The organism is Corynebacterium lipophiloflavum DSM 44291, assembly GCF_000159635.1.
Taxonomy (GTDB): Bacteria; Actinomycetota; Actinomycetes; order Mycobacteriales; family Mycobacteriaceae; genus Corynebacterium; species Corynebacterium lipophiloflavum.
This window is the reverse complement of record NZ_GG667192.1, coordinates 206,800-262,757: the sequence shown is the minus strand read 5'-3', so window position 1 is coordinate 262,757 and position 55,958 is coordinate 206,800. Positions and strand designations below refer to the sequence as shown.

52 protein-coding genes, 1 tRNA gene, 1 other RNA gene and 2 pseudogenes (1 of these 56 running past the window's edge) are annotated in these 55,958 nt (G+C 64.9%); 22 read left to right on the top strand and 34 right to left on the bottom strand.

What is annotated here, in order from left to right:
- The 5 genes in view from gcvP to lipA are tightly spaced (at most 29 nt apart) and all read left to right on the top strand, a layout consistent with a single transcriptional unit that may run on beyond the window.
- Positions 1–2,302, top strand: the 3' portion of a protein-coding gene (gcvP, locus tag HMPREF0298_RS04420) for an aminomethyl-transferring glycine dehydrogenase (RefSeq protein WP_006839912.1). Its footprint begins 575 nt before the window's first position; the window shows 2,302 of its 2,877 coding nt (coding positions 576–2,877); its start codon lies off the left edge, out of view; its stop codon occupies positions 2,300–2,302.
- Between the two features lie 14 nt (positions 2,303–2,316).
- Positions 2,317–3,396 carry a glycine cleavage system aminomethyltransferase GcvT gene (gene gcvT / locus HMPREF0298_RS04415; RefSeq protein WP_006839911.1) on the top strand — a complete coding sequence of 360 codons (1,080 nt, stop codon included), beginning with the start codon at positions 2,317–2,319 and terminating at the stop codon, positions 3,394–3,396.
- A gap of 4 nt (positions 3,397–3,400) precedes the next feature.
- Complete coding sequence (gcvH, locus tag HMPREF0298_RS04410; RefSeq protein ID WP_006839910.1) at positions 3,401–3,793, top strand: glycine cleavage system protein GcvH; 393 nt, start codon at positions 3,401–3,403, stop codon at positions 3,791–3,793.
- 21 nt (positions 3,794–3,814) lie between these two features.
- Positions 3,815–4,591, top strand: a complete 777-nt coding sequence (gene lipB / locus HMPREF0298_RS04405) for a lipoyl(octanoyl) transferase LipB (RefSeq protein ID WP_040422493.1) — start codon at positions 3,815–3,817, stop codon at positions 4,589–4,591.
- Between the two features lie 29 nt (positions 4,592–4,620).
- On the top strand, positions 4,621–5,664 hold the full coding sequence (gene lipA, locus HMPREF0298_RS04400; RefSeq protein ID WP_006839908.1) for a lipoyl synthase: 1,044 nt from the start codon (positions 4,621–4,623) through the stop codon (positions 5,662–5,664).
- An 85-nt stretch (positions 5,665–5,749) separates the two neighbouring features.
- On the opposite strand, the gene HMPREF0298_RS04395 is transcribed toward lipA, so the two are convergent.
- Positions 5,750–7,825, bottom strand: coding sequence for an acyl-CoA dehydrogenase family protein (locus HMPREF0298_RS04395; protein ID WP_006839907.1), 2,076 nt, complete (start codon positions 7,823–7,825; stop codon positions 5,750–5,752).
- 30 nt (positions 7,826–7,855) lie between these two features.
- A complete protein-coding gene (locus HMPREF0298_RS04390; protein ID WP_425358139.1) occupies positions 7,856–9,208 on the bottom strand; it encodes an acetyl-CoA C-acetyltransferase in 1,353 nt (450 codons plus the stop codon).
- Positions 9,209–9,290: 82 nt separating this feature from the next.
- On the opposite strand from HMPREF0298_RS04390, the gene HMPREF0298_RS04385 reads away from it, so the two are divergent.
- From HMPREF0298_RS04385 to HMPREF0298_RS04375, 3 genes are all read left to right on the top strand, one after another.
- Complete coding sequence (locus HMPREF0298_RS04385) at positions 9,291–10,625, top strand: 3-oxoacyl-ACP reductase (protein ID WP_006839905.1); 1,335 nt, start codon at positions 9,291–9,293, stop codon at positions 10,623–10,625.
- A 5-nt stretch (positions 10,626–10,630) separates the two neighbouring features.
- The gene (locus HMPREF0298_RS04380; RefSeq protein WP_006839904.1) at positions 10,631–11,596 is read left to right on the top strand and encodes a MaoC/PaaZ C-terminal domain-containing protein; all 966 of its coding nucleotides are present in this window, start codon (positions 10,631–10,633) and stop codon (positions 11,594–11,596) included.
- Between the two features lie 98 nt (positions 11,597–11,694).
- Complete coding sequence (locus HMPREF0298_RS04375) at positions 11,695–12,483, top strand: DUF4191 domain-containing protein (RefSeq protein ID WP_006839903.1); 789 nt, start codon at positions 11,695–11,697, stop codon at positions 12,481–12,483.
- A 26-nt stretch (positions 12,484–12,509) separates the two neighbouring features.
- Here the strand turns inward: HMPREF0298_RS04375 and HMPREF0298_RS04370 are convergent, their stop codons facing one another.
- The 5 genes from HMPREF0298_RS04370 to HMPREF0298_RS04350 form a co-directional block, all read right to left on the bottom strand.
- Entirely contained in the window at positions 12,510–12,956 is a 447-nt protein-coding gene (locus HMPREF0298_RS04370; RefSeq protein ID WP_006839902.1) for an RDD family protein, read from the bottom strand.
- Positions 12,957–13,173: 217 nt separating this feature from the next.
- Complete coding sequence (locus HMPREF0298_RS04365; RefSeq protein ID WP_006839901.1) at positions 13,174–13,707, bottom strand: NADPH-dependent FMN reductase; 534 nt, start codon at positions 13,705–13,707, stop codon at positions 13,174–13,176.
- Between the two features lie 61 nt (positions 13,708–13,768).
- Positions 13,769–14,689 (bottom strand): 2-dehydropantoate 2-reductase, encoded by a 921-nt coding sequence (locus tag HMPREF0298_RS04360; protein ID WP_006839900.1) that lies wholly within the window; start codon positions 14,687–14,689, stop codon positions 13,769–13,771.
- Between the two features lie 10 nt (positions 14,690–14,699).
- Positions 14,700–15,272: a glycoside hydrolase family 25 protein gene (locus tag HMPREF0298_RS04355; protein ID WP_006839899.1), complete on the bottom strand. Its 573-nt coding sequence runs from the start codon at positions 15,270–15,272 to the stop codon at positions 14,700–14,702.
- Complete coding sequence (locus HMPREF0298_RS04350) at positions 15,272–15,796, bottom strand: NUDIX hydrolase (RefSeq protein ID WP_006839898.1); 525 nt, start codon at positions 15,794–15,796, stop codon at positions 15,272–15,274. The genes HMPREF0298_RS04355 and HMPREF0298_RS04350 overlap by 1 nt, the downstream gene beginning before the upstream one ends.
- Before the next feature lie 46 nt (positions 15,797–15,842).
- Between HMPREF0298_RS04350 and HMPREF0298_RS04345 the strand changes: the two genes are divergently transcribed.
- A complete protein-coding gene (locus HMPREF0298_RS04345; RefSeq protein WP_006839897.1) occupies positions 15,843–16,634 on the top strand; it encodes a hypothetical protein in 792 nt (263 codons plus the stop codon).
- On the opposite strand, the gene HMPREF0298_RS04340 is transcribed toward HMPREF0298_RS04345, so the two are convergent.
- From HMPREF0298_RS04340 to thrC, 3 genes are read right to left on the bottom strand one after another with little or no spacing between them, the layout of a single operon-like run.
- On the bottom strand, positions 16,631–17,614 hold the full coding sequence (locus tag HMPREF0298_RS04340; RefSeq protein WP_245527443.1) for a trypsin-like serine protease: 984 nt from the start codon (positions 17,612–17,614) through the stop codon (positions 16,631–16,633). The genes HMPREF0298_RS04345 and HMPREF0298_RS04340 overlap by 4 nt on opposite strands.
- Positions 17,601–17,729 (bottom strand): hypothetical protein, encoded by a 129-nt coding sequence (locus tag HMPREF0298_RS12875; protein WP_006839895.1) that lies wholly within the window; start codon positions 17,727–17,729, stop codon positions 17,601–17,603. The genes HMPREF0298_RS04340 and HMPREF0298_RS12875 overlap by 14 nt, the downstream gene beginning before the upstream one ends.
- A 25-nt stretch (positions 17,730–17,754) precedes the next feature.
- Positions 17,755–19,206, bottom strand: coding sequence for a threonine synthase (thrC, locus tag HMPREF0298_RS04335; protein ID WP_006839894.1), 1,452 nt, complete (start codon positions 19,204–19,206; stop codon positions 17,755–17,757).
- 45 nt (positions 19,207–19,251) lie between these two features.
- On the opposite strand from thrC, the gene HMPREF0298_RS04330 reads away from it, so the two are divergent.
- Entirely contained in the window at positions 19,252–20,514 is a 1,263-nt protein-coding gene (locus HMPREF0298_RS04330) for an MFS transporter (RefSeq protein WP_040422489.1), read from the top strand.
- Between the two features lie 62 nt (positions 20,515–20,576).
- On the opposite strand, the gene HMPREF0298_RS04325 is transcribed toward HMPREF0298_RS04330, so the two are convergent.
- Genes HMPREF0298_RS04325 through glnA form a run of 3 tightly spaced genes read right to left on the bottom strand, consistent with a single transcriptional unit; the run spans position 20,577 to position 25,202 of the window.
- Positions 20,577–20,831, bottom strand: coding sequence for a hypothetical protein (locus HMPREF0298_RS04325; protein WP_006839892.1), 255 nt, complete (start codon positions 20,829–20,831; stop codon positions 20,577–20,579).
- Between the two features lie 17 nt (positions 20,832–20,848).
- Positions 20,849–23,866, bottom strand: a complete 3,018-nt coding sequence (locus HMPREF0298_RS04320; protein ID WP_006839891.1) for a bifunctional [glutamine synthetase] adenylyltransferase/[glutamine synthetase]-adenylyl-L-tyrosine phosphorylase — start codon at positions 23,864–23,866, stop codon at positions 20,849–20,851.
- 1 nt (position 23,867) lies between these two features.
- Positions 23,868–25,202, bottom strand: a complete 1,335-nt coding sequence (glnA, locus tag HMPREF0298_RS04315) for a type I glutamate--ammonia ligase (RefSeq protein WP_006839890.1) — start codon at positions 25,200–25,202, stop codon at positions 23,868–23,870.
- Positions 25,203–25,284: 82 nt separating this feature from the next.
- Here glnA and HMPREF0298_RS04310 point away from each other — a divergent pair, with 82 nt between their 5' ends.
- Complete coding sequence (locus tag HMPREF0298_RS04310; protein ID WP_006839889.1) at positions 25,285–26,925, top strand: CYTH and CHAD domain-containing protein; 1,641 nt, start codon at positions 25,285–25,287, stop codon at positions 26,923–26,925.
- Positions 26,926–26,931: 6 nt separating this feature from the next.
- Here HMPREF0298_RS04310 and HMPREF0298_RS04305 read toward each other — a convergent pair whose 3' ends face one another.
- Positions 26,932–27,138 carry a hypothetical protein gene (locus HMPREF0298_RS04305; protein WP_040422488.1) on the bottom strand — a complete coding sequence of 69 codons (207 nt, stop codon included), beginning with the start codon at positions 27,136–27,138 and terminating at the stop codon, positions 26,932–26,934.
- A 113-nt stretch (positions 27,139–27,251) separates the two neighbouring features.
- Here HMPREF0298_RS04305 and HMPREF0298_RS04300 point away from each other — a divergent pair, with 113 nt between their 5' ends.
- Positions 27,252–28,484 (top strand): galactokinase family protein, encoded by a 1,233-nt coding sequence (locus HMPREF0298_RS04300; RefSeq protein WP_006839887.1) that lies wholly within the window; start codon positions 27,252–27,254, stop codon positions 28,482–28,484.
- Here the strand turns inward: HMPREF0298_RS04300 and HMPREF0298_RS04295 are convergent.
- The 6 genes from HMPREF0298_RS04295 to HMPREF0298_RS04275 all read right to left on the bottom strand — a co-directional run bounded on the left by HMPREF0298_RS04295 (position 28,481) and on the right by HMPREF0298_RS04275 (position 34,475).
- Entirely contained in the window at positions 28,481–29,878 is a 1,398-nt protein-coding gene (locus HMPREF0298_RS04295; RefSeq protein ID WP_006839886.1) for an RNB domain-containing ribonuclease, read from the bottom strand. The two genes, HMPREF0298_RS04300 and HMPREF0298_RS04295, sit on opposite strands and share 4 nt — an antisense overlap.
- A gap of 142 nt (positions 29,879–30,020) precedes the next feature.
- Complete coding sequence (locus tag HMPREF0298_RS11565; RefSeq protein WP_050758306.1) at positions 30,021–30,935, bottom strand: endonuclease domain-containing protein; 915 nt, start codon at positions 30,933–30,935, stop codon at positions 30,021–30,023.
- 156 nt (positions 30,936–31,091) lie between these two features.
- Positions 31,092–31,502, bottom strand: an RNA gene (gene rnpB, locus HMPREF0298_RS11590) — RNase P RNA component class A.
- A gap of 21 nt (positions 31,503–31,523) precedes the next feature.
- Positions 31,524–32,630 (bottom strand): bifunctional RNase H/acid phosphatase, encoded by a 1,107-nt coding sequence (locus HMPREF0298_RS04285; protein WP_006839884.1) that lies wholly within the window; start codon positions 32,628–32,630, stop codon positions 31,524–31,526.
- Positions 32,631–32,633: 3 nt separating this feature from the next.
- Positions 32,634–33,320 carry a zinc ribbon domain-containing protein gene (locus HMPREF0298_RS04280; RefSeq protein ID WP_040422487.1) on the bottom strand — a complete coding sequence of 229 codons (687 nt, stop codon included), beginning with the start codon at positions 33,318–33,320 and terminating at the stop codon, positions 32,634–32,636.
- Positions 33,321–33,338: 18 nt separating this feature from the next.
- Positions 33,339–34,475, bottom strand: coding sequence for a Nif3-like dinuclear metal center hexameric protein (locus HMPREF0298_RS04275; protein ID WP_006839882.1), 1,137 nt, complete (start codon positions 34,473–34,475; stop codon positions 33,339–33,341).
- Positions 34,476–34,509: 34 nt separating this feature from the next.
- Between HMPREF0298_RS04275 and HMPREF0298_RS04270 the strand changes: the two genes are divergently transcribed.
- Genes HMPREF0298_RS04270 through HMPREF0298_RS04255 form a run of 4 tightly spaced genes read left to right on the top strand, consistent with a single transcriptional unit; the run spans position 34,510 to position 37,084 of the window.
- Positions 34,510–35,142 (top strand): HAD-IA family hydrolase, encoded by a 633-nt coding sequence (locus HMPREF0298_RS04270; protein WP_006839881.1) that lies wholly within the window; start codon positions 34,510–34,512, stop codon positions 35,140–35,142.
- Positions 35,132–35,611 (top strand): low molecular weight protein-tyrosine-phosphatase, encoded by a 480-nt coding sequence (locus HMPREF0298_RS04265; RefSeq protein WP_006839880.1) that lies wholly within the window; start codon positions 35,132–35,134, stop codon positions 35,609–35,611. The genes HMPREF0298_RS04270 and HMPREF0298_RS04265 overlap by 11 nt, the downstream gene beginning before the upstream one ends.
- Positions 35,612–35,617: 6 nt before the next feature.
- Entirely contained in the window at positions 35,618–36,475 is an 858-nt protein-coding gene (locus HMPREF0298_RS04260) for an SURF1 family cytochrome oxidase biogenesis protein (RefSeq protein WP_006839879.1), read from the top strand.
- A 15-nt stretch (positions 36,476–36,490) separates the two neighbouring features.
- On the top strand, positions 36,491–37,084 hold the full coding sequence (locus tag HMPREF0298_RS04255) for a hypothetical protein (protein ID WP_006839878.1): 594 nt from the start codon (positions 36,491–36,493) through the stop codon (positions 37,082–37,084).
- A gap of 946 nt (positions 37,085–38,030) precedes the next feature.
- On the opposite strand, the gene HMPREF0298_RS04250 is transcribed toward HMPREF0298_RS04255, so the two are convergent.
- Positions 38,031–38,103 (bottom strand) — tRNA-Val (locus tag HMPREF0298_RS04250).
- A gap of 42 nt (positions 38,104–38,145) precedes the next feature.
- Positions 38,146–38,556: a DUF3052 domain-containing protein gene (locus HMPREF0298_RS04245; protein WP_006839877.1), complete on the bottom strand. Its 411-nt coding sequence runs from the start codon at positions 38,554–38,556 to the stop codon at positions 38,146–38,148.
- A 205-nt stretch (positions 38,557–38,761) separates the two neighbouring features.
- Between HMPREF0298_RS04245 and aceE the strand changes: the two genes are divergently transcribed.
- From aceE to HMPREF0298_RS12160, 3 genes are all read left to right on the top strand, one after another.
- The gene (gene aceE, locus HMPREF0298_RS04240) at positions 38,762–41,482 is read left to right on the top strand and encodes a pyruvate dehydrogenase (acetyl-transferring), homodimeric type (protein WP_425358138.1); all 2,721 of its coding nucleotides are present in this window, start codon (positions 38,762–38,764) and stop codon (positions 41,480–41,482) included.
- A 6-nt stretch (positions 41,483–41,488) separates the two neighbouring features.
- Entirely contained in the window at positions 41,489–41,767 is a 279-nt protein-coding gene (locus HMPREF0298_RS04235; protein ID WP_006839875.1) for a hypothetical protein, read from the top strand.
- Between the two features lie 275 nt (positions 41,768–42,042).
- Positions 42,043–42,639 carry a hypothetical protein gene (locus tag HMPREF0298_RS12160; RefSeq protein WP_157464377.1) on the top strand — a complete coding sequence of 199 codons (597 nt, stop codon included), beginning with the start codon at positions 42,043–42,045 and terminating at the stop codon, positions 42,637–42,639.
- Here HMPREF0298_RS12160 and HMPREF0298_RS04230 read toward each other — a convergent pair.
- On the bottom strand, positions 42,577–43,524 hold the full coding sequence (locus HMPREF0298_RS04230; RefSeq protein WP_006839872.1) for an alpha/beta fold hydrolase: 948 nt from the start codon (positions 43,522–43,524) through the stop codon (positions 42,577–42,579). The genes HMPREF0298_RS12160 and HMPREF0298_RS04230 overlap by 63 nt on opposite strands.
- A gap of 23 nt (positions 43,525–43,547) precedes the next feature.
- Between HMPREF0298_RS04230 and HMPREF0298_RS04225 the strand changes: the two genes are divergently transcribed.
- Positions 43,548–43,832, top strand: a complete 285-nt coding sequence (locus tag HMPREF0298_RS04225) for an acyl carrier protein (protein ID WP_006839871.1) — start codon at positions 43,548–43,550, stop codon at positions 43,830–43,832.
- A gap of 68 nt (positions 43,833–43,900) precedes the next feature.
- Here HMPREF0298_RS04225 and HMPREF0298_RS04220 read toward each other — a convergent pair whose 3' ends face one another.
- The 3 genes from HMPREF0298_RS04220 to HMPREF0298_RS04210 all read right to left on the bottom strand — a co-directional run bounded on the left by HMPREF0298_RS04220 (position 43,901) and on the right by HMPREF0298_RS04210 (position 46,698).
- Positions 43,901–45,280 carry an NAD-dependent succinate-semialdehyde dehydrogenase gene (locus HMPREF0298_RS04220; protein WP_040422663.1) on the bottom strand — a complete coding sequence of 460 codons (1,380 nt, stop codon included), beginning with the start codon at positions 45,278–45,280 and terminating at the stop codon, positions 43,901–43,903.
- Between the two features lie 19 nt (positions 45,281–45,299).
- Positions 45,300–45,602: a hypothetical protein gene (locus HMPREF0298_RS04215; protein ID WP_006839869.1), complete on the bottom strand. Its 303-nt coding sequence runs from the start codon at positions 45,600–45,602 to the stop codon at positions 45,300–45,302.
- 190 nt (positions 45,603–45,792) lie between these two features.
- Complete coding sequence (locus HMPREF0298_RS04210; protein WP_006839868.1) at positions 45,793–46,698, bottom strand: DMT family transporter; 906 nt, start codon at positions 46,696–46,698, stop codon at positions 45,793–45,795.
- 160 nt (positions 46,699–46,858) lie between these two features.
- Between HMPREF0298_RS04210 and HMPREF0298_RS04205 the strand changes: the two genes are divergently transcribed.
- The gene (locus tag HMPREF0298_RS04205) at positions 46,859–47,683 is read left to right on the top strand and encodes a DUF4190 domain-containing protein (protein ID WP_006839867.1); all 825 of its coding nucleotides are present in this window, start codon (positions 46,859–46,861) and stop codon (positions 47,681–47,683) included.
- Here the strand turns inward: HMPREF0298_RS04205 and HMPREF0298_RS12155 are convergent.
- From HMPREF0298_RS12155 to HMPREF0298_RS04180, 5 genes are all read right to left on the bottom strand, one after another.
- Positions 47,680–49,167: a hypothetical protein gene (locus HMPREF0298_RS12155; protein ID WP_157464376.1), complete on the bottom strand. Its 1,488-nt coding sequence runs from the start codon at positions 49,165–49,167 to the stop codon at positions 47,680–47,682. The genes HMPREF0298_RS04205 and HMPREF0298_RS12155 overlap by 4 nt on opposite strands.
- 292 nt (positions 49,168–49,459) lie before the next feature.
- Positions 49,460–50,026: a DUF3558 family protein gene (locus tag HMPREF0298_RS04195; protein WP_280985043.1), complete on the bottom strand. Its 567-nt coding sequence runs from the start codon at positions 50,024–50,026 to the stop codon at positions 49,460–49,462.
- A 159-nt stretch (positions 50,027–50,185) separates the two neighbouring features.
- Entirely contained in the window at positions 50,186–51,010 is an 825-nt protein-coding gene (locus HMPREF0298_RS04190; RefSeq protein WP_006839864.1) for a serine hydrolase domain-containing protein, read from the bottom strand.
- Between the two features lie 10 nt (positions 51,011–51,020).
- Positions 51,021–51,896, bottom strand: a complete 876-nt coding sequence (locus tag HMPREF0298_RS04185) for a trimeric intracellular cation channel family protein (protein WP_157464375.1) — start codon at positions 51,894–51,896, stop codon at positions 51,021–51,023.
- 41 nt (positions 51,897–51,937) lie between these two features.
- Entirely contained in the window at positions 51,938–52,588 is a 651-nt protein-coding gene (locus HMPREF0298_RS04180) for a DUF4230 domain-containing protein (RefSeq protein WP_006839862.1), read from the bottom strand.
- A 109-nt stretch (positions 52,589–52,697) separates the two neighbouring features.
- On the opposite strand from HMPREF0298_RS04180, the gene HMPREF0298_RS04175 reads away from it, so the two are divergent.
- Positions 52,698–54,314, top strand: coding sequence for an AbgT family transporter (locus HMPREF0298_RS04175; protein WP_006839861.1), 1,617 nt, complete (start codon positions 52,698–52,700; stop codon positions 54,312–54,314).
- 58 nt (positions 54,315–54,372) lie between these two features.
- Here HMPREF0298_RS04175 and HMPREF0298_RS12680 read toward each other — a convergent pair.
- From HMPREF0298_RS12680 to HMPREF0298_RS12560, 3 genes and pseudogenes are all read right to left on the bottom strand, one after another.
- Positions 54,373–54,744, bottom strand: a pseudogene (locus HMPREF0298_RS12680) (DUF6308 family protein); the annotation flags it as partial.
- A 201-nt stretch (positions 54,745–54,945) separates the two neighbouring features.
- A complete protein-coding gene (locus HMPREF0298_RS04170) occupies positions 54,946–55,494 on the bottom strand; it encodes a hypothetical protein (protein ID WP_006839860.1) in 549 nt (182 codons plus the stop codon).
- A 47-nt stretch (positions 55,495–55,541) separates the two neighbouring features.
- Positions 55,542–55,958, bottom strand: a pseudogene (locus HMPREF0298_RS12560) (hypothetical protein); the annotation flags it as partial.

Genomic DNA, 55,958 nt, shown 5'->3' with positions numbered 1-55,958 from the left:
GGGCGTCGTCGGCGAGGATCTCGTCGGTGTCGTGCTCGCCTACCCCGGCACCGAGGGCGACATCCTCGATCCGCGCCCGATCATCGAGGCCATCCACGAGCGCGGTGGCCTTGCCGCCGTCGATGCCGATGTTCTCGCGCTGACGCTTCTCGAGTCCCCGGGCGAGCTCGGCGCGGACATCGCCATCGGCACCACCCAGCGCTTCGGCGTGCCGCTGTTCTACGGTGGCCCGCACGCCGCCTACATGGCGGTCACCGACAAGCTCAAGCGCCAGATGCCGGGCCGTCTCGTGGGCGTATCGGTCGACGCCGAGGGCTACCCTGCATACCGCTTGGCGTTGCAGACCCGCGAGCAGCACATCCGCCGCGAGCGCGCGACGTCGAACATCTGCACCGCCCAGGCTCTGCTCGCCGTGACCGCTTCAATGTATGCCGTTTACCACGGGCCGCAGGGGTTGACCGAGATCGCGCAAACCATCCACGAACGGGCTGCGAGCTTTGCCGCGTCGATTAGCGAGGGCACCGTGCGCCACGCGCACTTCTTCGACACCGTCGCCGTGGATGTTCCCGGCCGGGCCGCCGAGATCAAGCAAACGTTGGCCGACAACGGCTACCTCGTGCGCACCATCGGCGCCGACACCGTTGTTGTCAGCTTCGGCGAGGACACCGAGGTCGACGACCTGCGCGTGCTCGTCGAGGCGTTCGGCGGCACCGTCACCGCCGGTGAAAACACGTTGCCGGAGGAGCTCGCACGCACCACTGACTTCCTGACGCACGAGACGTTCAACGCCATCCACTCCGAGACCCAGATGATGCGCTACATCCGCACCCTGGGCGATAAAGATCTTGCGCTGGATCGCACCATGATCCCGCTGGGCTCGTGCACGATGAAGCTCAATCCCACCGCGGGCCTGGAGTCCATCACTTGGCCGGGTTTCGCCAACGTGCACCCGTTCACCCCCGACGAGTACACCGAGGGCTGGCGCGAGCTGATCACCGAGCTGTCCGACTGGCTCGTTGAACTCACCGGCTACGCGGCCGTGAGTGTCCAGCCGAACTCCGGTGCCACGGGCGAACTGGCCGGCCTGCTGGCGATCCGCCGCTACCACGTCGCCAACGGCGATACCGAACGCGACATCTGCCTCATCCCGGCCTCCGCGCACGGCACGAACGCCGCCTCCGCGACGCTGGCCAACCTGCGCGTCGCCGTCATTAAGACTGCCGCCGACGGCTCCATCGACCTCGAGGATCTCGACGCCAAGCTGGAGCAGCACGCCGGACGCGTCGCGGCGATCATGCTGACCTACCCCTCCACGCACGGCGTGTACGAAGACACGGTCCAGACCGTCGCCGACAAGGTCCACGCGGCCGGCGGGCAGGTCTACATCGACGGCGCCAACATGAACGCCCTGACCGGCATCGGCCGCCCGGGGGACTTCGGGGGCGATGTCAGCCACCTGAACCTGCACAAGACGTTCACCATCCCGCACGGTGGCGGCGGCCCGGGCGTCGGCCCGATCGGCGTGGCGGAGCACCTCGTGCCCTTCCTGCCGGCCGACCCCCAGGTCTCCCGCGAGCACGCAGCCACCGACGTGCCGGAAGGCGCGGGAGTGCCGATCTCGTCGACCACCTACGGCTCGGCCGGCGTTTTGCCGATCTCGTGGGCGTACATCGCCATGTCGGGCGCAGAGGGGTTGAAGAAGGCCACCCAGAACGCTGTTCTGGCCGCCAACTACCTCGTCCACGAACTCAAGGACTCCTACCCGATCCTCTACACCGGCGACTCCGGACTGGTCGGCCACGAGTGCATCCTCGACCTCAACGGCATCGCCACCGAATCCGGTGTCACCGCCACCGACGTTGCGAAGCGTCTGGTCGACTACGGTTTCCACGCCCCGACCCTGGCCTTCCCCGTGGCGGGAACGCTCATGGTGGAGCCCACCGAGTCCGAGGACCTCGCCGAGTTGAAGCGCTTCATCGAAGCGATGCGCAGCATCCGTGCGGAGATCCAGGAGATTGCCGACGGCGCCATCGAGTACGAAAAGTCGGTCGTGCACAACTCCCCGTACACCGCCTACAGCGTCACCCGCAGCGAGTGGCCGTACGAGTTCTCACGCGAGCAGGCGGCCTACCCCGTGCCGAGCCTGATCCACAACAAGTACTTCCCGCCGGTGCGCCGCATCGACGAGGCGTACGGCGACCGCAACTTGCAGTGCGCCTGCCCGCCGCCCGAGGCCTTCGACATCGAGCCCGATGCCGTCGAAGAGGTCGACGTGGTTGTCACCGAAGAAAACTCCAAGTAGGAAAGGCTTTTACCATGCCAGAATCACCATTGAAAAGCACGCACGAGGCCCTCGGCGCCTCGTTCACGGACTTCGGCGGCTGGACCATGCCGCTCAAGTACGGCAGCGAGCTCGAGGAACACCGCGCGGTGCGCTCCGACGTCGGCATCTTCGACCTTTCCCACATGGGTGAGATCGACGTCATCGGCCCGGACGCCGGCGCGTTTTTGGACTATGCGCTGATTTCTTCGCTGTCCACCCTGAAGGTGGGCAAGGCAAAGTACTCCATGATCGTCGCCGAGGACGGCGGCATCGTGGACGACCTGATCAGCTACAAACTTGCTGAAGACCGCTACCTCGTGGTGCCCAACGCGGCCAACACGGACGCCGTCTGGCTGGCGTTTCAGTCCCGCGCCGGCGACTTCGATGTTGAGCTGACCAACCGCAGCGAGGAGATCGCCCTGATTGCTGTTCAGGGCCCGCGCTCGCTGGAGGTGCTCGAGCCGCTTATCGACGGCTCCCCCGGCGACCTGTCCTACTACTCCGCCGGCGAGATGAAGCTCGGCGAGGGCGCGGACGCCATCGACATCATCGTCGCCCGCACTGGCTACACGGGCGAGGACGGTTTCGAGATCTACTCCACCTTCGAAAACGCACCCGCCGTGTGGGAGGCCGTGATTAGCCATGGCACTGCCTGCGGGCTCGCCGCCCGCGACTCGCTGCGCTTGGAGGCCTCCATGCCCCTGTACGGCCACGAGCTGACCGCGGACATCACCCCGGTGGAAGCTGGCATGGGTCGCGCTTTCGCCAAGAAGGAGGCCGACTTCGTGGGCAAGCAGGCCCTGACGGGCCGCGAGCCCTCCGTGGTGATTGCGGGATTGACTTCGCAGGATCGCCGCGCCGCGCGCGAGGGTGCTGAGGTATTCATCGGCGACGACAAGATCGGCGTTGTCACGTCCGGCCAGCCGTCACCGACGCTGGGCTACCCGGTCGCTCTCGCGCACCTCGACCCGGAGCGCGCAGAAATCGGCACCGACGTCGAAATTGACATCCGCGGGCGCCGTTACCCGTTTACTATCGTTGACACACCGTTCTACTCCCGAAAGGACTCCTAACCTCATGGCTCACTCCCTGCCCCAAGAGTTTTCCTACTCCGAAGACCACGAGTGGATCAACGCCCCGCAGGACGTTGCCGAGGGCACCGTCGTGCGCGTCGGAATCACCTCGGTGGCCACCGACCGCCTCGGCGAGATCGTCTTCGCTGACCTGCCCCAGGTGGGCGACGAGGTCACCGCGGGCGAGACCTGCGGCGAGGTCGAGTCCACCAAGTCGGTCTCCGACCTCTACTCCCCCGTCAGCGGCACCGTCGCCGCCGTCAACGAGGAGATCGACGGCAATTTCGAGATCATCAACAAGGACCCGTTCGGCGAGGGTTGGCTCTTCGAGGTCACCATCTCGGCGGCAGGCCCGCTGATGACCGCGGATGAGTACGCCTCCTCCAACGGCGTCTAAAACGCGGTTAGAGTGTGGAGCATGAGTGCTCCGCGCGAACCTTTCTTCCCCGCCCACCAGCCCATCCGATCTTCGGGTGGGCTCTTGGACGTGCGCCACCTCGGCCTAGTCGATTACACCGACGCCTGGGAACTCCAGGCCGATCTTGCGGCCCAGCGCGCCGCAGGCGACATCGGCGACACCGTCTTGGTCCTCGAACACCCTTACACCTACACCGCGGGCAAGCGCACGCAGCCTGCGGACATGCCCGACGATGACGCCCCTGTCGTCCAGGTCGACCGCGGCGGGCGCATCACGTGGCACGGTGAGGGCCAGCTTGTGGTCTACCCCATCGTCAAGCTCGCCGACCCGGTCGACGTCGTCGACTACGTGCGCCGGCTCGAAGAGGCCATCATCCACGCCGTGCGCGAAGCGGGAGTGACCACCGCTGGGCGTATCGACGGCCGCTCCGGCGTCTGGGTCCCCTACAGCACCCGCGCTGCCAACCCGGAAGCGCCGACGCGCGACCGCAAGATCGCCGCTCTCGGCATCCGCGTCACCCGCGGGGTGACCATGCACGGGCTGTCTCTCAACTGCAACAACACTCTCGACGCCTACCGCCACATCGTCGCCTGCGGCATCAACGACGCCGACGTGACCACCCTGAGCCTCGAACTCGGCCGCGATGTCACCACCGACGAGTTGAGCACCCCGCTTCTCGACGCCCTCGACCGCGCCCTGTCCGGCGAGCTCGCGGTGGAAGATCACACGTTCGCTTCCGCCCCCGACCCGTCGAAGGGATTAACCCGCATTCTCTAGTGGCTTGACATACGGGATACCCTTAAGGGGTGACTGTTGCACCTGAAGGCCGTAAGCTGCTGCGCGTCGAGAAGCGAAACGCGCAGACCCCAATCGAGGCGAAGCCGCGGTGGATCCGCAACGCCGTGAAAACTGGCCCTGAGTACGAGGACATGAAGAAGAAGGTGGCGGGAGCGTCCCTTCACACGGTGTGCCAAGAGGCGGGTTGCCCCAACATCCACGAATGTTGGGAATCGCGCGAGGCAACCTTCCTCATCGGTGGCGCGAACTGCTCGCGCCGCTGCGACTTCTGCCAGATCAACTCCGCGAAGCCGGACCCGCTTGACCGCGGTGAGCCACTGCGCGTCGCGGAGTCGGTCCGCGAAATGAACCTCAACTACTCCACCATCACGGGCGTGACCCGCGACGATCTCGAGGACGAGGGCGCCTGGCTCTACGCCGAGGTCGTGCGCAAGATCCACGAGCTCAACCCGCACACCGGCGTGGAGAACCTCACCCCCGACTTCTCGGGCAAACCCGACCTGCTGCAGGAGGTCTTCGAGGCCCGTCCTGAGGTATTCGCGCACAACATCGAGACCGTGCCGCGCATCTTCCGCCGCATCCGCCCCGCGTTCCGCTACGACCGCTCCCTCGACGTGATACGCCAGGCACGCGACTTCGGGCTCATCACCAAGTCCAACCTGATCCTGGGTATTGGAGAGACCCGAGAGGAGGTCATGGAGTCGCTCCACGACCTTGTCGACGCCGGCACCGACATCATCACGATCACCCAGTACCTACGCCCGGGCCCGCAATTCCACCCTATTGAGCGCTGGGTGAAGCCGGAGGAGTTCATCGAGTACCGCGACGCGGCCTACGAGATGGGCTTCGGGGCCGTCATGTCTGGTCCCCTGGTGCGTTCGTCGTACCGAGCGGGCAAGCTCTACGTCGAGGCGATGAAGCACCGCGAGCGCGAGCTGCCGGTGAACCTGCGCCACTTGGCGGAAACCTCGCAGGGCGATACCGCCCAGGAGGCGTCGACGCTGTTGAGCAAGTACGGCCCGTCGAAGGACACCCCCGTGGTGACCCGCTAGAACCCAGTAGACGCAACGAAAGCGCCGCGGTCCTAACCCCCATCTAGGGGAAGGGCCGCGGCGCTTTAGCGTGCGCGCTGGGGCGCTAGCTGAGGTCGGTGCCGCCGTTGGACATCATCGGGCGGTCGAGGACGACCTGGGGGATCTTGAAGGCATCCACAAGTACCTCGGACCACGGGCCAAGGGAGTCCACCAGGTCGTTGACCGCGGCCTTCGCGGCCTTGACGCGGCCGCTCGGCAGGACGCCGTGCTCCTGGTACCAGTCGGCGTGCTCCACGATGGTGTCCAAGACGTAGAGGTCGCGCAGCTGCTCGAAGACCGGGCGCGCCGGCGAGTTCTCCGGGAGCTTCTCCTCCGCCTCGATCATGGCCTGAACCATCATGCGGTCGCCGTACGCGACGGCCGCGGCCAGCAGGTGATCCTGGGCGCGGTCGATGACCTTGGCGGCGTCCTCCCGGTCCATCTTGCGCGCAACCTGGACGCGGCGGACCAGGGAGTTGAGCACGTGCTCCTCGCGGGCCTGGACGATGCGCAGCTGGGTGTCGGCGTCGAACAGCGAGCCGGTGCCGGTCACGCGGTCGGAGATGGACTGGACGCCGGCGGCGATGCCGGAGCGGCGGGTGAGGATGTCGCCGACGTTGGAGGCGACAAACTTCGCCATGCCGAACGGAGACATCTCGGAGACTTCCCGGCCGTAGGCGGTGAGCAGGTTCTTGCCCACGAGCTGGCGCAAAATGGTGTCGTCGCCCTCGAAGGTGGTGAAGATGTCCACGTCGGCACGGAAGGTGGTCAACAGGTTCTCGGACATGTAGCCGGCGCCGCCGCAGGCCTCGCGGCACTCTTGCAGGGTGGCGTTGGCGTAGGTCGCGGCGGTCGACTTGAAGATGGCGGCCAGCGTCTCCATCTCACGCCCGGCGCGTTCCTGCTCATCGGTCGGTTGAGCCGGGTTCCACTCGCCTGCCATGATGGCGTCCTGCTGCGCCTGGTAGCGGTCCAGCAGCGCGTTCTGGAATATGGCCAGGGCGTAGGACTTCGCCAGCGGGATGAGCAGGCGACGGCGGTGCTGGCGGTAGTCGATGAGACGGGCTTCCTTGCCCGGGGTGCCGGCCTCGAACTGACGGCGGATGTTCGCGTACTTCACGGCCAAGGCGAGGCCGGTGCGGGACGCGCCGAGGGCGGATGCGCCGACTCCGAGGCGGCCGCGCACGAGGGTGGCGAGCATGGTGAAGAAGCGGCGGTTCTTCGACTCGATCGGGGAGGAATACGTGCCGTCCTCCGCCACGTCACCGAAGCGGTTGAGCAGGTTCTCACGCGGCACGCGGACGTTGTCGAACACGATCATGCCGTTGTCCACGCCGAGCAGGCCGCCCTTGTGGCCGTGGTCGGAGGTGGTCACGCCCGGGGCGTCGGAGCCGTCTTCCTCGCGGATGCGGACAATGATGCAGTGCACGCCGTGGGACTCCTCGGAGTCCGGGGTGTAGAGCTGGGCGAAAACAGCTGCCCAGCGGCCGTCGCGCGCAGCGTTGCCGATGTAGGCCTTCTTCGACCCCGGCGTCGGGGAGTTGACAATGAACTCCTTCGTCTCTGGGTCGTAGGTGGCGGTGGTTTCGAGCTGCTGCACGTTGGAGCCGTGGCCGATCTCGGTCATGGCGAAGCAGCCGAGCTTGGTCAGGTCCATCGCTCCCTGCGCGAACTCGACGTGGCGCTCGGTGCCCAGCGCGTCGACGGCGCCGCCCCATAGGCCGAACTGCACGCCGGACTTAATCGCGGCGGAGTTATTGATCTGGGCGATGAGCTCGAGCGACGACACTCCCGCGGCGACCTGGCCCTCGCCGCCGTTGAGCGGGGAGAACGACGGCTGGATCTTGCCGCTGGAGGCGATCTTCTGCACATTCTCGAGGTTGTCGGCGCGGATCTCGTCGAGGGTGCCGTCGATCTTCGGGAGCAGGGAGGCGTCGTTAAGCAGAGGGCGCAGGCTTTCCTTGCGGTCCTTGTAATTGCCGTCAAGGACGTCAGCGAGGTCCTGGACCGCGTTGGAGTCCGGGGTCGCCGGCAGGCGTTCCGGCTGGTTCTTCTCCGGGCGGCCACTGGCCTTCGTGGTGTCAGTGGCGAGGTGCTTGGCGTCTTTGACGTCTTCCTTCGGAGGGTTGGGGAGAGACATGGAAGGAACCTTTCGGGTCAGTGCTGGCGATTAACGCTCGATGATGGCAACGACGCCCTGGCCTCCCGCGGCGCAGACGGAAACAAGCGTGCGGCCGCCGCCATTCTCAACGAGGGTCTTGGCTGCGGAAGCGAGGATGCGGGCACCGGTCGCCGCGAACGGGTGGCCAGCTGCCAGCGAGGAGCCCTTAACGTTGAGCTTGGCGCGGTCGATCGAGCCCAGCGGGGCGTCAAGGCCGAGTCGCTCGCGGCAGTAGGTCTCGTCTTCCCAAGCCTTGAGGGTGGCCAGAACCTGCGAGGCGAACGCCTCGTGGATCTCGTAGAAGTCGAAGTCCTGCAGGCTCAGGCCGTTGCGCTCGAGCATGCGCGGCACAGCGTAGGTCGGCGCCATGAGCAGGCCGTCCTTGCCGTGGACAAAGTCGACAGCGGCGACCTCGGAGTCAACGATGAATGCCTGCGCCTCTAGGCCGTGGGCCTGGCCCCACTCTTCGGTGCCGAGCAGCACGGCAGCGGCGCCGTCGGTCAGGGGGGTCGAGTTACCGGCGGTCATGGTTGCGGTGCCGCCGTACTGGATTGCGTCCTGCTTGCCGAAGACGGGCTTGAGCTTGGACAGCTTCTCCACGCTCGAGTCCGGGCGCAGGTTGGTGTCGCGCTGCACGCCGAGGAACGGGGTGACCAGGTCGTTGAAGAAGCCGGCATCGTAAGCCTTGGCCAGGTTCTGGTGGGAGGCTGCAGCGAGCTCGTCCTGAGCTTCGCGCGAGATCTCCATCTCGCGAGCGGTGATGGCGGCGTGCTCACCCATCGACAGGCCGGTGCGGGGCTCGCCGTTTTGCGGCTGTTCCGGCGCCAGCTGGCTCGGGCGGATGGAGCCGAATAGCTTCAGCTGGTCAGCCGGCTTCTTTGCGTTGGAAGCCTTGATCAGGGTCTTGCGCAGGGTGTCGTTGACTGCCAGGGGTGCGTCCGAGGTGGTGTCGGTGCCACAGCCGATGCCGGAGTCGATGCGGCCCATGGCGATGGCGTCGGCGACCTGAATCGCGGACGTCAGCGAGGTGCCGCAAGCGTGCTGGACGTCGACAGCCGGGGTGGTCGGCGCGAGAGAGGAGCCGAGCACGGACTCGCGGACGAGATTAAAATCGCGGGCGTGCTTGAGGACGGCACCGCCGGAGACGAGTCCGAGGCGCTCATCCTGCAGGCCGTAGCGGGCGACGAGACCGTCGATCGCGGCGGTGAGCATGTCCTGGTTGGACGCGTTTGCGTATTCCTTGTTGGAACGTGCAAAGGGGATACGGTTGCCGCCGAGGATGGCGACCTTGCGAGGCTGATTCACTGTACTTTTCCTGCTTTCAACTGGTGGAAGTTCGGAGTTGAAGTTATTTCTCGTTATACTATACAACACAAAAGAGTAGTGATGTAAGGTAAATCACGAACACAAACGGCACGACCCCCCAATTAACAAGGAGCACACCGTGGCCAAGAAGGGCTTTCTCGAACAACTCATTAACTCTCCGCTAGCGGCAAAGGTTGGCGTCCCGCAAGGCTACCCGCTGCGCCGCTACAAGGCAGGCGAGCCTCTGCTGCACGCCCCCGTTGTCATCGGCGGACAGGGCCGACTTGTCGAGGCTCTCACCTCCACCCTCGAGGGCCCCTATAAGCTCCTCAAGGCTGAGGCCGACACCCCGCGTGCCGGCATCGTCTTCGACGCGACGGAGATTGCCCGCCCCGAAGACCTCAAGCAGCTGTACGACTTCTTCAACCCGCAGATGCGCAAGATCGCGGACAACGCCCGCATCGTTGTCATCGGCACCACCCCGGAGCTGATCGAGGATACCGACGCCCGCATCGCCGCCCGCGCCCTGGAGGGCTTCTCGCGCTCCGTGGCCAAGGAACTGCGCAAGGGCGCCACCGCCCAGCTCGTCTACGTCGATCCCGCCATCGACTCCAACAACTTCACCCAGGTTGAGTCCACCCTGCGCTTCCTGCTCTCCGGCAAGTCGGCATACGTCGATGGCCAGGTCATCCGCATTACCGACGTCTCTGCCGCTGCCCCCGCCGACTGGGAGCAGCCGCTGGCGGGTCGCCTCGCCGTGGTTACCGGTGCCGCCCGCGGTATCGGTGCGGTCATCGCTGAGACCCTTTCGCGCGACGGCGCCAAGGTCATCTGCGTCGACATCCCGCAGGCAGGCGAGGGCCTGACCCAGACCGCGAACAAGGTCAAGGGCACCGCGCTTCCGCTCGACGTGACCGACCCTGCGGCCGCCGACAAGCTCGCAGCGCACGCTGACGAGCGCTACGGCCGCAAGATCGACATCTTGGTCCACAACGCTGGTGTCACCCGCGACAAGCTGCTCGTCAACATGGACGACAGCCGCTGGAACATGGTCCAGAACATCAACCTGGTCGCCCCCGTGCGCATCACCGAGAAGCTGCTCGAGGCCAACGCTCTCGGCGACTCCCCGGCTGTCATCGGTGTTTCCTCCATCGCCGGTATCGCGGGCAACCGCGGCCAGACCAACTACGGCACCACCAAGGCCGGCGTGATCGGCTTCGTCGACGCGCTGCACGACCGTCTCGCAGATCTGGGCGGCAACATCAACGCCGTGGCCCCTGGCTTCATCGAGACAGACATGACCGCCGCTATGCCGACCGGCCCCCGCGAGGTTGGGCGCCGCATGAACTCCCTGCAGCAGGGTGGCCAGACGATCGACGTTGCCGAGACCGTCGCGTACTTCGCCGCCGCCGCCTCGAAGGCCGTCAACGGCAACATCGTCCGCGTCTGCGGTCAGAGCATGCTGGGGGCGTAAATTTCATGACCACCCGCATTTCTTCTTCCCGGCCGGACAAGGCGCCGGAGGCCTCCTACAAGGTACTCAAGGCCGTCCCGGACTTGGACAAGGTGATGAACGACATCAAGCGCGGCATGCTGCCGGTCGTGGGCACCAAGCACTCCGCCGATGCAGATCCGACCTCGCGGACCGAGGTCCGCGGCGTGAAGGTCGACGTTGCCAAGCTCGCGGCCTACACCCAGGCCACCGGCCTGCGCCTGTCCAACGAGCTGCCGCCGACCTACTTCTTCGTCGTCGTTTTCCCGCTGACGATGGATCTCATGGCGCGCGAGGACTTCCCCTTCGCCGCCACCGGCGCGGTTCACATCGCCAACGAGATCACCCAGAAGCGCGCTTTGCGTGTCGACGAGTCCTACACCGTGCGCGCCCACGGGGAGAAGCTGCGCCCGCACCGCAAGGGCCTGCTCATCGACATGGTCACCCAGGTCTTCCTCGACGGTGAGACCGATGGGGAGCCGCTGTGGACCCAGGTGTCGACCTTCCTCGCCCAGGGCCAGAAGTTTGCCAAGGACGCCCCGGTCTCGGTAACCACCCGCGGCGCGGACAACGGCCGCCGCCTGGACTCCCCAGAGTTGCCCGAGTACGCCGCCAACGGCCACATCAAGGTCACCGGCGAGACGGTGAGCAACTATGTGGAGGCCTCGGGCGACAAGAACCCGATTCACACCTCCAACATCGGTGCGAAGCTGTTCGGCTTCCCGGGCATTATCGCCCACGGCATGTACTCCGCGGCCGCTGCGCTGCGCTTCCTTGAGGGCAAGCTCGGCGGTGCGCTGCGCTACCGCGTGGAGTTCTACAAGCCCGTGGTCATCCCGACCCGCGTTGCGGAGTGGGTTGTGCCGGAGGGTGACAACAGCGTCAACATCCAGCTGCGCAGCACCTCCAAGCCGGAGAAGCTGCACCTCAACGCGCGGGTTGATTACCTGTAGCGTTTTTGAAAGGTTGAGCGTCGATAAGCGCCTCGCTGCCCTGCACGGGACAGTGGGGCGCTTTCCGCTTCCCAATCCCGTGGAATAGAGTAGGAGTCATGGCAGATCCCAAGGACAAGGCAGCGCGTAAGGCTGCGAAGAGGCAAGAACGCGCCGCGAAACGCGCTCAGCGCAAGAACACCCGCGGTCAGATCTGGCAGGCGTTCAACATGCAGCGAGAGCGCGACAACAAGCTCATCCCGCTGATGATCTTGTGCGTGCTCGGCGTGGGCCTGCTGTTCTTCCTCATCGGCCTTCTGTTCAACGCCGAGTGGTTCATGCTGATCCCGGGCCTGCTGCTCGGCGCGGTGCTGGCGATGTTCGTGTTCTCGCGCCGCCTGGAGGCCTCGATGTACGCCGAGGTCGCCGACACCCCGGGCGCTGCTGCGTGGTCGCTGGAGAACATGCGCAACACCATGGGCATTGTATGGGTGACCAAGACCGCGGTGGCCGCGAACCCGCAGCTGGACACGGTCCACCGTGTCGTGGGCAACCCGGGCGTGGTGCTTGTCGGTGAGGGCAACGTCAACCGCCTCAAGCCACTGATGGCCAAGGAGCGCAAGCGCGTCGACCGCCTTTTGGCCGGGGTGCCCATCCACGAGGTCTTCGTCGGCGACGGCGAAGGCCAGACCAGCATCCGCGACCTCCAGAAGACGCTGCTGAAGCTGCCGAAGAACTACAAAAAGGACGAGGTCTACGCCTTGTCCACCAAGCTTGACGCGATGGATGCGCGCTCGCGGCCGGGCCAGCCGGCTGGCCTGCCCGGCGGCCCGCTGCCGAAGGGCGCGCAGTCGATGTCGGGGATGAACCGCAAGATGCGCCGCATGCAGCAGCGCCAGGGCAAGTAGCGCACCAAGCCTGCTTCTCGACGCCCTCAGCTACGAATCACAGTGGTTCCCGTAGCACGGTCGTGCATGCCGCGGCCGTTGGCATCAACCATGGCGGCGGGCAGGATGAACCCGGTCAGAAGCGTGCGTACGGCGGCGCGCCAGAGTCCGACGCGTTGGTGTGGGGCGTCGACACGCGCCACGCCCATGCCCAGCGCCATCATGCCCGGGGTGCGCGCCAGCAGCCAGCCGCAGAGGATTCCCAGCGCGAGCCACAGCAGGTAGGTCAGGGTTGCCGTGTCGCCGAGCGCGTCGGTGTTGACGCGCACGAACGCGGCCGTAACCCAGCAGATGCCCCAGTCGATGGCGACTGCCCCGGCGCGGCGGGCGACGGAGGCTTGCGCACCTGGACCGGACTCCGGGAGGCCGAGGTTTTGCCCGGCGTAGGTTCCAAACTCGTCGATCTCGGGGTCTCGCCCCAGGGATTTAGCCATGTCCCTAGCGTACTTGGGCCCGCGTTGGCCCTGACAATCGCTGGGGACACCCACGGCGCACTGTCTCGAGGATGGGTTTGTTCGCAGCCGGCTCCCCTTCCCAAGGGTGAGACAGGTCGTCGCCGTGAGGTGCTACCCCTTCGATTCCGTGCGCTGCGACCTTTTTCGGTGCGCGGTCCAGCACACGAAGGCGAGGCACCCGGGCCCTTGCTGCGTTCTAGGCGGCGGTGAGCTCGTCTGCGATGGAGTTAACCAACTCTCCGCCCGGCTCCCCCGGGGTGAACGTCGACTCCGGGAAGTGGTCCTTGAAGGAGAAACCTGCCTGCGTGGAAACGAGCTTCATCCCCACGCGGTTGAAAATGTCGGCCCAGTGCTTGCGCGAGGTGGACGCGCCGTCGGAGCCGTAGCCGACGAGGGCGACTGGTTTGCCCGTCCACTCGGCGTAGAGAAGGTCGAAGGCGTCCTTCATCGGGCCGGGAACGGAGGCGTAGTACTCGGCGGTGACGAAGATGAATGCGTCGAAGCCACCGATCAGTTTGGCCCAGGCACGGGTCTTCTCATCGGCGTAGGCACCGTCTTTGACCCCTTTCGGCGGAGCGGCGGTGTTCGGGTTGAGGTCCTGCTCCAACAGGTCGATCAAGTGGTAGGTGTGGGCGTCGGCACGCGCGTGAAGCTGCTGCATCACCCACGTTGCTACGTCGATTACCGTGCGACCTTCGCGAATGGACCCGAGAAAGATTCCGATGTTCACTGCTTCTCCCGTTCTTTTGATGACGTATCACTGATATTGTAGCCCGGCGGCAGGCATACATCTAGCGCGTCAGAGCAAGCGCGTACACAATGTCCAGCAGCGGTGTCTCGACGCCGCCGCGCCGCGCCATCCGCCTCAGCGCCCCCACCTGCGCGTCCAGCTCATTGGGCAAGCCCGCCGCAATATCGCGGTGCATGGAGCTCGTCGCCTGCTCGTACTGCGCGTCGCAAAACGCGAGGTTCGTCTCCACGGCGTCGTCGCTCAAGTCCACCCCTAGCGCGCGGCCCGCGGCGAAGACTTCCTCCATCAGGCCCCTAAGCTGTGGCCGCAGCTCGGTACGCAGGTAGCCGAGCGGCCGTTGCGCCACCGCCCCGAGCACGCCCGTGGTGGCGACGAACATCGCCTTCATCCACACATCGGTCAACACGACCCCGTCAGCGCCGTGGTACTTCGAACCGATCCCGGCGTTCTTCAGGGCGTCGACAAGCAAAGGCGCAACTTCAGGCGTCTCGGTGACCCCGGGAAGCAACCCGAAGCTAAGCGACAGTGGCCCGGGGTTGAGCGTGATCTGCGCTGGCGCGGTGCGGGTCATGTAGCCGCGCACGACCCCGGCGAGCACGCGCTCGGCCCCGAACACCTCCGCGGCGTCAAAGTGCACCTGAACGGAGTTGTACGTTGTCACTACCGGCACGTCGGGCAAAGTGTCCACGTCCGCGAAGGTGGCGTTGCCGGCAAGCGCCTTAGACGCGACGATGACCACATCGACGCCGCCCAGCTTGTCGACGACCTCCTCAGCGCCCTGACCCGCCGCGAAATCCGTCACGGTGGTTGACCCCTCCGGGCTGGTCAACCGCAGCCCGGAGCCGCGCAACGCGTCAAGCGTGTCCCCGCGCGCAATGAACCCAACCTCTTGCCCCGCCTTCGCGAGCAGCCCGCCGAAATACCCGCCGACGCCGCCGGCACCCACAATGAGAATCTTCATGCCCTGCACTCTAGCGCCGCGCGTTTACATCGACGTCGCCCCCGTATCCGGGCACGCGCCCGCGCGAGGTGAACTGCCACATCGCTGCCACCTGCTTGCCCACCGCCTTCGGCCACGCCACATCACCGGGGTAGCCTCCGTCGTCGGCTCCGTACTCCGCCAGCCACAGCTTGCCGAAGGGCCGCGTGTCGGCACCGAGCATGCGCCAGCGCCACCAGCGGCGCGACGTGTAGATGCCGGCAACGGGCACGCCCGCGGAGGTGAAGAGGGCGTGCGCTCGGGTGACGTCGTCAAGTGAAAGCCCCGCCAGGGTCTCGCAGTCGAGCCACATGGGCACGCGCAGGCCACCCAGCACGGCAAGGCTCGCCTCGACCTGCTCGCCCACGCTCGTGCCCTCGGAGGGGCTGCGCAGGTAGTGGTAGGTTTCCACCTCGATGCCGGCGCTGAGCGCATCGGCGAGGTGGGATGCGAAAACGTGGTCGCGGTAGGTGCCGTCCGTCGTGCGCAGCACCGCGAATGATGCGCCCGAGGCGGCCAGTGACAACCCGTCTTGGTGCTCGGAGACGTCGATACCGAAACGCATCAGCGCTTCGCCAGCCCCAGCCGGGGCACGAACTGCGCGGGGTGGCGGCGTTGCGAAGCAGCGTCCGCGATCACCAGGCGCCATTTCGGGTCCGTCACCGGCATCGAGGAGATCGGAAACCACCCGACGTCGACGGACTCATCGTCGCCCACCACGGGCTGCGCGGCCGGGTCGTCCGCCTCCAGGCGCAGCTGCACCGACATGTACGAGGCGCGGTCCCCATTGAGGTGGGTGATCGGCCCCACCGACCCCACGCCAAGCAGCGCCACCGACCGCGCGACGACACCGGTCTCCTCGAGCACCTCGCGCTCGGCGGCGTGGTGCGGCTCCTCGCCCGGATCGCAGATCCCCGTCACCGGCGTCCACTCGCCGTTATCGGAGCGCTTCACCAGCAGCACATCGGGCACCGCCCAGGGCGAATCGGTGGTCGAGTCGCGCAACACAATCGCTGCCACCGACGGCAGCCACATCAGATCCGTGCCGATCTTTTCGCGCATGGCAACGATGAACTCGGGAATGGGCATGGTTCAAGTGTAACGCCGCAACCGTGGGTTAGAATTGCCAACCATCATGACCGAGCCCCAGCTTGCCGACGCCCCAGCTAACGAGCCCGTCGACGCCAACACCCGGCTGCTGCGCGCGCTGCCCGCGCCGGTGTTCACCGTCGCTTACGGCGCCGTGCTCATCGGGCTGATCGCCGGCGGCATTGTCCTGGCAGACACGGCGAGCTCTCACGAGGACGCTCCCCCGAGCGTCGGCAAGCCGCTGCGGCCGTTCAACCCAGTGGAAACGAGCGCGGACAACGTCGACGCGTCCGTGCGCACCTACCTGATCGCGGACGCCGCCACCGCGCGAACGTCGACGGGCGTGACACTCACCGGAACGATGACAGACACTGCGGAGGCCGGCCTGGCGGAATTCTCGGGCCACGTCTCGCGCCTTCTCCAGCAAAACTGCGTCGACAACATGACGGTGCGCACGCAGGACAACCTGCGCATCAACCTCTGGGGATACTGCTACAACTCCCCCGGCCCGGCGGCCATTGAGAGCTACGTCACCGACGCCTTGGCCGGCACGACCGACTCCGTGTCCTTCTACTTCCACCCCGGCCGCCCCGCTGAGCACATGGTGGCCATGACCTGGTTCAGCAATTCCACCGCCGCTGCCGATGCGATCGTCGACAGCTGGGATGACCTTGAACCGGTAGCACCCACCGACCAGCTTGTTCTCACCGCTTACGACCCCGAAAAAGTCCGCGTGCAGGAGAAGTACGGTCCACGCGTCGACCGGCCGGACGAGTACTTCGAAGACCCCACCGGAAAGGCATTCCGCGAAAAGTGGGACGCACAGCGGCGCGGTTAGATGCTGCGAATCTCCCACACCGCGTCCGGCACGACAGCGTTGATGACCTGCATCGTCTGCTCCATGTTCGAGTACGACATCAGCCTCGGGTTGTCCATCCCCTCGTAGCACTCCTCCGCTGAACGGCCCGCCTCGGTGCCGGAAACGACGCCGATGATGGTGGCGCGCCCGTTGACGTCCTGGAACACCGGTCCGCCCGAATCTCCCTTGGCCGCGCAAACCGCGGCGATGTCGCCCTTGGTTTCCCGGGTGGAGTCGGAATCGGTCGTGATGATCTGCACGCGGCCCGTCTCCTGGAACTGCCCACAGGTGTAACCGGTGGTGCCTCCCGTTTTGCAGATGTAGCCCGGCGGGGTAGCCAAATCTTGCGCGACCCCGGTCTCGATCGGGTCGCCCACCAGCGACATGTACCGCTGCGGGTCCGTGATCTCGATCACGGCAACGTCAATATCCGGCGCGCCTTCGCTGTAGAGGCCCGAGTAAATGAAGTGACCCACCTCGGTCGCGTAGTCCTGCACCGTGGTCGCGTTTGTCGGCCACACCAGATCCCCCTCGCGACCGCAGTGGCCAGCCGTGACGGCGAAATTCCGGCCCTCGGCGTTGCTGAAGGAAAACGCGACGGTGCACGACTGCGCGGTAAAGGCCTCGCCGGGGCGCGGGTAGTGATCCGTGGATTGGATCAGCGTGCCCGGCGCCCACAGGGCGAAGCTGGGCATGCGAACGACGTTGACCACCTCGCCCGCAGGGACCTCCGCCGGGGCCGGTGGCGGGGCGCCGGCGTTGTCGCCCGGGGTCTGCACGGCCTCGAGCGCCTGGCGCTGTTGGATGGTGGCGGTCGGAAACTGCGACGCGTTGATCCCCGCCCACACGATCATCGCAACCGTGAACAGGGTGATGACCAGGATCGTCGTCCAGGCTCCAATCCCGACGCCCCGCACCGGGGCCGCGTGCCGCGCCGATTGCGGATTAGGACTGCTCACTGAGGCTTTCCTGGGTGTCGTCGTTCTCAGCCTGGTTATTCTTCAGGTCGTTGATGAACTTCTCCGGGTCGAATTCCGCGAAGTACTCCTTGCCCGCGAACTGCTCCTGTGCCATAACTTGCCCCCTTGAAACTCAAGCGTTAAACGTCCGTGCTCTGGATCGAGTCGATAATGTAGTCCTTCACCTTATCGGCATCGTTGGGCAGGTCCACAACGTGGCGCTCGGCATCCAAGACGTGCGCGAACCTCTCCGGCACGTCCGGGGCGAAGCCCAGCGCTTCTGAAATCGTCTCCGAAAACTTCACCGGCAGCGCTGTCTCCAGCACCACGATCGGGGTGTCAACCTGCTGCGCCACGCCTTGCGCGACAAACATGCCGTCAGCCGTGTGCGGGTCAATCAGGTAGTCGTACTTCTCGTGGACAGCCTTGATCGTGGCCACCCTGTCGGCGTGGGTGGACGTGCCCGAAAGGAAACCAAAGTCCTCGCGGATGCGCTCCATGCACTCCGGGTCGCCGAGATCGTCCGCGGAGAAGCCACCCTGCTTCGCTTTCACTGCAAAGAGCTCCTCCGTCACGGTTGCGTCGCGCCCGGTGGCGTCGAAAATGAAGCGCTCGAAGTTCGAGGCCCGCGAGATGTCCATCGACGGGCTAGAAGTTGCGTGGGTCTCGGCCGCCGAACGCGGGCGGTAGTTGCCGCCGGAGAAGAAGTCGTGCAGCACGTCATTTTCGTTGGTGGCCACGATGAGCTTGTCAATCGGAAGCCCCATCTGCTTGACCACATGGCCCGCGCAGATGTCGCCGAAGTTGCCGGTGGGCACGCAGAAGGAGATCTCCTCGTCGTTGGATTCGGTGACGCGCAGGTAAGTGGAAATGTAGTACACCGTCTGAGCAAGAAGTCGCGCCCAGTTAATGGAGTTGACTGCCCCAATGCGGTACTTCGCCTTGAACGCCGCGTCTGCGGACACCTCCTTGACCACGTCCTGGCAGTCGTCAAAGACCCCGTCGAGGGCGATGTTGAAGATGTTGGGATCATCAAGGCCGAACATCTGCGCCTGCTGGAACGCGGTCATGCGCCCGGCCGGGGTCAGCATGAACACGCGGATGTTGTCGCGCCCGCGCATCGCGTGCTCGGCGGAAGATCCGGTATCGCCGGAGGTGGCGCCGAGAATGTTGAGCTCCTCGCCGCGGCGCGTCAGCTCGTACTCGAACAGCTCGCCGAGCAGCTGCATCGCGATGTCCTTGAACGCCGCGGTGGGGCCCTCGGACAGGTGCGCGATGTAGAGGGCGTCATCGAGTTTTGTTACCGGGACGATCTCCTCGGTGGAAAACACCGGGGTGCGGTAAGCGCGCGCGGTGATCTCCTCGATCTGCGCCGGCGGGATGTCGTCGACGAAGAGTTTCACCACCTCGGCGGCGAGGGCTGCGTAGCCTTGGGCGTCGAGAAGCGTGCGCCAAGCGTCGAGAAGCTCGGGCGTAATGCGCGGGTAGACGGCTGGCAGGTAGAGACCACCGTCGGGAGCAAGGCCCGTCAAAAGGATGTCGGTGAACTTGGCGGCCGAGGCCTTGGAATCGCGCGTTGAAATGTAATCCACGGTCTACCACTGTACAAGGCGGGGCCCTGGAGTACGTTCACTCACATGTCCTCTTTCCACCCCCGTGACCGCGTAACCCCCCGAGCTGTAGTGATCTGGCTTGCGGCGGTGGCCGACTACGTCGTGGCGGTGACGGGGCGAACCTCCTTCGGGGTGGCGGGGCTCGCCGCAATGGACCGCTTCGACGTCGACGCCTCGCGCATCGCAGTGTTTACCTCCGTGCAGGTCGGCGTGTACGCGCTGGCGCAGATCCCGGTGGGACTACTCATCGACCACCGCGGCCCGCGATTCATGCTCGTGACAGGAGCGCTGGTCATGTCCACCGGCCAGGTCATCCTCGGATTCACTGACTCCTACCCGCTGGCCATTGCCGCGCGCGTGCTCATCGGCGCGGGCGACGCCACCGCGTTCCTCTCCGCGCTGCGCCTGTTGCCCTACTGGTTTCCGATGCGCCGCACGCCGCTGTTTACGCAACTGACCTCGGCAACCGGCCAACTCGGACAACTCCTGTCGGCGATCCCGTTTCTCCACCTGCTTCAAGCCCGGGGCTGGACGGTTGCCTTTGTCTCACTCGGCGCGGTGGGGACACTCGTCGCGCTCGCGGCGTTTGTCGCCGTGGCGGATTCGCCCGACGCGCTGGTGAAAACCGGGGCGACAACGCGACTCCCGGTGCGCCAGATCGTTGCTCGCGTACTGCGCTCGCCACTGTGCTGGGAGGCATTCACCATCCACGGCCTGGGCATGTTCTTCATGATCAACTTTGCCCTGCTGTGGGGTATGCCGCTGATGATCCAGGGCATGGGCTTAAGCGCCGCCCAGGCGGGGACGGTGCTGACGGTGTTCACCGTGACCACAATGCTCGGCGGGCCGTGCCTCGCACCGCTATCAGCGCGCACGGGCGAAAACCGCGACCTTGCCGCAGCGCTGGTCGCATCGCTGCACTGCGCCACCTGGATCATCTTTTTCGCCTCCCCCACTTCCCGCGGCTTCGGTGCGCTCATCGTGCTCGCCGTGATTATGGGCCTGGCCACGCCGGTGTCGAACTTCGGGTTCGACACCATCCGCGAGGAAATGCCGCGCAGCATCGTCGCCTCCGGCACGGGCCTGGGCAACATGGGCGGCTTTTTCACAGGCATGATTTCCGCGCAGCTCATCGGCCTGCTTCTCGACGCCGCAGCGCCCGACGGCACCTACACCTGGGGCGACTTCCGCTACGCCTGGGTTGCCGCATTCATCCTCTGGGGCATGCTGCTCGCCGGGTTGTTCACCTCGCGTTACTACGTGGTCCGTGGCAGGCGAGCACGCTAGGTGCTCACTCGGAGTCTGCGCGCTGTAGCTACTAAACCTCAACCCAGCCTCAAGCGGCACCCCTAGGGGCGCGGCGGTTCGAGCCGGCCGTTAAGGATGTCGATGACGGAGCGGATCGCGGCGTCGCCAAGCGGCGCGGAGCCCGACTCGCGTTTCGCTGGCGTCGCCACGGGTGATTCCGCCCGCACTATGAGCGTGGTGCCATCGAGTTCGAGGGCGGATCGCTTATCGACGCCTGCCGCGCGCGCCGCCTCCACCAACGCCGCCAGGTCCGCGAACGTCGCCGAACTCACGTCAACACTCAAATTGATAGCCATACCCGCCTACTGTATAGCTAATCGAACTCGAGCGACGGGGCCTCTCCCCAGAACACCTCCTCAACCACCTGGTGGGCACGGCGGGTGTCGCGCAGGTAGTCCTCCAGGAACTGCTGCTGGTCCTCCGGGTCGTAGCCTGCGGAACCGGCGACCTGCGCCAACTGCGGGCCCGGCGCGGGCAACTGGTCCGTGCGCTTGCCCGAGACCAGCACCAGCGCGTTTCGCGCGTTCGTCGCCGCGAGCCACGCAGTGCGCAGTGTGCGGGCCTGGGCGCCGCGGATCACCTCCGGATCGTCGAGCTCGTCGAGGTAATCGAGCACCTGCAGCGTTGAGGTGTTGTGCAGCCGCGGGTGGTTGTGGGCGTGCATCATCGTCAGAAGCTGCACGGTCCACTCGACGTCGCTAAGCGCGCCGCGGCCAAGCTTGGTGTGGGTGGCGCGGTCCGCGCCGCGGGGCAGGCGCTCGTCGTCCACGCGCGCCTTGATGCGCCGGATCTCGCGGATGTCGGCCTTCGACGCCCCAGACTCCGGGTAGCGGAACGGGTCGATCGCGTGCAGAAACGCCTTGCCCACTTCCTCGTCGCCGGCGATTTCGGTGGCGCGCAGCAGAGCTTGCTTCTCCCACACCTCACCCCACTCGCGGTAGTAGCGCTCGTAGGAGGCGATGGTGCGCGCCACCGCCCCCGAGCGCCCCTCTGGGCGCAGGCCCAGATCGACCTCCAGGGGCGGGTCGCCCGAGGGGGTTGACAGGCGGGTGCGCATCTGGTCGATGATGCGCACAGCCCAGGCCACCGCCTCGGATTCCTCCACCCCGTCCGAAGGCTCGGCGACGATCATCACGTCGGCGTCGGAACCGTAGCCCAGCTCGGCGCCGCCGAGGCGGCCCATCCCGATCACCGCGATGCGCGCTGGCGGGTCCTGTTTGTTCGTGGCGTGCAGGTCCGCCCGGATTTCCGCGCGCAGCGCGGCCTCGAGCACCGCCTCCCACACCCAGGTCAACTCGATGCACACCTGGCGCACATCCATGAAGCCGAGCAGGTCGGCGGCAGCAATGCGTGCGAGGTCCGCGCGGCGCAGCGAGCGGGCGATTTCCACCGCCCGGGCAGGGTCCTCGTGGCGCTTGGTGGCAGCGAGGATGGCCTTGTACACCTGGTCGGGTTCGACGTCGAGCAGTTTCGGCCCGCTCGCACCGTCGCCGAGCAACTGCACCACGTCCGGGGAGGAAATAATCAGGTCCGCAATGTAGGGCGAGGTCCCCAGGATGTGCATGAGGCGCTGGCCGACCACCCCTTCGTCGCGAAGCATCCGCAAGAACCAGCTCTTGTCCTCCGCCGCCTCCGAAAGCTTGCGGTAATTGAGCAGGCCGGCGCCCGGGTCGGCTGTGTCGCCGAGCCATTTCATCAGCGTCGGCAGCAAAATCGCCTGCAGTTTCGCCTTGCGTGAGCTGCCCTTGACCAGCGCGCTGAGGTGCTCGTACGCGCGCGCCGGGTGACGGTAGCCCAGCGCCTTGAGCTGGGCCTTGACTGTCTCGGCCGACAGCGTCGCTTCGCCGACGGACAGGTCCACCACGGCGGACAGCAGCGGGCGGTAGAACAGCCTCTCGTGGAGCTGGGAGACGGACTTGCGTACCTTGCGCAGCTTCTCATCCATCCGCTCCACGGCGCTCTTCTGGCGGTACGGGGTAAAACCGGCGGAGCGGGCGAGCCAGCGCCGGGCAGCATCATCGTCGTTGGCCGGGAGTGTGTGCGTGCGTTTGAAGCGGTGCAGCTGCAGACGGTGCTCGAGCAGGCGCAGGAACCCGTAGGCGTCGATAAGCTGGCGCGCGTCCTCGCGGCCGATGTAACCGCCGTTGGTGAGAGCTTCGAGCGCGACGACGGTGTTGGGGTTGCGCAGCGTTTCGTCGAAACGCCCGTGAACGAGCTGCAGCAACTGGACCGCGAACTCGACGTCGCGCAACCCCCCGTGGCCCAGCTTCAGCTCGCGCAGGCGCATGTCCTTCGGCACATTTTCCAACACGCGACGACGCATCGCCTGGATATCATCGACGAAAGACTCGCGCTGGCTCGCCTCCCACACCAGCGGGGAGAGCGTGTCAACGTACTGCTGCCCGAGCTCTAAGTCGCCCGTCATCGGTCGGGCCTTGAGCAACGCCTGGAACTCCCAGGTCTCCGCCCACCTTTTGTAGTAGGCCAGGTGTGAATCCAGCGTGCGCACCAGCGCGCCGGACTTGCCCTCCGGGCGCAGGTTGGCATCAACGTCGAAGAAGCAGGCCGAGCCCAGCTTGATGAACTCCGAGGCCAGCTTCGTGGCGTTCGCGTTCGCCGGCTCGGCAACGAAGATGACGTCCACGTCCGAAATGTAGTTGAGCTCGCCGGCACCACTTTTGCCCATCGCCAGCACGGCGAGGCGGCAGTCGGCTTCTTCGTCGTTGTAGACCACGCGCATCGCCACGGCAAGCGCCGCCGTGAGCGCGGCGTCGGCGCACACGGTCAGCATGTGGGTGATGGCCCGGTAGCCCATCATGGGCTGGTCGTTGCCACTGCGTTTCGACGCCGCAAAAGTGCCCGCGAGATCAGCCGCCGCGAAACGCATGATCAGCGTACGGTACGCATAGCGCAGCGCGTTCCGCGCGTTCGTCCCGTCGAGGTACGTCTCACTCGCGCGGTAGGTGCCCGCGGTGGTGCCCTGTTCGTTCGCCGTGGAACCGGGCTCCGGCACCGCTTCGACTGCGTCGAGCATGGTGCGCATTACCTCGTCGGGCTCGGGCAGCGGCTTCTCTAGCAGGCGCCACTGCTCGGGGTGCGCCACCAAGTGATCCCCCAGCGCAGTGGACCCGCCGAGCAGGGCAAACAGGCGGGTTCGCAATACCGCGTTGGTGCTTAACGACGTGCGCAGCTCCGCGACATCGTCGCCCAGGGTTTCCGCCAGCCGCGAAAGGGCGTGCGCGGCGAGCTCCGGGTCGGCGGCCCCGGCCACAGTGGCGCGCACGACCGACAGGTCGTCACCGGAAAAACCGAGATCTTCTAAAACACACATGTCACAGGTCCAGGTGGTTGTCGATCTCCCAGCGGGTGATCTGGGAGGTGTAGTTGTGCCACTCGTCCCACTTTGAGCGCAGGAAGAACTCGTAGACCTGCTCGCCGAGCACCTCGGCCATGAACTCCGACTTCTCCAGGTGCCGCAGAGCCTGGTCCAGCGAGTTCGGCAAATCCCGGTAGCCCATCGCGCGACGCTCCCGGCGCGTCAGGGAGAAGACGTCGTCACGCGCGGGTTCATCGAGCTCATAGCCCTCGTTGATTCCCTTCAGGCCCGCGGCGAGAACCGCGGCGAACGCGAGGTAAGGGTTGCAGGCGGAGTCCAACGAGCGCACCTCGATGCGGCGAGAATCCGCCTTGTGCAGGCGGTAGGTGGGAACCCGCACCATCGCGGAGCGGTTGGACACGCCCCACGTCGCGGCGGTGGGTGCCTCGGAACCGAATTGCAGACGCTTGTAGGAGTTGACCCACTGGTTGGTCACGGCCGAGATCTCGTTGGCGTGCTCGATGATGCCGGCGATGAACAGGCGGCCCGTCTTCGACAGCGAGAACTCGTCGTCGGGGTCGTGGAAGGCGTTGGTCTCGCCCTCGAACAGCGAAAAATGGGTGTGCATCGCGGAACCATCCCTGTCCGCGAACGGCTTGGGCATGAACGTCGCGTGGATGCCGTTGGCCTCCGCGATGGTTTTGACGATGTAGCGGAAGGTGACGATGTTATCCGCCATCGTCAGCGCGTTCGTGTGGCGCAGATCGATCTCCTGCTGCCCCGGCGAGGCCTCATGGTGGGAGAACTCGGTGACAATACCCATGTACTCGAGCGCGGAGATGGACATGCGGCGAAACTTCGGTGCCACGTTGCGCTTGGCCTGGTCGAAGTAGCCGCCGTAGTCCGCCGGGCGCGGCATCTCTCCGGGCTGCACAGGCTTGACCGCGTAAAACTCGATCTCGGGGCTGGCCATGAACTCGAACCCGGCGTCGCGCGCCTCCTGGATCTGCCGGCGCAGGACCTGGCGCGGATCCGCGAACAGCGGCTCGCCGTCGGGCATGGTGATGTCGCAGAACATCCGGGCCGTTTGCAGGCCAACTTCCTCGTCGAAGGGCAACGCCTGGTAGGTCGACGGGTCGGGGCGCAACAGCGTATCGGATTCGGAGATCCGCGAAAACCCTTCAATGGAGGAGCCGTCGAAGCCGACGCCCTCATCGAAGGCGGCCTCGAGTTCCGCGGGCGACATCATAATCGTCTTCAGGGAGCCCAAAATATCCGTAAACCACAACCGGATAAACGAAATGTCCTGTTCGTCGACCTTTTGAAGCACGTTTTCCTGTTGGCTGTTCATACCCGCCTACTCTAGCGCCGTTTGCGTGTTAATCCCGGTAAAGTCGTGTGCACCGATGTGCTAACAGAAAGGCCGGTGACCCATGTCTGAGAAAACAGGCAACGCGGAATCTGACGTAGAGACTTTCCTCGAAGTGGAGGTCAAGCTAGCGGTCGACGAGACCACCGGCATTCCCGACCTGACACAACTGCCGGGGGTGGACGAGATCTTGTCCACCGAGGAGCACAACCTGACCGCGATCTACTACGACACGGACGATCTACGCCTGACGCGGGCGAAAATCACCCTGCGCCGCCGCACGGGCGGCGACGACGACGGCTGGCACCTGAAACTCCCGGCCGGCTCCGCCCGCACCGAGCTGCGGGCCGAGTTGGGCAACCCCTCCGAAATTCCGGCGGAGTTGACCGACAACGTCCGCGCCATCGTGCGCAACGCCCGACTCTCACCGATTGCGCAGGTGGATAACCGCCGCGTCGTTATCTCGCTCGGCTCCCCGACGGGTGAGAAGGTCGCCGAATTTTGCGACGACCACGTCACCGCGTGGTCGCTCCTGCCGGGCGGCGAGCGCTCGTCGTGGCGCGAGTGGGAAGTCGAACTCAGCGCGTTTACCGCCGGCACCGAGGCCGGTGCCGAGCTGATCCACCAAGCGACGAGCTTTTTGATCTCCTCCGGCGCGCGCAAGTCCTCCTCGCCCTCGAAGCTGTTTACCGCTCTCGGCGACTCGTTGCACTCCGCCCCCCTGCCTCCGCACCTGACAGAGACGGGGCTCGACCCTCAGTCCCCGGAGGGCGCTGTGGTCGAAGCGCTGCGCGGCCACCGTGACTCCATTGTGAGCTGGGACCCGCGCGTGCGTGCCGACGAGTGGGACTCGGTGCACCAGATGCGCGTGTCCACACGTGAGATGCGTTCGCTTTTGGAAACCTTCGAGGGAATCTTGGAAGGCGAGCAACTCGGACACCTCGAGGCCGAGCTGAAAGACACCGCCGCGACCTTGGGTGTCGCGCGCGACGCGGAGGTCGTTGAGGAGCGCTTCATCGAGCTGCTCGACTCCGACGAGTCTGGGCTTATCGACGACGCCGCGGCTGAACACATCCGCGGCGACATGCGCGCCGACTACGAGGCCGCGCACGAGGAGATCATCGGCATGCTCAACTCCGAGCGCTTCTTGACGCTTCTCGACGACATCGACGCCCTGCTGGCCAACCCGCCGGTCAGCGCCGAGATCGCCGCCGGGATCGAAGACGACAGCGGCAAAGACTTGGGCAAAGACGATAAGTCGACCAAGGGCGCGTCTAAGGCGATCCTCTACGACCACCTCGCCGAGGCCTTCAAGAAGGTGACCAAGCGCGACGCGAAGGTGCAGAAGTACTACCACGACACCGATCTGCCGCTGCACGACCGCGAGGAGTACGTCCACGACATGCGCAAGGCGGCCAAGAAACTGCGCTACGCGGCTGTCGCCGCCCAGGGTGCTGGCGTGAAATCGGAGCGCCTCGCCAAGGCATGCAAGACGCTGCAGTCGCTGCTCGGCGACTTCCAGGACGCGGTGACCTCGCGCGATCGCATCCAGCGCCTCGCCGAAGAGGCCCGGGGCCGCGGCGAGGACACATTCGCCTACGGCATGCTCTACCAGCGCGAGCTGGCCCGCGGCGAGGAGGCGCTCGAGGGCTACGAGTCCTCGGTCCGCGAGGTGAAGAAAGCCTTTTCCAAGATCAAGGCTTAAGGGCTTTTACTTCTCCCAGGAGGCCGGCTTGCCCCAATTCTCGTCGGCCTCCTCGATTGCGTCGGCTGCCTTGTTGCGCGCGTTCGCGGTCTGCAGCGCCGCCTCCGCTTCCTCGCGGGTGGCGTAGGGGCCCATGCGCTCATCCCAGGCAGCTTCCTTGCCCTGAGTGACTTCGCCGGTGGTGGGGTTGTAGTAGAACTGCTCGTCAGCCATCGTCGACTCCTCCCTTTCGGTTTCTGTAAGTAGGTCCAGACTACCTGTCGCGACGGGTTGGTAATCTGGGCTCAACGTTTGCTCGCAAGATTTCTCCAAAAGGGTGTGTGCTCATGGCCGTGTGGTCCGACCAGTCCCCGTCTAGCGTTGAGCGCGCCGCGCAGCTGCACGAGTCAGCGACGGGTGCCGCGGCCAAGCACGTGGCGTCCGCCCCGGCAACGTGGGTGCTGATCGGTGAAAACGTCGATCATTTCGGCGGCGTGACGGTGGTCGGTTTGTCGCATCAGCGCGTCTCGGCGGCCGTGTCGCCGCGCACAGACGGCGTTCTCGGCGTCACCGTGGATGCCGCCGGCGGTTTTTCCATGGCGACGCAGGTCCCCCTCGCCTCGCTTCTCGACGCCCCCCTGCCCGACGCTTCGTCCTCCCTCGAGTCGCGCGCACTGCGACGCATCGCCGGCCTCGTCCAGGCCATGGGTGCGCGCCAGATCCTCCCGCGCGACATCAACGGCCTAGACATCTCGATCGCCTCCGACATCACCGCCGGCGGCGGCCTCGGCGCGCTATACGCGGGAGACGCCGCACTCGCCCTGGCGCTGGCCGACCTCGCGGGCACCGCCGAGCTCGACGAGGCCCCCACCCGTGCACGCCTCGCCGAGATCTGCTCGGCGGCCGCATCCGCGAACTCCTCCCTGTCCATCCTGCGCGCCCGCCACACGGCCGCGCTGCGCGGTGCGAGTGATACGGTCTCGGTGATTGACTACGCCGACGGCTCCGTCACCCACGCCCCGCACCCGAGCCGCCTGGGCGTGCGCATCTTCTCCGTCGCGCATTCCTTGGGCACGCCGCACGCCGAGCAGGCGCAGCGCATCACCGCCCGCCGCGCTTTCATCGACGAGGCCTGCACCAACTTCGGTGTTTCGTCGCTGCGCCAGCTGCCCGGCGCGGCCGAGCGGGTCGTGGAATGGGTGCAGGCGCGACGCGACATCGCTGGCGTCGACACCGCCCCCGACCCGCACACGGCGCGCGACTGGGTGCGCTACTGCGAGTCGGAAACACTGCGCTCCCTGGCGGCGGCGAAGGCACTGCGCTCGCGGCGCACCGACGAGCTATTTACCCTGCTCAACTCCCCGTCCGAGGCTCACGACATTGTCACCCCGGACGATCTTGTGGCGCTGGCCCACGCCCGCGGCGCCGTCTCCGCGCGCCCGGCTGCCGCCGGGATGTCGCAGGCCGTGATCGCGTTCGTTCCGCTGGTCAAAGCGCAAGAGTTTCTCTCTGCAATGGGCGCGGACCACGAGGTTGTGGAGATTTTGCCGGGCACTGTGGCGAGCGTCGATAAGCTTTAGTCCGCCGGCCAGGCGAAGGTGACCTCGCGCTCGGCGACGCTCGCCCGGACGAGACTCACGCTCGTTTCCACGCCTTCCTCAGGCTGGCCCAGGCACGGCGCCAGGACGGGCGGATCAATAACGAAGATGCGCGACGCATCGTGCTCCTCTTCCGTCTTCAGCACAGCAGCCTGGAAATTCTGCCCGACCCAGGGTTTGAGCACGGTCGCCTCGGTGAGGTTCAGGCACGCCCGATCCACCGTGTTGGCCAACTGCGAGGTGCGCCCCATCGTCTTCACTACCTGGTTCGCCCCCTCCGCCACCCACGCCGGGGGTTCAGTGCCGGCGCAGATGGCGAGACAGACCTCGGTGGCGTAGCGGTCAATGAGCCTGCGCAGCGGGGCGGTGACGTGCGAGTAGTAGCCGCCGATGCCCGCGTGGACCTCCGGTTCCTTGTCCTCGAGGTTAATGTAGCCCGCGCCGCGCAGCAGCTTCTGGGCTTCTCGCATCACGGCCATGCCGCGCGGGGTGTCCGCATTGACGCGGGCGAGGAACTCGCCGACTGGCTCGCCGCCGATGCTAAAGCCAAGGTTGCGCATTTCCTGGCGAAATTCCTTCTCCGCACCGTTTGTGGCTGGGCTGAGCGTGCGCAGAAAACCCTTCCCGGCCTGCACCATCATCTGGCCGGCGGCCATGCCGGTCAGCAGTGAAATCTCGGAGTTGTAGTCCATCACGGGGTGGCGCGGCTCGATGACCAGCTCGAAACGGCCCTCCCCGGTCTCCACCACGCGCACGCTCGGCAGCCGCAGGTTGATCGCCTCGCGCCGCAGTGAACTTTCCTGCCGCAGCGTGCCTACCTCTGCAAGCAAGCTAATCGACGCATGCACAACGCCACGGTCCATCCCCTCCTGCACTTCGTCGTAGTCGAACCGGGCGCGGCTGCGCACAAGCGCGCGCTCGACGAAGGTGTCGGTGACCTCGCCGCTGGAGTCGAGCTGGAAGGTCCACAGCACGGCGGGGCGGTCGACGTCGGGAAGCAGTGATGCCGATCCCTCGCTCAGCTCGGGCGGGTGCAGCCGGGCGGGTTCGTCGGGAAGGTAGATCGTCTGGCCGCGCTTGAGCGATTCCGCGCGCACCGGATTGTCAGTCCCCTCGACGAACGCAGCGACGTCCGCGATGGCGTAATGCACCGTGTATCCGCTTGCGGAGCGCTCAATGCACACAGCCTGGTCCAGATCCATCGAGCCGGGCGGGTCGATGGTGACGAACTCGATGTCGCGGGCATCTCGGCGCGTGTGCAGCAACGAGTCCGTCAGGCCCTGTGCCGCCTCGTGCTGCTGCGCAGTGAACTCCGTGGGCACATTGAATTCACGCGCGATGTCTCGAAAGTTCAGGGGCGCCGCATACAGCTTCATAACCCGCCATTGTTGCAAAGATCCCGGCGGGGCGCAGGCGTGGGCGCTCGCCTGCTCGCCCTAAACCCGGATACGCAAGGTTGGGGGCACTCACCCTAAACTCGGAGCAGGTTGGGGGCGTCCGGGTTTAGGTAGAAGAGGATCAGGCCCCCTCCGGCCGCAGAGTGCGCGTAGCCCGCACCCTGTCAATCTCGGCCAGCACGTCATCAAGTCGTTGTATCACGTCCTCTGGGTACAGGCGGAAAAACACGTAACCCATGTTCGTCAGCTGCCTTTCGCGATCACGCTCACGCAGGAGCACCTCGGCAGTCTGCTCGGCGTACTTGGACTTGCCATCGATTCCGATGATGAGGAAATCGTCGAAAAGAAAGTCCGGCCGGTAGCGCCCGATCACGGGCTGGAACCGCCATCCGCGCACCCCTCGCTCGATGAGACCGGCGCGAAACCAGCTCTCGAAGGGTGAATCCGCGTGCTTCGTCGCCCAGTCCACGCACATGAGCACCTTGGCCTTGCCGACGAACCTGCTCATCCGGTGAACCTCCGTTTTCAGCTGTGCAGGCGTGTAGCCGCGCACCGAGAGCAGCCAATCCGCGGCGACAAGGCCGTCGGCGAAGGTGTTGTAGCGGGCGACATCGATGAAGGTGCGCAGCGCAGTTGTCGCGCGCACGCCGTAAACGTTTTCGACCTCGTCGTCCCGGAACGTCGCAACGCGGTAGCGCACCAGCGGCATGCGCTTGCTTTTCGACGGCGTGCCGCCACTCGGCAACGCCACCTCCACCTGTCGGGTTGTGCCGATCGTCCACATCCCGTGCAGCGTCGCCGCGGCGCGCGAGATGACAACACCTTTGCGCATGCTGCGCCCCACCGCCACGGCGCGGAGGAAAAAGGCCTGCCATGGTGTCAGTGCGGCATAAAGTTGCCTCGGGATGACTTGGGTGGGCGCCAGAAAGGCGTACTTGCCGTCGGCGATGTCTTTCCGGACATAGACGTCGTGCCGTTTGAGCAGGCGCGTGTCAAGCATGGTGTGCAGCAGCGTGTGCAGTTCGTTTTCCCCCATGCGCAAACCTTTGCACGGATTGCACACCGTGTCACTCGGCGCGGCCCGGCCTGTGGATAACTCGCTGACCCTAAACTCGGACACCCCCAACATGCCCTGAGTTTCGGTGGAATACCCCCAATTTTGCGCGTCCGGGTTTAGGGCGAGCGGGCAGCGCGAATGAGCCGGCCTGTAAGCCGGATTCTGTGCCCAGCCTCAAGACCGGGCGGCGATCATCCATCTGGACCTCCCATCGCTGGGGGCCTCCAGCAGCTACCTTCGGACATGGGCGGGCAGCCTCGTCGCGTCCGACAACCTCCGCTTCCAAAAAGCGGGGGCTCTTGCCTTGCTCCCGGTGGGGTTTACCTGGCCACGCGTGTCACCACGCATGCCGGTGCGCTCTTACCGCACCCTTTCACCCTTACCTGCCACGAGGGGCAGGCGGTCTACTCTCTGTTGCACTTTCCCGCGGATCACTCCGGGTTGCCGTTAGCAACCACCGTGCCCGTATGGAGTCCGGACTTTCCTCGACCCCCGCCTACCCGTGTACACGGTGGTTCGGGGAGCCGCGATCACCCGGCCGACTCATTCGCGTTTAGAAACTATACTCTACCGGTGGTGCGCAACATCGTTTACGCAGCGTACGACCCCATAATCGTCATAGAATTCCACCACGGAAATGCTCGCCAGATCAAGATAGATGTGCTTGAACGCCTCCGCGCCCACACCGAGTGCCTGGCGAATGATCGATTTGATCGGCGTCATGTGCGTGACCACCAAAATCGTCGCACCTTCGTGCTGTTTTTGCAGCGCCAGGCGCGCCCTCGTGATGCGCCGGTGCAGCGCGGCGAGCGATTCCCCGCCGGGGGGAGCATTGCTTGACGACGCCTGCCACACGTCAAACTCCTCCGCAAAACGCTCCATGCACTCCTCGCGCGACAGGCCATCGAACTCGCCGTAGTCCATTTCGCGGAGCTCATCGTCGATGACGACGTCGGTGATGCCCAGGGCTTCGGCGCAGGCATCGGCGGTTTGCCGGGCGCGGGTTTGCGGGGAGGTGACAATGAGGTCGACCCCGCCAAGCGCGGTTACGGCGCGAGCGGCGCGGCGGGCCTGGTCGTGGCCGATGTCGGTGAGCTCCGGATCGGAGGACCCGGAATACAGGCGGGCCGCGGAGTGCTCGGTCTGGCCGTGGCGCAGCAGGATAAAACGTGTCCGGGGTGCGTCGGTGCCCGACCAGTGCGCGGGGCTGGCGACCTCGTGCTGCGCGCTGGCCTCCTTTTTCGCCCCGACGATGCCCGGCTTCGCCCCGGCGGCCGCGGCATCCATCGCGACATTGGACAGCTCGTCGGCTTTCTTGTTCTTGGCGCGCGGCACCCAGGTGTAGGTCACAGACGAAAACCCGGCGGCCAGTGATCGGGCCTGGCGGGCGAGATCAGCCATGTCGGGGTGTTTGATTTTCCAGCGCCCGCTCATCTGCTCGACCACAAGCTTGGAGTCCATGTAGACCTCGACCTCGGTGGCGCCTGCCTCGCGCGCCGCCTCCAATCCGCGCAGCAGACCGTGGTATTCAGCGACGTTGTTGGAGGATTTCTGCCCTACGACGTAGGCGACTTCCGCGAGCGTTGTGCCGTCGGCGCCGTAGACGACGGACCCGGAGCCGGCAACGCCGGGGTTGCCGCGCGAACCGCCGTCGGTGTACACGCTGACCTTCAATGCCTACTCCCCCGCCGGCGCGACGCGCACAAGCAGAGCACCACAGTTGGGGCACATTGGCACCTCGTCGGGGTCAGCGCTGAGAACCTCGGTGCGCTCCGCCTGCGGCAGCGTGATGAAGCAGGCGTTGCAGGTGCGGCCGTTGAAGGCTGCTGCCCCGACGTCGTCGTAAAGCGAGAGCACCTCCGCGGGCAGCTGGCCGCGCAGCTGGTCGGTGTCGACGACCTCGCGCGGGGGCAGCGCCTCGACCGCGCGGCGGGCGACCTCGACCTTGCGGTCCATCTCATCGAGGCGCGCACCGTGGATGTCGCGGTTGTTGCGCAACGCCTTGACCTCGCCGTGGGCTTCCTTGAGCTCGTAGTACAGATCGGCCAGGCGCGACTTCGCGGCGTAGCGGTCGTGCTCGAGGTCCTTGCGCCGCTCCGGGTCGGTTTCCGCGGTGAGCTGGCGCTTATTGTCCAGGTCGCGCTTTTTCAGCTTGCGCTCGTCCTCCTGGATGCGCAGGATGTCCAGCTCAAGGTCGTCCACCGCCATCTGCGCCGCGGCCGCGGCGGAGGCGAGGCGCTCACGTTGCGTGGTGAGGTCGGCAAGCTCCTTCTCCTCCGCGCTCAGGCGCGTTGGGTGGCGCTGGGCACGGTCGGCGTCGGCGAGCTCGAGCAGCACCATCTGCTTGTCGGGAGAGAGGTTCACGAATGTAGCCCTTCTTTCTTATGTTCGCGGGTGGGCGGAGACGGTCCACGGGTCCGTGCGGATGGAGACGATCTCGGTGTTAACGTCTAAAGCATCAACGATACCTTTCGCCTGGGTCGTCCACGGAAACTCCGAGGCCCAGTGCGCTGTATCGATCACCGCTGGCCCGCCGGCGCGCAGGTGCTCGTCCACCGGGTGGTGGCGCAGGTCCGAGGTGACGTAGACGTCGACGCCGAGCGCTGCGACATCAGAAAGGAAGCCGTCGCCGGAGCCGGAGGACACCGCCACCGTGCGCACCATCTGCTCCGGGTCGCCCGCGGCGCGCACGCCCCAGGCGGTTTCCGGAAGCGCGTCGGCGACCTGCTGTGTGAAATCGCGCAGCGTCATCGGTTCGGGAAGCGTACCCACCCGACCCAAGCCGGGGGCGCTGTCGAGCGGGGTGTCGTCCGCGATAGCCACGATGTCGAAGGCGGGCTCTTCGTAGGGGTGGGCGTCGCGCAGGGCGTCGATAAGCGAGGTGCGCAGGCGTGAAGGGGCGACGAACTCGACACGGACCTCAGGACCCGAGAAAGGCTGGCCGATCGTGCCCTCGGTCGGGTTGGCGCCGGCGCGCGGCGTGAACCCGCCGGTGCCCTCGAAACGGAAGGAGCAGCGCTCGTAATCGCCGATCGCGCCGGCGCCAGCCGCGAACATCGCCTCCATGACGCTGTCTGCACTCTCCCGGGGCACGTTGACGCCCCACCTGTCCGTCCCACCGCGCCGAATCGGCCTTATTGGCCGGCCCGGGGTGATACCCACTAACTCGGCGAGCAGATCGGAGACGCCCGGGCGCGCCGAGTCAGCGTTCGTGTGCGCCGCGAAGAGCGCGACCCCGCCACGCAGCAGAGTGTGGATGACCTTGCCCTTCGGCGTGTCCGCCGCCACCGACGACACCCCCCGCAACAGCAGCGGATGGTGCACGACGAGCATCTGCGCGCCGATCTCCACCGCCCGCTGGGCCACCTCGAGGGTGCAGTCGAGGGCGAAGGCGACATTGGACACCTCGTCGTCAGGGTCACCGCAGATCAGCCCCACCTTGTCCCAGTCCTCGGCCAGCGCCGGCGGGTACGCCGCCTCCAGCGCTGCTACAACATCGGCCACCGTCGTTTTGCTCATGCGTCCAGCCTACAAAGCTGCCATGCTTTAAGGCATGCGCACCACTTTGCTTCTCGACGTCGACGGCACCCTCATCGACTCCTACCCCGGCATCCGCGAAGGTTTTCTCCTCGGCCTCGACGCGGTTGACTGGCAACACCCGGACGAGGAGTTCATCCGCCGCATCCCCGGCCCACCGATGACGGAAACCTTCGCCCAGCTCGGGATGACACCGGAACAGAACGAGCGCGCCATGGCGGCGTACTCCACCTACATGGCGGGCGAAGGGTGGAGCAACTTCACTGTGTTCGATGGCATGGCTGAGCTCGTCGCCGAGTTCAAGGCCGAGGGCTACGAGGTGGTCACGGCGACGTCGAAAGGCGAAAGCTTCGCGCGCAAGGCGCTCGAACGCGCCGGGATCTACCGGCACATCGACTTTCTCGGTGCCGCGCAGGAGCACGGTCCGCGCAAGCGCAAGGTCGATGTGATCGCGCACGTGCTAGACACCGTCTCGCCCGAAAAACCCCTGATGATCGGGGATCGGCGCCACGACTTCGAGGGGGCGGCGCACTTTGGCATAGCCTCCGTCGCCGTCACATGGGGCTACGCTGATGCCCGAGAGTACGACCTTGCCACCTACATCGCCCACACCGCGGAAGAGTTAAAGGACATTATCAATGGCTTCTGACCCACTCCACATCGACTTCGTCTGCACCGGCAACATCTGCCGCTCCCCAATGGCGGAGGTGATCGTGCGCGACAAGCTTGAACGGGCCGGGCTCGGCGACCGGGTCCGCGTCAGCTCCTCGGGGATCGGCGGATGGCACGTGGGCAACCCCGCGGACGAGCGCGCGCTGCAGGAACTCGAGGCCAACGGTTACGACGGCTCCCGCCACCGCGCCCAGCAGTTCGGTGCCGCGCAGCAGGGGGCGGACCTGCTTATCGCGCTCGACCCGCGCCACGTCTCTGAACTGGTCGTCCGCGGAGTGGACGAGGACAAAATCCGCCTGATCCGCTCCTTCGACCCCGCCTCGCCCGAAGGCGCCGGCGTCGAGGACCCGTACTACGGCGGCATGGAGGGCTTCACCACCACGCGCGAGCAGATCGAGGCCAGCGCCGACGGCATTATCGAATGGGTGCGCGACCAGCTAGACTAGGTGCCTATGAGGAAGACTTTTCTCACCCCCGGGTGGGCGATCGCGGCTATTTTGATCGCGCTGTTCTCCTACTTCGCGTTTACCTTCCTCGCGCCCTGGCAGCTCGGCAAAAACGAGCGCCTCGTCGAGCGCAACGAGCACATCGTCGAGGCCTTCGACAACGATCCGGTCCCGTACTCGGCTGTCGCCCCCGATGGCGAGGTCGCGCCCGCAGACGAGTGGTCGCGCGTGACCATGACCGGCCGCTACGTACCCGAGGACGAGGTTCTGCTGCGCCTGCGCCCGGTGGATAAAACCCCCGCCTTCCAGGTGCTCACCCCGTTTCGCATCGATAACGGCCCAACCATGCTGGTCAACCGCGGCTGGGTCCCCGCCACCGATGGCGGCACCACCGTGCCTCCCATCGACCCCGCCCCCACCAGCCAGGTCACCATCACGGGGCTTTTGCGTCTCGACGAAGGCCCGCACCGCTTGGCGCCCTTACTCGACCAGGGCCACGCGATGGTGTACTCCATCAGCTCCGCGCAGGCCTCCGAGATCACGGGTGCCGACCTCGCGCCGTCGTACCTGCAGCTCTCCCCCGGTGAGTCCGGCGTGCTTGAACCCATCCCGCTGCCGATGCTGGAAACCGGCAACCACCTCTCCTACGGCCTGCAGTGGATCGCCTTCGGCATCATGGCCCCGGCGGGCCTGATTTACTTTCTGTGGGCCGAGGTGCGCGAGCGGCGGCGCTTCAAGCAGGAGCAAGAAGAGCTGCTTGTCGACGCCCCCACCACCGCGTCCACCCCCGCCCCGCGCGGGCGCTACGGCCACACCAAGCGCAACCCCTGGGCCTCGGCTTACGATAGGGAGCAAGAACGCTAGCGTAAGGGGACCGCTGTGAACACCGCTTTGACCGAATCCGATGAGCTGCTCGTTGAATTAACCCTGCTCCAACTGAACGGCGTCGGCGTGCGCCCCGCCAGCGAGGTGGAGGCCGACGACATTGAGGACGCGGTCTTAGACGAGCTGGGGTCGTTCCGCATCCGCCCCCTGGCCACCCTCATCGGGCTCCGCGATCCGGAGGACACCCCGCTGTTCGACAACGTCTGGTGCGATACCTGCGCTGAGCCGCGCACCACACTTGCCCAGCTTGAGACGTGCGCAGAGCAATTGTGCAGCGCCGCCGGGACGCAGCTTGTGGAATGCGTCGCCTTTGCAGACCCTGGCTCCGACACCTCCGGATCCGTGCGGCTGCGCGTCGGGCAGTGGGACGTTGTCGACATGGACTACGACCTGACTAACGAAAGTCCCGAGCTCGACCTCATCGCCGCGATCGTGCCCTCGGGCGTGACCGCCGTGACGTTTGACCACGACGACCTCGACGCGCACTCGGTGACGGTGTTTCTGCGGTCCGGGGAGGAAGCTGCCAACGTAACGAGCTCCCTCGAAGGGGAGCTCAGTGGAGTCGGTGCGTCATCCCAGGGACAGTAAGACAGCCGTTGAAGGAGACCCCCAGATGACATTTCCGTGTCCGGGATCACCGACGATCCATCCTGTCTCTAACTAACGTCGATTCTGCACTCTCTTGATTGACCGACTCGACAATCAGCCTTGACGGTAATTCGGATATGGTCTCGTTGGGAACACCCGTAGGCAGCTGCATCTCGGTTTGCATGCGCGACATTTCAAAGCTTTGAACAACAGGAGGTTCCGATTCAGCGGTTCTCTTTAACGTGATTTCCACCCGATCTCCCGGTTGCCCCACGTACGTAATGTCTGCAGTAGACCTTCCGCGATCGATTTTCACAACCGATTCGTCGCAGAGCCCGTCTGCAGAACCGGTCCCAAGGATCGGATCTTCTGGACCCCGACCTGCAACCTCAGGTGCCGGACTGCCTCCTGAGGCAGTGACCTGATCGGAATCAGCTTGCATTGGTCCCATGTCGTTCGAGCATCCGGATAGAACCATTGCTGAAGCCGCCGCCAGCGGAATCGTACAATTGTGCATTTTGAACATCGGGCCTCTTTTCACACTCGATTCCGTTTGGGAAGGAAGGCACAGCGGAGCTGTCTCACACTGGAACACAATTTCCGGGAGCAGAAAACCCTAGAGTCGGCAACAACGCGAAACTTGGCATCGTTTACTGGTTGTGGCTGGCTGCACTGAATCAAACTCGTTTCCAAAGGCCCCAGGGGCTCGCTTAATCTGTAGCGGCTCACATAGGGGATGCCAGCGAGCCACTGCTTACCACTGTCCTCTCACAGACACCATGTCTAACACGGAAGCTACCTGCGTCTCAACGGTCCGCACTCATCACGGAATAACCCGCGACAACTACAACTGGCTCAATCTGAACCTGCGCTCCGGTCCCCAGGCCGAGATCACTGTCACTGCTCGAAGCGTCGGTCAGCTAATGACTGAGCTTGGCAGATTCTGTGCGCCATGAGGGGCTCGAACCCCCGACCTACTGGGTGTAAACCAGTTGCTCTTCCAGCTGAGCTAACGGCGCGTGCCCCAGCACTCTAGCACGGGTGCGACTGGGGGCCAAAAGCTACTTCTTGATGCTCGCGCCGGTGAGGCAGGCTCCCTGCCAGTCGCCGAAGCGGTCGGACTTGGTCTGCACCAGGCCCGCAAGCTGGGCGGACTCGGACACCTCGCCGGGCTGCACGCCGCCGGGTGTGCGGGGAGCCGGGGTGAGCAGCCAGATCTTGCCGCCGGTGGTGAGGTTGCGGGCGGCATCGACAAGCGAGTCGACGAGGTCGCCGTCTGAGGCGCGGAACCAGAGAAGCACGACATCGCACAGCTCGTCGGTGTCCTCGTCGAGAAGCGGCTGCCCGATGGCGTCTTCGATGTCCTCGGAGATAGTTGTGTCGGCGTCCTCGTCCCAACCGATTTCTTGGACGATGACATCGCCGCTAATTCCAAGCTGTTCCGCGTAGCTGACAGCACCAGGGGCGCCCACCTTGCGAGTCCTCCTTCTAGTTCCTTTTCCAGATACACGCAGAATACCCGCTTGCGCTCGCTTTTGCGCCATGCTCGGGGGAATTTCGCGGGTAGGATCAGGGGCGTAATCACAAAAAGTGACCAGGAGGTTTGACGTGGCCGACAACCCGCGCGGGACGGAACCCGTAAGTGACCCGTACGCAGACGAGTCAAGCAACTCGAACATCGAACTGATCCGCGAGGGAGTCGCCTCGTACCTGCACGATCACGACCCAGAGGAAACGAAGGAGTGGATGGACTCCTTCGATGGGCTGTTGGAGTCCTCCTCCCCAGAACGTGCGCGCTACCTCATGCTGCGCCTTTTGGAGCGCGCGTCCGCCAAGCGCGTGCCGCTGCCCGCGCTGTCGTCGACGGACTTCGTCAACACCATTCCGACCGAGCTCGAGCCGGAGTTCCCCGGTGATGAGAAGGTGGAGAAGCGCTACCGCCGCTGGATGCGCTGGAACGCCGCGATCATGGTGCACCGCGCGCAGCGCCCGGGCATCAAGGTGGGTGGCCACATCTCCACCTACGCCTCCGCGGCAGCGCTCTACGAGGTCGGCTTCAACCACTTCTTCCGCGGCAAGGACGCCCCCGGCGGCGGTGACCAGATCTTCATCCAGGGCCACGCCTCCCCCGGCATCTACGCCCGCGCGTTCCTCGAAGGCCGCCTGAGCGAAGACGACCTCGACGGGTTCCGCCAGGAGCACTCCCGCCCGCAGGGCGGCCTGCCCGCCTACCCGCACCCCCACGGCATGCCGGAGTTCTGGGAATTCCCGACCGTGTCCATGGGCCTCGGCCCGATGAACGCGATCTACCAGGCGCGATTCAACAAGTATCTGCAGGATCGCGGGATCAAGGACACCAGCGAGCAGCACGTGTGGGCGTTTCTAGGCGACGGCGAGATGGACGAGCCGGAATCGCGCGGCCTGATCCAGATGGCGCCGCTGTACGGGCTGGACAACCTAACGTTCGTAATCAACTGCAACCTGCAGCGTCTCGACGGCCCCGTGCGCGGTAACGGGCAGATCATCCAGGAGCTCGAGGCCTTCTTTATCGGCGCCGGATGGAACGTAATCAAGATTGCCTGGGGCCGCGAGTGGGACCCGCTGTTTGAAAAGGACGAGGACGGCGCGCTGGTCAACCTCATGAACTCCACGCGCGACGGTGACTTCCAGACGTTCAAGGCCAACGACGGCGCCTACGTGCGCGAGCACTTCTTCGGGCGCGACCCGCGCACCGCGAAGCTGGTCGAGGACATGACGGACGATGAGATCTGGGCGCTGCGCCGCGGCGGCCACGACTACCGCAAGGTCTACGCAGCCTACAAGCGCGCGATGGAAACCAAGGGCAAGCCGACGGTGATCCTGGCCCACACGGTGAAGGGCTACGGACTCGGCCACAGCTTCGAGGGCCGCAACGCCACCCACCAGATGAAGAGCCTGACGCTCGATGACCTGAAGCTCTTCCGCGACACCCAGCAGATCCCGATTTCTGATGAGGATCTTGAGCGCGACCCCTACCTGCCGCCTTACTACCACCCGGGTGAGGATGCGGACGAGATCAAGTACCTGAAGAAGCGCCGCGAGGAGCTCGGCGGGTTCCTGCCGCAGCGCCGCACGACGTACACCCCGCTTGAGCTGCCCGACTTCGAGAAGACGTTCAAGGCCAGCTTCAAGGATTCCGGCAAGCAGCAGGTTGCTTCGACCATGGCGCTGGTGCGCACGTTTAAGGCGCTGACCCGCGATAAGGAGCTGGGCAAGCGCCTCGTGCCGATCATCCCGGACGAGGCCCGGACCTTCGGCCTCGACTCGTGGTTCCCGACGCTGAAGATCTACAACCCGGTGGGCCAGAACTACACCCCGGTCGACCACGACCTGCAGCTGTCCTACCGCGAGGCCACCGACGGCCAGATCCTGCACGAAGGCATCAACGAGGACGGCTCCTCCGCGTCCTTCATCGCAGCCGGCACGTCGTACGCCACCCACGGCGAGCCGATGATCCCGATGTATATCTTCTACTCCATGTTCGGCTTCCAGCGCACCGGCGATAACTTCTGGGCCGCCGGCGACCAGCACGCGCGCGGTTTCATCATCGGCGCCACCGCTGGTCGCACCACGCTGTTTGGCGAGGGCCTGCAGCACATGGACGGCCACTCGCACGTGCTCGCGTCGACGAACCCGGCGGTTGCCTGCTACGACCCGGCGTTCGCCTACGAGATGCCCTACCTCATCACCAAGGGCATCGAGCGCATGTACGGGCCCGACGGCGGCGAGAACGTCATGTACTACATCACCGTGTACAACCAGCCGACGCACCAGCCCGCGCGTCCGGACGACCTCGATGTCAATGGGCTGCACAAGGGCATCTACCTGTTTGATCGCGGCGCGGAGAAGACCAACCGTGTCTCGCTGCTCGCCTCCGGTGTGGGAATGCAGCAGGCGCTGCGGGCGCAGGAAATTTTGCAGGAGCGTTACGACGTCGGCGCGGCCGTCTACTCCGTCACGTCCTGGGTCGAGCTCGCCCGCGACGGGGCTGCGCTGGACAAGCAGCAGTTGCTGCACCCGGGCGAGGACGTCGGCGAGCCCTTCGCCACCACTGCGCTCAAGCAGACCGAGGGGCCCTACGTCGCCACCTCCGACTTCACCACGGCGCTGCAGGAGCAGATCCGCCCGTACGTCCCTGGCCAGTACATCGTGCTCGGTGCCGACGGCTTCGGTTTCTCCGACACCCGCGAGGCGGCGCGACGCTACTTCAACATCGATGCCGAGTCGATGGTCGTCGCGGCCCTCATGGGCCTGGCCAACGAGGGCAAGATCGAGATGTCGGTTGCCGCGCAGGCCGCCAAGGACCTGCACATCAGTGACCCCACGGAACCGAACCCCAACGGCGACGCGGACGAGTAATCACGGATGAGTAGTGAGGTCTACGTCGCTCTCGCCCTCGTCCCGATGGTGCTAGCGGGAATTGCCTTCGTGTTCGCGTTCCTGCGCTACTCCAAAATGGGCGGCGATCTCAAACTCCTCGGGATCTCCATCGCGGTTTCCGCGTTGATCGCGGGGGCGGTGCTGTACTACCTCGCCGCCGTGAGTGATATGTTCGCGTCGGAAGTGCTTTTCGTGTTCGCGCTCGTCGGAGTTGGCGCATCGGCCATTCTCGGCTGGTTCTTTACTAGCGCGGGCAGGACCTAGTCCCTGGCGTTGGCGATCGCGGCGTCAACGATGCTGGGCTCGGCTCTTGGAGCTTCTTTGAAGCTAAGCCAGGCATACGGGAGTACGCCGACCCCGGAGACCGTAGGACCGGAGCTCTCTGTGTGGTTCGTAGTCATTCCCGCGATCGTGTTCTGGGTTCCGCTTGCGTCCTTCTTTGCGGCCGCGTTCGCCGCTCTGTGGCGGGATTCCCGTGAAAAATCGACGGTTGCGGAGGGTTCTGTCTAGTGGTGGGTATATTTTTCACGTTCCCATTCGTGGTGCTGATCTTCGTCCTAGGTGCGGCGATGGCGCGCTACAGCGCCAAGGAAGTTCCCATTTCACGTTTGCTTGTACCGTCGGGGCTTTCACTGGGCGCGGGGATCCTGGTCAGCTTAGCTTTAGGTGTCTTTTCTCGCCTCGCCTCCAGTCAGGCTCAGGGGCTCATTACTCCATTGGGCAGCACCGTACTGGGGCTCGGGATGCTCGGGCTCTGCGTCATCGCCGGCGTCCTCGGGTGGAAGTACGCAGGCGGTGGGCGCCGCTGGTCTCTCGCGGGTGCGATCGCGGCCAGTGTGACTTTCGGTGCGAACGCTGCGTTGTTGCCCACACTGAACGATCAGACGCGGGGCCTAAGCGACTTGGATGCCGCCGGAGCCGGGCTTTGGATTAGCTTTTATGTGCTCCCTCTCACACTTCTGTTGCTGCCGCTGGTATCGTTCGCTGCCGCGGAAAGTGCCGTGCGCATTCGTCGCTCCCACTCGACCTCGGTGGCACCGTCGGTACGGAAAGAGTCTAAGGCGGCTTCTGATCTAGCGGAGCAACCGGTCGACGAGCCGGATGATGGCCGTACTCACGGCACCGGGAGCGTCTAGCGGAGGCATGTGTCCGCTTTCGGGCAGCGCCTGGACGTGCGCACGGGGCCAGATGTCGTGGAGGCGCTCGGACTGGGAGACCGGCGCGACGGTATCGCGCTCCCCCACCAGGATGTAGCCGGGAATGTCCGCGAGGACTGCCGCGGCGTCGAGCTCGGAGTGCTCAAGCAAGTCGTCGAAGAAGCCAGCGTAGGTGGCCAGGGGCGTCTTCTGAATCATGTCGGCATGGAAACGCACGAGGTCAAAATCCATGGGGCGGAAGTAAAACCCCAAGGCCAGGAACGGAGCGATCATGCTGGTAACAGCCTTCCTGATACCCTCCGCAAAGCCTGGAGTGTGGTCTAGCACTCCCTCCAGAACATCTCCCATCGGGCCCGCCAAGATCTGTGGCAAGCCTTGCACCGCGAAAGGCTCTACGGTCGACGAGATTTGCACACTCCCAGCGACGTTGAGGTTGTAGCGGCGCATTAGCGACAGTGAGACGGGTCCGCCGAGTGAATGGCCGACGATAATCAAGGGGCCGCGAAGGCCCAACCGCTCCACCACCGCGTAGACATCATCAGCCGCGTCGTCGATGGTGCACTGCTCAGGATGGACGAACGTCGTGCGCCCGTGCCCGCGGTAATCAAGTAGAACCTGGCGCACAGGTAGGGCATCGAGCTCTGCGACTTGCATGTAGAACGACTCGGAGGAGATGTTGAAACCGTGGACGTAGAGCACGGTCAGCTCCGCGTCTTCGGGGCCGCGGTCGTAGTAGCGCACATTCACGTCGCCGTTTTCGACCGTCCCAGTGCGGTCATACTGCAGGCCAATATGAGAGATGCCGCGGTGGAGGCGGTGCCGAGAAGCAAGGAGTGTGCGCGCCGCTGCGAACCGTTGGTGCATGTTGCCAGTGTATATATGGGTGCATGGAGCTTTCGCAACGGCTGGACCTGGGCGCACTGAACCTCGAGGCGGAGGAGCCGACCGACCGCAGCCTCGAGGCGCGGCTGATCGACCTCGTTTCCCGCATCACCGGCGACGAAGTCGACCCCGCAAAGACGCTCGCCGAGCTGGGCATCAGCTCACTCGACCGGATCGAGCTTGCGGTGCGCGCGGAGGAGGAGTTCGGCGTGCTTGTCGACGACTCCCTCTACACAGATTCCCTCACAGTCAACGAATTGGCCGCCAGTCTCGCTCAGGCGTCCGAGTGAGTGGACACGAAAACACTAGATGCGCTCCGCCGGGTTGAGGTGGGGCGCATTCGGGTTAGTGGAGGAGTTTAGCTCTCGTCGGCGACGAAGAAGCGCTGGCGGTTAACGAACTCGTCGATGCCCAGGGGGCCGAGCTCGCGGCCGAAACCGGAGTTCTTCACGCCACCGAACGGCAGCTCGGCGCCGCGGGCCTGCGGGATGTTGACGTGGATCATGCCGGTAACCACCTGGTTGGCCACGCGCTTTGCACGCTCCTCGTCGGTGGAGAAGACCGCACCGCCGAGGCCGTACTGGGAGTCGTTGGCAAGTTTGATGGCCTCCTCCTCATCGGCCACGGAGTAGATCTCTGCCACGGGGCCGAAGAACTCCTCGTAGTAGGACTCGGAGCCGACGGGAATGCCGGTGATGACTGCCGGGGAGTAGTAAGCGCTGCCCTCGGCCAGCTCGCCGCCGGTGTGCAGGGTCGCGCCGTCGGCGACGGCTTTCTTCACCTGCTCGTCGAGGGTCTCCGCGGCGTCACGCGAGGACATCGGATAGTACTCGCCCTTCTGCGGGTTCATCGGATCGCCTTGGTCGAATGACTCCGCAATGCGGACCATCTCGGCGACGAAGTCGTCGTAGAACTCCTCCATGACGATGATGCGCTTGTTCGACGTGCAGGCCTGACCAACGTTGCTCATGCGCTTCTTCCACGCGGTCTTCGCCGCCGCGGCAACGTCGTCGGTGTCAAGGATGATGTAGGGGTCGGTGCCGCCGAGCTCGAGAAGCGCCTTCTTCAGGTTCTTGCCGGCGGTCGCGGCAACGGCGCGGCCGGCGCGCTCGGAGCCGGTGAGCGAGACGCCCTGAACGCGGGGGTCCTCAATCAGCGTGGTGATCTGGTCGTGGGAGGCGTACACGTTGGTGAACACGCCCGCGGGAACGCCGGCTTCCTCGAGGATCTCCTGGATCTTCTGGGACGAGCGCGCGCAGATCTCGGCGTGCTTGAGCAGCACCGTATTGCCCGCCATGAGAGTGGGGGCCGCGAAACGTGCAACCTGGTAGTAGGGGTAGTTCCACGGCATGACGCCGAGGATGACGCCGAGCGGAACCTTGCGCATCACGGCGGAACCGCCCTCGGTCTCTAGCGGCTCGTCCGCGAGCAGCTCCGCGCCGTGGTCTGCGTAGTACGTGAAGATGTCAACGACATCGTCGATCTCACCGTTTCCTTCACGGACGGACTTGCCCATTTCTTCGGCGATAATGGCGGCGAGCTCGTCACGTTGGGCGTCGAAAAGCGAGGCGACCTTGCGCAGGACCGCCGCGCGCTCCTCGAGCGGCGTCTCGCGCCACGTGCTAAACGCCTCGTCGGCTGTGGTGAGGGCGCGCTCGAGGTCGGCGTCGCTGATGGTCTCGAAGGTCTCGACAACCTTGTTGGTTTTCGGATTTTGAACTCGGTAAGTGCTTGTCATGGTTCCCATAGTAGGGAAACTATGCGACACGGGTTGTGAGTTGCGCCGCGAATCCTACGCGTTGCGCAAGATCAGCGAGGTTTTCGCGGAAGCGCGCCAGGTCCGCAGCGGGGGCGTACACCAGTTCGCGGCAGCCGATCGTGCCGTCGGGGTTGCGGTGCCAGCGGGTGAACCAGGCTGTGTCCCAGACGTCGAAAAGCGAATAGTCGGCTCGGTCCTGGGGCAGTTCGCACAATAGCTTCTCGACGTCCCCCCGCAGGCGCGCGGGCATCCCGTCAATGTCGATGACGGCGGACGTGGTGGCGGCGAGTGTCGTAGTCATGGGGTGTCCTCCAATGCGTGGCGGCGCCGCGCCCCCTACCGCTGCTGCGAGCGGTGGGTGCGCGACGAGACGAGGTTCGTCTTCCCCAACGGCCTCAAAAATCTCTTGACCGATATTGCGTCACACAGCCACCACGAGCAACCCTCAACCACAGCTTGACACCCCTATTTCGTGAAGCTTTTGTTGAGGGTTAGAGAGTGCGCACCGCGACCACGCCCGCGAAAATGAGCACCAGCCCCACCGCGCGCAGGGGGTCGACACGCAGCCGCTTCGCCCCAAACCACCCCATCGACTCAATCACCTGGCCGCCCGCGATCGTGCCTGCGTTGATCCCAATCACTGTCGTCGCCGTGCCCAGCACCGGGGCAAGCGTCGCACCACCTGCGACAAAGATCGCGCCGATCACACCGCCGGACCACATCCACCACGGCCCCGGCTCAGGCCGCGTGACCAGCTGCCGCGGCGATGTCACCAGCGCAATGGCGAACAGCAGCAGCGCCCCGACGGCAAGGTTGATCTCCGCAGCATGCAGCGACGACCCCGCGACCGTGCCCAGGTGCCCGTTGATCGTCGTCTGCGCCGCCGAGGCCATACCAATCCCCACCCCAACCGCGCGCCACGCCCACGAACCGCTCACCACCGCGCCTTGCTTGCCGACGCCCACCACAAGCGCAATCCCCACCACGACCACGATCGCACCCAGAATCCGCCCTAACCCGACGTCGAGCCGAGGCGCACGGAACAACCCGAACTGGTCGATGGTCAGGCCCATCACTACCTGCCCGAGGATCGGCAGCACCACCGTGGCCACCGCCCCGATGCGGGGAAACAGCAGAATGTTGCCCATCACGAACATCACGCCCAACGCGCCTCCGGACCACACCCACCACGGCTCGCGCACCGCAGCAGCAAAGTCCGGCACGGGGTGGCCGACGAGAATTGCTGTCGCGATGACGGAAACGAGAAACGCGACCGTGAAGGAAATCAGCGCCGAGACGACGGGGAACCCTCCCACGCTCAAGCGCAATCGCGAATTGGCGGCCGTTTGAATCGGAATGATCGAGCCGATGGCGAGAGCTGCGAGGATGGCGAGCATGACGGTGAGGTTACCCCGAATCGACCGATTTCCCAGCCCTCACCCAGCGGCTTAGAACATTCTGTCGAGGTCTTGTGAGGTGGTGCCTGGGGCGGATTCTACTCTTCCTCCCACCAGTCCACCACTAGCGGGGGCTTGCGCCCTCGAAGGGAGTTTTCCTATGTCAACCTCGTACACCGCCCCCGTCGGGCCAGCCCAACCGGTCGCACCGGTGGAGCCACCTCAGCGCACCACCGTTGGAATCATCGCGCTCGTCTGCGCGATTGCCGGCTTCATTTTCGGCTGCATCCCTGGCGCATTCATCCTCGGTTGGATCCTTCTGCCGATCGGCTTCATCCTCGGCATCACTGGCTTGTTCATGAAGGCTAAGAAGGGCACCGCCGTGGCCGCCGTCATCGTCTCGATCGTCGGAACCATCGTTTCGGTAATTGTTTTCCTGTTCGCCGTCGGACGGACCTTCGACGAGAGCTTCAACCAGGACGTATTCGTAGCAGGACCGGAAAGTGCGGTCGCCCCGGTCGCGGAGGGCTCCGCCGCTCAGGGAGGGTCAGCCGCGGGGTCCACGCGCGACAACCCGCTGCCGATCGGCGCCACTGTGGAAAACGAAGAATGGTCCGTCACCCTCAACAGCGTCGACCTCGATGCAACAGATGCGGTGACCGCCGAAAACCCGGTCAACGATCAGCCGGGCCCAGACCAGACCTACGCGCTGGCGAACGTCACCATCACCTACAAGGGTGACAATCCGCAGGGCTCTATGCCCATGCCCCTAATCGAGTACGTCACCCCCGACGGCCACAGCGTGACGTCTTTCGACACGCTTGTCGTCGCCCCCGACGCCCTGGACACGCTGACGTCGCTCTACAGTGGCGCGTCGGTTAGCGGCAACGAGGCGTTCCTGATTCCCGCCGGCACTGCTGGTGAGGACGTTCTCGCGATCCAGCCGGACCTCTTGAGCAAGAAGGCGTTCTTCGCTGTGCGTTAGGTTGTGTGTCGTGGGGTGCGGACGTCGTCGCCGATGACGTCGGGCAGCACCGCGGGAGCATCACCGAGCAGGGCGCGGAGGTTGCCGTTGCGTTCCACCGCGCTGGTTACCGCCCGCACGCGACGCTTCCTCGACCCGCCACCGCCTGCGTGGGCGCTTGGGCTCATCGGGCCACCGACCGCCACGGAACGATTCGCGGTGTGCGCACTCGTTGCGGTCGATGCGGTAGTGGACCCCGGTGCCAGCGGTGCGCCAACACCATGGCCCGTGAGCCCCGGGCCCGTGAGACCGGGTGGGATCGTACCCACACCCGCACCGCCGCGGCCGATAAGGCCCACCGCGGACCCAGCACCCGCACCCACAGCAGAACCCACACCCTGCCTGCCACCTACACGGCCACCCGGCACAGCACCGCGGGCACCGCTATGAGCACCACCTGTGCCCAACACAGGACTTACCCCCGGGGTGACACCCAGTGGTGATGCCCCAAACCCGGCATGTCCCGCACCCACAGGCACCATCGGGGCAGACCCGGCCGGAGCTTCCGTAACCGGTGGCAGCGTCGCCACCGATGCCGCCTGCGTCGCACCCGCAACCGGTGACAGGCCACCCGCACCAACACCCGCGCCACCTGCGGGTGCAGCCGCCAACACGTCCTGCGGAGTAGTCGCATACGCCACATCCGAAAACCCGTTAGCCACCAACGCATCTTTGACCACCTGCGGCAACACACGGCTCTCAAACGCTGGTGCGGCAGGCACCACCACCGCCTCCGGTGAAAACGGTGCCGCAGGCATCGCATCCAACGCCGGCAACAACTGATTAAAAGGCGGCACCGTCGGCACCAACCCTGCCGTCAACCGCGGCGGAAACGCCGCCATATACGCCTGCTCCACCACCGGCTTGACCTCCACCGGCGCCGCCAACCACGACGCATACGCCGCTGCCGCAGTCGCCTTCTCCGCACCAGCAACCGCCGCCAAATTACCCGCATGCACCCCCATCGCCGAAGCATGCGCCGCAAACTGGCCACCCGCCCACTGAATCCGCCGCACCCGCTCAATCGCCTTATCCACCCACGACGTCTCCGCAGACGACCCCAACGCCGCCACCACCGCATCCAACCGAGACACCACCTCAGAAACCTTAACCGCCGTCGACTCCCACGCCGCCGCCTCCGACAGCACACGTGATGGATCAGTGGCCTGGAACTGGCCATGCAACACCGGCAACGACGCCACAAACCCAGCCACCGGACGGCCGAACACAAACGGATTCGTCGACGGGTTCTCCACCTGCGCCAACTTCATATCCACATCCACCACCGACGCCGACGCACCCCACACATTGGCTAACCCAATGGAACCCACCATGTGGGAAAACGCCCCATCATCACCAACAACACTATCCAAATTCGCCTCCAGCAACACCGCAGCATCCAGCACATGCGCCGCCAACGCCTTCAACGCCTCCGGACGACTCACCGACGACACACGACCATGCGACACCCCCGACTCATCAAGACCCGACACAGGAGAAAAACCCGCAAGATCTGAACGCAAATCTCGGCCAAAATTGAGCCCTACATGAGATGCGCAACTTCTCAGCTCGTCGATTGCCCCTCTGACCCCGTTGACATCGAGCATTATCCGCGAATTCACTTTCCCCCCTTACGACTTAGTACCCAGCACGACGCTTGGGTTCCAACTCGCACTGTAAAACGGTCTCGAGCTAGGCGCTAGAAGCTGATGCACACTGAATTGACACTCAGAGCGCCTAACCGACCAAATAAAGCTTGCCGAGCGTATCAGCTGCTTTTGCACATAAATCAGTCACGTCACCGGAGGCGCGGTACGTAAAAACGCTCGCGGAGAAAGTACCGCGTTTTGTCTCTATGGCCACATCACACATTTCCGTTCCTCCGTTAGGGGGCCCGAACGCAAATATTTCCGGCACCTGGGCGGAGTGGGAATTGAACTGCTGCGAAGTCGACAGAATGACCGATTTCGGTGCTGCATTCGTTACTAAAAGTGTCTCAGTGTAGGGGTCCTCCCCCTCTATGGCACAGGTCACGATGAATCGATCACTGAGCACCCTTGGCTCAGGCTGCACCTCGCTCTTCACCAACCCCGCCGCCGCGAACTCCGCATCGGAGATTTCCGTGCACGGGTCGAAAAGATTGTGCTTGACCTCCTCGGGATCAAACGGCCCGATCACCAAGTCCCCGCTGTCAAAGTGAAACGCAGTCGGCTCCGGAGAAACAGCCGCCTCCGAAGAAGCAGGCCCAGCAGCACCCGTCTGACCCAGAACACCCACACCCGCACCCGACGCACACCCCGACACTAAACCGACAACCCCGAACAAGCCAACAACCACACCGAACCGACGCACCGACAAACCCCCAAATTGCCGCAAACCTAAAGAACACCGCCGATTCTGCCTGCCCACACCCCCGCCAGCAACAGCACAACACTCAGCCACGGCAGAGTTCAGCTCCACGCCCTAGCCGGAAAGCTCCTCAAACACCGCCGCGTTCGTCTCCTGCCACAATGGTTTCGCCCAATCGCCGAAATCGCGGTCGGTGAGCACGACCATCGCGGTCCCCGCTGCCGGTGAATCTGACCATGCCGGCACGACCCAGAGGTAGGTTCCGGACATTCCGAAGTGCCCCACGGTGTCTGCGGGCATGTTGTCACCGGTCCAGTGCGGCGCTTTCTCGCCCCGGATCTCAAATCCCAGACCCCACGGGCAGGGCTTCTGCATCCCGTATCCGGGGACGATCCCGCGCAGCTCACCGAATTGGTTGGCGAAGGCGTCGATAAGCGTCTGCTCGCTCAGCAATGTGGGCGCCGTCAACTCGCGGGCGAAGGCGCGCATATCGCTTAACGACGCCCTCCCGCCGTGCCCCGCAGACCCATAAATCTCCGCGCTGTCCATGCAGAGTGGCTCGAAAACACCGAGGCGCGCGTACTCCCCAAGGTGCATCCCACTGCGCTCGTGGAGAAAGTCGTCGAGAATTTCGAAGCCGGCGGACGAGTAAATGCGCCGCTCACCGACCGGTTTCTGAGCCTTGCGCGAATCAAGCCCTACTCCGGAGGCGTGGGCAAGCAAGTGGCGGACGGTGGAACCGTCGGGGCCGCAGGGGCTATCGAGCGAGAATGCTCGCTCTTCGACGGCCATGAGGAAGCTGTAGGCAGCGAGCAGCTTGGTCACGCTCATGAGCTCGTAGATGGCGTGCTCGTCGCCGTAGGTCGCGTCCTGCTTTCCGACGAGCGCGGCTGAGACGTTGTCCACCGGCCACCCAGAGAGGTGCTTGGCTAGGTCCATGGACCCGATGTTACGTGCGCCGCACCCACCCGGTGTCCCCGTCGTCGCCTGATCGGCTGTACGCGCGGTAGAGCATGTCGATGAACTCGTCGCGGGTGAGGCCATCTTCCTCGTCCTCGATCTCTTCCATTTTCTCGTGCCGCCACGATCGGACATCTGTGGGCTCGACCTTCCGCGCGGCGGTGCGCAACTGCTGTTCCACTCCGCTGAAGGAGCGGCGCAGGCTCAGCGCGATGTCGTTGACCGGGGCGAAATCTTGGCGCGCCGGGACGTACCAGCCCTTCCAATACACGAGCATGGCCAGCAAGAACGCCACGATCGGGGAGGCGATCATTCCCCAGGCGTCGTACCCCGCGTGGTAAAGCCCCACGTTGAGAGTTCCTGCGACGACAGCCGGGATGACAGTCATCTGCTGGTTTTTCAGCACGGAGGGCACCTGGCCGCACATCATGTCCCGCAGAATGCCGCCACCCGTGGCCGTGACAACACCCATGAGGACACACCCGAGGGGAGAAACGCCGTTGAGCAGCGCTTTGGTTGAACCGGTCACCGCCCACACACCGAGGATCGCCATGTCCGCGTGGTAGTGGAAGATTGTCCAGAAGAATCCGTGCAGTCGAGTGACAAACGCCACCGCGGCGCCGGCCATGGCCGTCCACACATATTCCGGGTTGTCTAGGGCGGCGACGAGTCCAGAGTTAATAAGGGTATCTCTGAGCGCCCCTCCCGCAAGCGCCGACACAACGGCGATGATGAGAAAGCCCACAATGTCGAACTTCATTGTGCGTGCAACCGTGCCGCCAACCAGCGCGGCAAGGAACACGCCGATCAATTCGAGGACGCGGTAGACGGTCAGGAGCATCGGTTCCAGTTCTTCTGCACTCACCCGCGCGAGTGTAACCACAGACAACAACCGCCCGGGGGAGTTTAGCTCCAGCGCACCTCCACCTGATACCCCGCCATGTTGGTGCCCTCGATCAACGCGCTGGCGTGGCTGCGCATGAGTTCCTCGGTGCGCTGCTCGGCGCGCTTGAGAAGACCCTCCTCAATGGCCTTTTCCTCCGCACGCTTTTCTTGCTCAGCGAGGAAGCCGGCAACGTCGTCCACCCTGACCTGGTTCAAGGGATTCATTGACTGGTCGTACACGGAAATGCTTGCTGGGTCGACGGAGTTTTCGGTGATGGCCACGCGCGGCACGCGCACGGTGAGTTTCTCGGCATCGTCGTCGATGTCCACCGCGACCTGCTCGGCGTCGCGAAGCCCCGCCTTGACGGATCCGTCGAACGTCACCAGGAAGTTGCGTCCGGTAAAGGGGACGGCGCGCCCCGCGATGGTGAAGCCCTCCTGCTCGAACGAGCCCACCGTTGAATACGCGTACTCCTCCACCGACAGCTCAGCGATCTGCTTGAACGACGCCCCGATTTGCTCGTCGGTGATGCTCTCGCGCCCGAGGCCGAACAACACAGGACGAATCATCACGAGCACCACCGCGGCGACGGCGACCAACGCGACAACGGCAGCTGCCGCGGCCGCGCACCCACCCCCGCGGTTTCTCGTCGCAACTGTAGACACTTTCATTCGCTCCTTCCGGCCCAGTTCACCGCATCGTCTTGGCGACAACTGTGCCACACAATACTAAGTGTGCGTTAAGGTGTTTCACATCAAATCCCGACCAGGAAGCGACGCCATGACAGGATCACACACTCAAGGGTCGACGACGACCAAGGAACCTGAAGAGAAGGACACCGGTGGGGGCGGTTTCCTCGGAGTCATCGAGAAGGTCGGCAACAAGCTGCCCAATCCGTTCTGGCTGTTTGTCATCCTTTCTGGCGTTGTTGTGGCGCTGTCGTGGATTGGCAACCGGATCGGCATGAGCGCCACAGACCCCGGCAGCGGTGACACCATCGCGGTCGAATCCCTGTTGACCACCGAGAATCTTTCACGGATGGTGACGGATGCGGTGAAGAACTTCGTCTCCTTCCCGCCGCTGGGTGTGGTTCTCGCGGTCATGCTGGGTGTCGCGGTCGCCGAATACACCGGCCTGCTTTCCGCGATGGTGCGCGCCATGGTCGGTTACGTCAACCCGAAGATTCTCACGTTCATGATCGCTCTGGCAGGCGTCACGGGCTCCGTCGCCTCCGACGCGATCTACGTCATCATCATCCCGCTCGGCGCGATGGCCTTCCATGCCGTCGGCCGCTCCCCGATCGTCGGTGCGATGGTCGCGTTCGCGGCGTCGAGCGCGGGTTTCAACGCCTCACTCATTCTCAACATCACCGACCTTCTGCTCGCGGGAATTTCGACATCGGCAGCCCAAATGGTCGACGAGAACTACGTAGTTTCGCCGCTGGCCAATATTTTCTTCGTCATCCCCTCGGCCGTGTTCCTCTCCCTGCTCATCACGGCAGTGACGGAGTTCTTTGTGGATAAGAAGGCGCACGAGCTCATCGACCACAGCGAGGTTTCTTTCGAGCAATCGCGTGACGACGCCCCCTCCAACGACCCCGAAGATTCCGAGGAGATTTCCCTGACCCTTACACCGGTCGAGTCGAAGGGCTTGGTCTCCGCGCTCATCACCTTGCTGGTGTTCCTCGCCATCTACTTCGCGCTGCTGTTCATCCCTGCCTCCCCGTTTGCCCGCCCCGAGGAAGGGTTCATGCAGTCGCCGCTGATTCAGGCGGTGGCGGTGCCGATCACTCTGGGGTTCTTCTTCGTCGGTCTCGCCTACGGCCTGACCACAGGCAGCATCAAGAGCTCCGGCGACATTCCCGACATGATGGCCAAGGGGCTTGAGACGATGCTGCCCATGTTGGTTCTGTTCTTTGCCGTGTCCCAGTTCCTGGCTTGGTTCCAGTGGTCGAACTTGGGGCCCTGGACAGCAATTAAGGGCGCGGAGCTGCTGCAGCAGTGGGACCTTCCCCCGGCGCTGCTTTTCGCGGGCCTCGTCGCCATGGTCGCCGTGCTCAACATGCTGATTACCTCAGGGTCCGCGCAGTGGGCTCTCATGGCCCCGGTTGTGGTCCCGATGATGATGTACGTCGGAGTCGCGCCCGAGGTGGCGCAGATGCTCTTCCGTATCGGTGACTCCCCGACCAACATCATCACCCCGATGTCACCGTTCTTCGGCCTTGCACTGGTGTTGCTGCAGCGCTACTACAAGAAGGCGGGAGTGGGCACCCTGATGTCCCTCGCCCTTCCTTACTCGATCTCGATCTTGGTCGGCTGGTTCCTCTTCTTCCTGCTGTGGTACTTCCTCGGCCTCCCGCTGGGCCCGGGCTCGCCGATGGAGTACCCGGCAGCGTAAGCATCCGACGAGTTCGTAGTGCCCTCCATGACTGGGAGCAAATTGATTCCGCTGGAAGCCCGACGCGGGCGCCGAGCGCCGCCAGCTCGGCAACAAGCGCGCAATTGTCCTCCCGGAGGGCTTGCGCGAAAGGAACGGTAAATTCGCTTCTCGACGTCCCAGTAACCGCGCGCACCACCCGATCCACTACGGGGTAGATGTCAGGGCGCTTGCGCGCAATGAGCTTGGTGGCGCGCACTTCCCCTATCCCGGGGAGCTCTCTGAGGTAGCGTTCGAGCGCGAAATCACCGAGTTGACTACGAGGATCGTCTAGTTCCCACAGTCCGACATCTCTCGGGATTTGTTCAAGACGTACAGCAACCTTTTCTCTGACTGCACCGTCGCGCCGCGAGCAGGTCCTCCGGCGTGAACCAGTGCGGGGAGGGGTCATTGCCACAGGGGTCGAAGTATTCGCCCGAGTACACCCCGGGCGCGCCCGCAGCCTTCCGACCCAGAGTTCGCGAGTAGCAGGCGCGCAGATAGCTAACGGCCTGAGCCGTGTCCCGCTCTCGAAAGGTTCGGGGGAGCCAAAAGTCATCCCCTTAACGGTTATCTCTTCCGTATCATGAGCAGCCACGGCGCCTGGTTTCGTTTACCGCGGGAAGTACCCGATTTCCTCCGGCGTGCAGATCGGGGTGCGGTCGAGGAACTCTTGCGGAGCGCCCTGTTCGCGCAGCTTAATGTCGTTGAAGCAGCCCTGCTGCAAACCGGTTTTCTTCGACCCATCCGGCGCGAGCCCCACCCAGTTCTGCCCGTCGTGGTGGAAGAAGACCTTCCAGTCCGTCTGGTTGGCACCGGCGACGGCCCACTCACCGTTGCACCATTCGACGATCGTGCCTGCAACGCCCGGCCACCCGTCCACGACGGCGTCGAACTCCTGCGGAGCGCATTCGCCCGCTGGGACAGGCGCGGGGAGGATTCCGGGGAAGGGTCCTCCGGCGGATCCAAGCTGGGTGCTCCAAGCGGCCACAGCGTTGGAGCTGGTTTCGGTCAGGGACGCCAGCGCCCCGTCGATGGCCGATGTGTCCACCGAGGATGCGAACGGGTCGAACGGTGCGACCTCCTCCGCCTGGGCGGTAGCGGGCAATGCCGTCAGCGCGAGTGCGCCGACGGCTCCGATAGCAGCAAGCGAACGTTTCATGCTTTCCACTGTAACCGGATTTTCAATCCATATTGAGGCGCCGGAGCTCAGCCGATTTGTGCCTTGGTAGCGCAGTCGATCTTCGCGTATCGCCGACCCTCGTCGTCTACGGAGGTAAACGCGTAATTCCCTCCGTATGCGCGGCACCCGGTATAGGTGTCTCCCCCGCCTCCCGAGTGCAAAGCGGGAGCCGGAGGCGCGGAACTACTCGGGGCTGGCGGCTCCATCCAAGGTTGATCATCCGTGTCTTTTCGCGCGGCGTCGATGCCGTCGCCGTTGGGCTGTTCCTCGGCGCGTTCCAGCGCATCGCGACGTTCCTGTTCGCGTGCGATAGCCGCGTCGATCCTGGATTCGGCGCGCTGGAGACTATCTTCGAGCGCGTTCACCGTGTCCTTGTAGCTGTCACCGTAGGCGCTCTTCTGAAACTCGGATTGCCTTTCCCCTGCGGTGCGTACTGTAACTAG

Excerpts from the sequence above, each read along its gene's own strand:
- HMPREF0298_RS04300 (WP_006839887.1), top strand. The coding sequence starts at position 27,252 with ATGGCCGTGTGGTCCGACCAGTCCCCGTCTAGCGTTGAGCGCGCCGCG.
- HMPREF0298_RS04360 (WP_006839900.1), bottom strand. The coding sequence starts at position 14,689 with ATGAAGATTCTCATTGTGGGTGCCGGCGGCGTCGGCGGGTATTTCGGC.
- HMPREF0298_RS04330 (WP_040422489.1), top strand. The coding sequence starts at position 19,252 with ATGTCCTCTTTCCACCCCCGTGACCGCGTAACCCCCCGAGCTGTAGTG.
- gcvT (WP_006839911.1), top strand. The coding sequence starts at position 2,317 with ATGCCAGAATCACCATTGAAAAGCACGCACGAGGCCCTCGGCGCCTCG.
- HMPREF0298_RS04225 (WP_006839871.1), top strand. The coding sequence starts at position 43,548 with ATGGAGCTTTCGCAACGGCTGGACCTGGGCGCACTGAACCTCGAGGCG.
- HMPREF0298_RS04260 (WP_006839879.1), top strand. The coding sequence starts at position 35,618 with ATGAGGAAGACTTTTCTCACCCCCGGGTGGGCGATCGCGGCTATTTTG.
- HMPREF0298_RS04305 (WP_040422488.1), bottom strand. The coding sequence starts at position 27,138 with ATGGCTGACGAGCAGTTCTACTACAACCCCACCACCGGCGAAGTCACT.
- HMPREF0298_RS11565 (WP_050758306.1), bottom strand. The coding sequence starts at position 30,935 with ATGGGGGAAAACGAACTGCACACGCTGCTGCACACCATGCTTGACACG.
- HMPREF0298_RS04180 (WP_006839862.1), bottom strand. The coding sequence starts at position 52,588 with ATGAAAGTGTCTACAGTTGCGACGAGAAACCGCGGGGGTGGGTGCGCG.
- HMPREF0298_RS04175 (WP_006839861.1), top strand. The coding sequence starts at position 52,698 with ATGACAGGATCACACACTCAAGGGTCGACGACGACCAAGGAACCTGAA.
- HMPREF0298_RS04230 (WP_006839872.1), bottom strand. The coding sequence starts at position 43,524 with ATGCACCAACGGTTCGCAGCGGCGCGCACACTCCTTGCTTCTCGGCAC.
- HMPREF0298_RS04265 (WP_006839880.1), top strand. The coding sequence starts at position 35,132 with ATGGCTTCTGACCCACTCCACATCGACTTCGTCTGCACCGGCAACATC.
- HMPREF0298_RS04235 (WP_006839875.1), top strand. The coding sequence starts at position 41,489 with ATGAGTAGTGAGGTCTACGTCGCTCTCGCCCTCGTCCCGATGGTGCTA.
- HMPREF0298_RS04190 (WP_006839864.1), bottom strand. The coding sequence starts at position 51,010 with ATGGACCTAGCCAAGCACCTCTCTGGGTGGCCGGTGGACAACGTCTCA.
- HMPREF0298_RS04205 (WP_006839867.1), top strand. The coding sequence starts at position 46,859 with ATGTCAACCTCGTACACCGCCCCCGTCGGGCCAGCCCAACCGGTCGCA.
- HMPREF0298_RS04270 (WP_006839881.1), top strand. The coding sequence starts at position 34,510 with ATGCGCACCACTTTGCTTCTCGACGTCGACGGCACCCTCATCGACTCC.
- HMPREF0298_RS04350 (WP_006839898.1), bottom strand. The coding sequence starts at position 15,796 with ATGCCCATTCCCGAGTTCATCGTTGCCATGCGCGAAAAGATCGGCACG.
- HMPREF0298_RS04275 (WP_006839882.1), bottom strand. The coding sequence starts at position 34,475 with ATGAGCAAAACGACGGTGGCCGATGTTGTAGCAGCGCTGGAGGCGGCG.
- HMPREF0298_RS04210 (WP_006839868.1), bottom strand. The coding sequence starts at position 46,698 with ATGCTCGCCATCCTCGCAGCTCTCGCCATCGGCTCGATCATTCCGATT.
- lipB (WP_040422493.1), top strand. The coding sequence starts at position 3,815 with ATGAGTGCTCCGCGCGAACCTTTCTTCCCCGCCCACCAGCCCATCCGA.
- HMPREF0298_RS04320 (WP_006839891.1), bottom strand. The coding sequence starts at position 23,866 with ATGTGTGTTTTAGAAGATCTCGGTTTTTCCGGTGACGACCTGTCGGTC.
- HMPREF0298_RS04310 (WP_006839889.1), top strand. The coding sequence starts at position 25,285 with ATGTCTGAGAAAACAGGCAACGCGGAATCTGACGTAGAGACTTTCCTC.
- HMPREF0298_RS04295 (WP_006839886.1), bottom strand. The coding sequence starts at position 29,878 with ATGAAGCTGTATGCGGCGCCCCTGAACTTTCGAGACATCGCGCGTGAA.
- HMPREF0298_RS12875 (WP_006839895.1), bottom strand. The coding sequence starts at position 17,729 with ATGGCACAGGAGCAGTTCGCGGGCAAGGAGTACTTCGCGGAATTCGAC.
- HMPREF0298_RS04215 (WP_006839869.1), bottom strand. The coding sequence starts at position 45,602 with ATGACTACGACACTCGCCGCCACCACGTCCGCCGTCATCGACATTGAC.
- HMPREF0298_RS04380 (WP_006839904.1), top strand. The coding sequence starts at position 10,631 with ATGACCACCCGCATTTCTTCTTCCCGGCCGGACAAGGCGCCGGAGGCC.
- HMPREF0298_RS04345 (WP_006839897.1), top strand. The coding sequence starts at position 15,843 with ATGACCGAGCCCCAGCTTGCCGACGCCCCAGCTAACGAGCCCGTCGAC.
- HMPREF0298_RS04375 (WP_006839903.1), top strand. The coding sequence starts at position 11,695 with ATGGCAGATCCCAAGGACAAGGCAGCGCGTAAGGCTGCGAAGAGGCAA.
- HMPREF0298_RS04370 (WP_006839902.1), bottom strand. The coding sequence starts at position 12,956 with ATGGCTAAATCCCTGGGGCGAGACCCCGAGATCGACGAGTTTGGAACC.
- HMPREF0298_RS04220 (WP_040422663.1), bottom strand. The coding sequence starts at position 45,280 with ATGACAAGCACTTACCGAGTTCAAAATCCGAAAACCAACAAGGTTGTC.
- gcvH (WP_006839910.1), top strand. The coding sequence starts at position 3,401 with ATGGCTCACTCCCTGCCCCAAGAGTTTTCCTACTCCGAAGACCACGAG.
- HMPREF0298_RS04355 (WP_006839899.1), bottom strand. The coding sequence starts at position 15,272 with ATGCGTTTCGGTATCGACGTCTCCGAGCACCAAGACGGGTTGTCACTG.
- HMPREF0298_RS04325 (WP_006839892.1), bottom strand. The coding sequence starts at position 20,831 with ATGGCTATCAATTTGAGTGTTGACGTGAGTTCGGCGACGTTCGCGGAC.
- HMPREF0298_RS04170 (WP_006839860.1), bottom strand. The coding sequence starts at position 55,494 with ATGAAACGTTCGCTTGCTGCTATCGGAGCCGTCGGCGCACTCGCGCTG.
- glnA (WP_006839890.1), bottom strand. The coding sequence starts at position 25,202 with ATGAACAGCCAACAGGAAAACGTGCTTCAAAAGGTCGACGAACAGGAC.
- HMPREF0298_RS04395 (WP_006839907.1), bottom strand. The coding sequence starts at position 7,825 with ATGTCTCTCCCCAACCCTCCGAAGGAAGACGTCAAAGACGCCAAGCAC.